We start from the raw sequence: 49,455 nt of genomic DNA on the forward strand, positions 1-49,455 counted from the left end.
CGGGGGCGGGCTGGTCAAGAGCAGCCAGGAGCGCACCCGCTTCAACTGGCGGCAGATTACGGAGCTGTTCAGCTACCGTCAGGTCTGGGCGATCTGTATCGGTAAGTTCGCCAGCACCTCGGCGCTGTACTTTTTCCTCACATGGTTTCCGACCTACCTGATCGAAGAGCGTCAACTGACCATGATCAAGGCCGGAATTTTCGCCGTGCTGCCGTTCGTGGGCGCGACCGTCGGCATCCTGCTGGCGGGGATCGTCTCCGACCTGTTGATTCGCCGTGGCTATTCGCTGTCCTTCGCACGCAAGTTGCCCCTGGTGGTCGGATCGATGCTGGGCATGTCCATTGTCCTGGTGAATTTCACCGATTCGAACGTGATCTGCATTGCCATCCTGACCATCGCCTTCTTCGCCCAAGGCATCGCCTCGTCCTCGTGGGCGGCGGTCTCGGAAGTGGCGCCCAAGGAACTGATCGGGCTGACTGGCGGCGTCACCAGCCTGGCCGCCAACATCGGCGGCATTGTCACCCCCATCGTGATCGGCGCGATCGTCCACAAGACCGGCTCGTTCGCCCTGGCCTTCTGGTTCATCGGCGGCGTGGCGCTGATCGGCACGTTGTCCTATTCGTTGTTGCTCGGCCGCCTGTATCGCATTGAACTCAAGGCGCGCTGAGTCAAGAAAACCGTTTTTCTCCAAGACGAGGCGGCATTCCTCCAACTTCACCCGGGATTGCCGCCGTACGCTGACACCACCAACAGGACTTTTTACCAGGATGAACATGCCCGAGTACGTCTTTACCCCGGACCTGCCAGTGACTTTGCCGGTGGTCGGCACCCCGCAGCGTTTTCCCGTCGGCCGGGTGTTTTGTGTCGGTCGCAACTACCCATGGCCAGACAGCCAAGGCCAGAACCGCCAGCCACCGGTGTTCTTCATGAAGCCGGCCAGCACGGTGGTGGATGCGGTCGGTGAAGTGCCGTATCCGTCGGTGACGGAAGAGTTCGTCCACGAAATCGAATTGGTCGTGGCCATCGGTGAGGGCGGCGCGAACATTCCCGAGAGCCAGGCGCTGGCTTATGTCTGGGGCTACGCCGCCGGGCTTGATCTGACCCGGCGCGATGTCCAGCGCATGGCCAAGCGCAACGGCTTGCCTTGGGAGGGCGCAAAGGTGTTCGACGCAGCGGCGCCAATGACCGCCATCGTGCCGGTCTCACGGGCGGGGCACCCAGACGGCGAGTTGTGGTTGAGCGTGAACGGCGAAGAGCGCCAGCGCGACAGCCTCGACAGCCAGATCTGGTCGGTCAGCGAAATGATCAGTCGCATTTCCCAGTCGGTGGCATTGCGGGCCGGCGACCTGATCATGACCGGCAGCCCGGCTGGCGTCGATCTGCTGCAACCGGGTGACGTCATCACCGCCGGCATCGATGGCATTGGCCAGCTGGAAATGAGCATCGGTCAAAGGCCTTGATCCCGCGCCCGTCAAATTGATTCGAGAAAGGAACAACAACATGCCCAACCCATTGAAAGTGGCTTTGGTCACCGGTGCCGGCAGCGGAATTGGCCGTGCGGTGGCCCTGGGGCTCATAGCCGACGGCTACACGTTGGTATTGGCCGGTCGCCGGCCAGAACCCTTGCAGGCCTTGGTCGAGCTGGCGGCCTGCGAAGAGCGCGAAGCCCTGGCGGTGCCCACCGATGTGCGTGACCCGGCCAGTGTCGATGCCCTGTTCGCCACCATTGCCGAGGCTTACGGCCGTCTGGACGTCGTGTTCAACAACGCCGGGGTCAACGCGCCCGCCGTGCCGCTGGATGAGTTGACGTTCGAGCAGTGGCGCAACGTCATCGACACCAACCTCAACGGCGTTTTCCTCTGCGCCCGTGGCGCCTTCGGCCTGATGCGCCGGCAACAGCCACAAGGTGGGCGGATCATCAACAACGGTTCGATCTCGGCCCATACCCCACGGCCTTTCAGCAGTGCCTACACCGCCAGCAAGCATGCGGTGCTGGGGTTGACCAAATCCCTGGCGTTGGACGGGCGCGAATACAACATTGCCTGCAGCCAGATCGACATCGGCAACGCCCTCACCGAAATGTCGGTGCGCATGACCAAAGGCGTGCGCCAGGCCAACGGCAACATCGCGGTAGAGCCGATGGTCGACGTCAAGCACGTGGCCGATGCCGTGCGCTATATCGCCGGCCTGCCGTTGTCGGCCAACGTCCTGAACATGACTGTCATGGCCACGGCCATGCCGTTTGCCGGCCGCGGTTGAGCCGGCGTTTTTATTCGTTTGATGAGGTCCACATGAAGCCAGAAGTCTTGCAGCTCAGCCCGATCCTGATCCCAGAAATCAACACCCGGCTCAGCGAGCTGTTCACGGTGCGGCGCTATTTCGAACAGGCCGACAAACCGGCGTATTTGCAGGCGCACGGCGCCAACATTCGCGGCGTGATCACCGGCGGGCACACCGGCATCAGCCAGGCGATCATGGCGCAGTTGCCGAAACTGGAAGTGGTGGCGGTCAACGGCGTGGGCACTGACGCCGTTGACCTGGCTTACGCCCGGGACCGCGGCATCCGCGTCACCGCCACCATCGGCGCGCTGACCGAGGACGTCGCCGACCTGGCCATGGGCCTGTTGATCGGCGTCTGCCGTGGCCTGTGCACCGGTGACCGTTACGTGCGCTCCGGCCAGTGGCCACAGAGCCCAACCCCCTTGGCACCGCTGCCGCTGGCGCGCCAGGTATCCGGCATGCGCATCGGCATCGTCGGCATGGGCCGGGTCGGTCGCGCCGTGGCGACCCGCGCGGCGGCGTTCGGCTGCCCGATCAGCTACACCGATCTGCAGCCGATGAGCGACGTGCCTCACACCTTCGTCGCCGACCTCAAGCAACTGGCGGCCGGCAGCGACGCCCTGATCCTGGCGGCGGCCGCCGATAAGGCCGAAGCCATCATCAACGCCGAGGTGTTGCAAGCCCTGGGCAAGGGCGGTTACCTGATCAACGTGGCCCGGGGCAAACTGGTCAACGAGGTCGACCTGGTCGCGGCGCTGGCGGCCGGTGATATCGCCGGCGCCGGGCTGGATGTGTTCGTCGATGAACCCAACGTACCCGAAGCGCTGTTCGGCCATGAGCACGTGGTGCTGCAACCCCATCGCGCCAGCGCGACATTGCAGACCCGCACGCGGATGGGAGAAATGGTCGTGGCAAGCCTGGTGGACAGTTTCGCCGGGCGCGTACCGCAGGGGTGTGTAACGGGCTGACGGTCTATTGCCCGACAGGTTGCTCGTAGCGTCGCTGGATACGTTCCAGCTCGCCAGACTGGCGCAACTGCTCCAGGGCGTGGGTCCACGCGGCGACTACCTCGTCTTCAGAGTCGGGGCTGAAGGCGATGTAGAGCGACGAGCGATAAAGTTCGACGGGAACCTGTCGCAGCGTGCCGGGGGCAATGTTCAACCGGTGGCTGTAGTAGGTCACGCCGGCGTCAGTGTCGCCGACGATGATATCGGTGCGGTCGGCGAGCAGCATGAGATAGAGCTGCTGGCTGGTGGTGGCGCTTCTGTCGAGGTTGGTGAAGCCCTGTGAGTGCAGCGTGTCAGGCACCAGCCCGGCATGTCGCGTGGTGATCTGCGGCGCATGCAGCAGTTGGTCAAGCGAATCAATCGGTGGTGCATTGGCCAATTGATAGGCATGAATGGATTCCTCCACGATCGGCCCCACCCACTTGTACAGCGGCTCGCGTTCTGGCGTGCGGAACAACGAATACATGATGGTCTTGTGCCGGGTCTTCAAGAGCTGGCTGGCTCGCATGCTGGGTTGCAGCTGAACCTCGAAGTCATCCCCCGTCAGTGCCATGATCGCCCGGACAATTTCCGTGGTCATGCCGGTGAGCTCATCGTGCTCCTGATAGTTATACGGTGCCCACTCTTCGGTCACGACCTGATATTGCTCGGCTCTGGCCCCAGTACCGAGTAATAGATAAAGCAACACTGCTGCAGGTGCCGAGTGTTTCACATGTCCACCGGGTGAGCCGTTGATAGCGGTTTTGATTGGAGAGTCAGGTAAGCATAGCCGCAAAAAAGCTGGCTAACGCCCATTGGCGTTCGCGGGTGGAACTGGACCGGACGTCAGGATGATTCGAACGGCCATGATCACGCCGATCAGGACGGCGGCAAGGCCCGAGGCTTCCAGTGGTGTCGGCAGTCGATGATGAAATCCCAAGCCAAGTAGCGTGGCGAACAGTGACTCCAGTGCTATCAATTGCCCGGACAATACCATAGGCAGACGACGTGACGCGGCGTTCCAGGCCCAGGCGCCGACGACGGATGACATGAGGGCGATGACAAAGGCCCAGAGGTACAAATCTCCAGCCAGAGAAAAACTGAAACCCAGGCTCGGTAATTTGAGAAGCCCGAGCGTCTGTATGGCCGGTAACAGGCACAAGGTGCCCAAGCCGGCGCCTGCCATCATCAGGCCGGTCCAGGCGCCTGACGCGTTGTGTGGAAGTTTTGACGACGCGCGCTGGTTCAATACGCTGAATATCAGCCACAAGGCAACGGCACCGATTGAAAAAAACAATCCCATCAGCCAGGAGTCATCGTTGGCAATGGGTTGATTGATCGCGCCGAGATTCGTCAGTAAAAGTCCAGTCGTCAGGACAGCCAGCGGGATCGCGAGCTTGCGCCACTGGATGGTTTTTGCGCTGGCATTGCCGAGCAACGCGAGCAGGGCCGGCACCATTCCAATCAATGCCGGGGTCAGTACCGGCCCACCAAAAATGATGCCTGCGGCGATGCACGCGCTATAACCCAGATACCCGATCACACCCAGGCCTGCCGCCAGCAACCACTGATCACGGCGCAAGAGACGAAGCTGGACTTGATAGCGAATCATGAACGCCAAGCCCAGGGCGCCTGCGATCAGAAACCGCACGACCATCAAGTCGTAGACGGTGTAGGCACCGGTGACGTACGGTGCAATGAAGTTCAGGGCCCAGCTCAACGTCGCGATCACCGCGAGGATCACGCCAACGACAACGCTTGAATAGGCCTGGACCCTCACGCGGGTTCCCCGATACACCACCAGTGGACATCGACCTCATCGTCGCGCTGGGTGGCGTCATGCCCATGCTCAATGAATGAGTCGGGCAGAACCAGGGCAAGCTTTTCGCTCAAACGTAGCGGAGCCAGGGTGTTGTGCTGCCCCAGAAAACCCAGGTAATAGTCACGGTCATAAAACACCGTGACTTCACTCTGGTGCACCCAGGGCCACACCAGCAGGCAGGCGACGCGGTAATAACCTTGGCCGCGATCCGCCGCACGGGATAAATGGGCCGCAGCTTCGAGCGACTGTTGCACACAGAAGGCCTGTACTTCGATGGGCGCTTGCGAGCCCTGCACCAGGCAAGTGTGTACCGGGATTTTCCAGTGGGTGAACCGCTGGTCCTCATAGCTGCGAGGATAGTAGTTACCGTTGAACCTCACGGCCCAGCGCTCCAAGGCACGGAGACGGCGGGGGATGCCCCGAAGTTTTTTGTTGCTGAGGGCCAGTCTGCGCAAGGGATGTCCTTATGGTGCTCTGCGGGAGTGAACGTTCGGGTAGCCGTTATAGCTTCTTTCACTGCCTCCTTACGGAACAAAATCATCGATTGGAACGGGTAGCTTAGTGCTAGGGTCGTCTGGCTTCAATGTCCTCACTGACAGCGTCAACGCATGAACAGCAGACTTTCATGCGCCACTTCATCCCCTGAAGAACATTCCCATGCCGCTGAAATTTCACAAGATGCACGCCAACGGCGATGACTTTGTCATCGTCGACTCGCGGAACTCGGCCAATCCAATCACCAGCGCCTTGGCTCGGCGGATGGGTGATCGGAACCGGGGGATCGGTTTCAATCAACTGGCAGTGCTGCTCGATTGCAACGATGCCGATGCGCGTGTGGTGTTCTGGAATGCCGATGGTTCTGCGCTGGACGTTTGTGGCAGCGCAACGCGAGGTGTTGCGGACCTGCTCATGCGCGAATCAAATGCCACTTCGATAACGCTGCGCACCCACCGTGGTTTGCTCGCTTGCGAGCGAACCACCGTCGGGACAATTTCCGTCGCCATGGGCCAGCCGCTTTTTGGCTGGTCGGACGTGCCCCTCGCTCGGGAGTTGGATACCCTTGTTTTACCCCTTGCCGGCGATCCAGCCGCTTGCAGCATGGGTAATCCGCATTGCACTTACTTTGTGGATGATCTGGCAGTCATTGATATAGCGAGAACGGGGCCAGCCATCGAAACCAACGCGCTGTTTCCCCTCAAAACCAATGTACATTTCGTCCAGGTCATCAACCGTCAGCACATTCGATTGCGCATATGGGAGCGTGGCGGCGCGATTGCGCTGGGTTCGGGTTCCTGCTCGTGTGGTGCTGTTGTTAACGGGATTCGCCGGGGCTTGCTGGACGGCTGCGTTGAGGTTGAATGCGATGGGGGAAGCGTGACGGTTAGATGGGACGGCGTGGGGAGTGTTTTTCTTGCGGGACCGGTGGAGAGCGTTTTTTCAGGAACGATGTCCTGTGAATAAGAAGCCAGGGATGCCCCGTTGGTTTTGTTCGCCAAAGAGGCCAGGGCATCTTCGATACTTGCTTCGAAAGACAGATGCTCAGACATCTCCAGCCAGGCGGGTGATTGCTACAGCCATACGACTCATACCGCCGGCTTCAGCAGTGATTTTGTGGGCTTCTGCAAGCCTGCGGACTCGGCTTGCAACGCTGGCGACAGCTGTTTTTGGCTCATCGGAACGTCCTCTTCTGACGTTTGAACGTTGGCATGGCCGCGCTTCTTCTGTCTCACGGCCGATAGGCCTGCATCGCCTGGCGTCGCCGTATCGAGCAGCCTCCGTGTTGGCCAACGTTGTCCGGGGCTGGCCCATGCATAATCTCAGCTAGTCTCAATCGGAATCATTTACAATGCCGCACCTTCGTAGAGGCTTGGCATTACGTGGACGCTTTTTCTCTTGTCTACCGGCACCTGATCGAATGGGTGGTCGCGCCCGTCACCGAGCAGTTCCTCGGCATTTTCAATCTGAATGGCCGCCTCGGAGTGCTGTTTCTCTGCGCTTCCTACGCCGTCGCCTATGGCCTGTTCCATTTCAGGAAACGTCGCGGCCTGACCGATGCCCGTTCGTTCTGGCAGTTTATCGGCGGCAGCCGGGTGCATCTGCATCGGTCGGCGTTGCTGGATTACCGCTACTACTTCGTGCGGGCGATTCTCAAGATTGCCTTGGTGTTGCCCGTGGTGCATTGGGTGGACCCGTACATCTTGCGGTCCGGCGATTACCAGGCGTTTTTCAGCAACCTCTGGGGCGCTCGCCCGCACCTGGGTGACGGCCTTTCGCTTGCTTTGCTCTATGGATTGGGCGTGTTTCTGGTCAAGGATTTCGTCCACTACTGGGCGCACCGGGCTTTCCACTCGCGTTGGCTGTGGGCGTTTCACAAGGTCCATCATTCGGCACCGGTGCTGGTGCCGGCCACGGCGAGCCGGGTGCATTTTGTCGAGAAGATTGTCGAGAAACTCGCTGTCACCGCGTGCCTGGGCCTTTTCGCGGGAGGGTTTTGGTATGCCTGCGGTGGTGAGGTCAGCCGCTATACGCTGTTCGGTGTGACCTACCTGGTGTTCATCTTCAATAGCCTGGCGGCCAACCTGCGCCACACCCATGTGTGGCTGTCGTTCGGGCCGGTGGTTGAGCATGTGCTGAACAGCCCGGCCCAGCACCAGATCCACCACAGCGACGCGCCCCGTCATTTCAACCGGAACTTCGGCATCAACCTGTCGCTGTGGGATTGGATGTTCGGCACGCTCTATGTCACCCGTTCTCAGCCCGAAATTTTGAGTTTCGGCACCGGGCAGAGGGACCTGCAGCGTTACTCGACGGTCTACGGTTTGATCGTCATGCCCTTTGTTGAAGTTGCCGGCAAACTGCTGGCCAAGCGCTCGCGAGGGAGCAAGGTTCAAGCGCCTTATTCATAGCGTCATGCTTGTTCATTTGGAGCGTTGCCTTTCCACCGTTCAGAGTGCACTCCCGTCTCTCGTCAGAACGCATAACCTGTGGCGAGGGAGCTTGCTCCCGCAGGCCGCGCAGCGGCCCAAAACAGACGTCCCGGTGGGGCAGGTCAAACGCGTTCAATGCTGATGGAGCTGCTGCGCAGCCCAGCGGGAGCAAGCTCCCTCGCCACGGTTACATGCAGGAGCGATGTTATCGGGTTTACAACGTCGACCCCGCCGGCGCCGCGTCCAGGCGTCGGGCAATGACATCCATCACATCACAACCATCGCGCAGCGGGATGCAGCACAGTTGTGCCAGGTCTTGAAGAGTTGCTGGGTCGACCGGCTGCCCGTCGCGCATGGCGAGGTTCTCCAGGAATTGGGTGGCGGCACGGATACGGTAGGCGGCTGCATCGAGCAGCACATGTAGCGGGGCGGTGGTGTCGACGTAGAGGGGTTGGTCGTCGGCGTTGCTGGTGAGACCCATGTATCGGTTCATAAGTAAGCTCCACTGGAAAAGTTTCGCTACCCATCGTCGCCAAACGAAAGGTGGCAACTGTACGCAGGTTGGCGAACCGGAGTGGAAGCCGGCAGACCCGAGGGCCTCCCGCGTACAGATGCCATAAAGGCAACTCTACAGATGCTACAGCGCCTGCAACAAGCAAGCGCTTTCGCACACCACTGCGGGTCGCCAAACCCGGTCGCCATTTGGACGACGGAAAAACTATGTCGCCACGGCCGGAATTACGCAATGGATTGATGTGGAGGGGGATTCCCAATGATGTGTAGGACGTTGCCTGAACTTGGCCGACCCGGTAAACACTCCCATCTTTTAGCGCTTTGGACACACCTGTGTCGCAGCGAAACGGTTCGCCCAGAGATTGTCCTGGCGAAATTGCCGGATGGTGGAATGATCACTTGGGCAGTTGAGCGCTTCGACGGCGGTTTGACGCAAGTCCGTGTCCCCCTCCACCAACCACACCCCCGGCGCTTGGCTGCGCAGGGCCATTTCACCGAAGCAGGTGGAGATGACGGGTAAGCCGAGGGCGCGGTATTCGTAGTATTTGATCGGGTCGACCGACGCCGTCAGGGGGGTGAGCTTGAACGGGATCAAACCCACCGAAAACGTCGCCATGGCGGCGATTGCATCGGCGTGGGCGCACTCGGGGATCAGCTCGACATTGGCCGGCAATGCGCAGGGCGCCGGTGTGAACACGGGGCCGATCAGGCGCACCGGATTTGCCGGGTTGGCGCGGGCCAGTGCGGCGACCAGTTCCCAATCGAACCAGTGGCCCATCGTGCCGACATAACCGAGTACCTGTTGCTTTGCGCCCAGGTCCAGGTGCTCTACCGGTGCCAGATGCTGCAGGTCGCAGGCATTGAGTGCCAGTTCGACGTGGTTCGCCACGCCCTGAAGTCTGTCGTGCAGGGGCGTGGAGGACGCCAGCACACGGGACACCCGCCGTATGAGCTGTGCTTGACGTCGCCCCATCGACCGCCGTGACAGGCCTTGATAGAAGGCTGGAAAATCATCCATGGCATCGTAGACGGCATAACGGTCGGGCAGGCGCTTGAGCAGTTGCAGCGCCAGTTCCGAGGGTTTTCCGACACAGATCATGCATGGGCCATCGGCGGCAAACTGCGCAACGGTCCTGAACGTGTTGCGCCACAGCAGCTTGAGTATCAGCGCCGAGCCCGGCATGGGCTCGATGGGCAGCGCCAGGGGGTTACAGAGCTGCAGCCACGGTGGAACGCTGAAGTGTTGCGGGGTGGCAACCGACGGCCTGCGCGTGAAGTCGTTCAGCGACGGCAAGCGTGTCGGATACGGGTCGATCCACAACACCGGTTCTGCGGTCAGGTCGTGGTACCAGTGGACAAAATGATGAGGGCGCTGGCTGAAACTGGCCCAGGGCACCGGGGACAGATAGATCATGCGCATGGTTGGAAATGCTGCCTCAGCACATCGACAATGCGTTCAGCCGCCTTGCCATCGCCATAGGGGGAAATCCCACGGGCCATGCTCCGATAGGCCTGGGGGTCATCGAGCAAGCGTTGGGCCTGTTCGAGGATGGTGTCCCGGTTGGCCCCCACCAGCTTGACCACACCCAGGTTGACCGCTTCCGGACGCTCGGTTTCCTCACGCAGTACCAGGACCGGTTTGCCGAGTGCCGGCGCTTCCTCCTGCACGCCGCCGGAGTCGCTGATAATCAGGTACGAGCGCTTCATGGCGGCGATAAACGGGGCGTAGTCCAGCGGCGCGCACAGGATGATGTTGGGTACCGGGCCGAGCAACAAATAGGCCACGTCCTTGACGTTGGGATTGGGGTGTACGGGGTACAGAATCTGGACGTCCGGGTTGCGTTCGGCCAGGCATTTGAGCGCCTGGCAGATGTTCTGGAACGGTTCGCCGAAGTTTTCCCGTCGATGAGCCGTCACCAGCACCAGGCGCTTGCTGGCGTCCAGTTCGATATCCGAGGGCAAGGTATGCGCCGCCGTCATCAGCAAAGCGTCGATCACGGTATTGCCCGTCAGGGTGACGGCGGCCGGGGCAATGCCCTCGCGCAGCAGGTTATCCACGGCACATTGAGTCGGTGCGAAATGCCAGCGGGCCAGTTTGCTGGCGATCACGCGGTTGGCTTCTTCAGGAAAGGGGTTGCCGATATCGCCGGTGCGCAGGCCTGCTTCGACATGGCCAAAGGGAACCTGCCGATAGAAGCACGCCAAGGCCGCGCTCATCACTGTTGTCGTGTCGCCTTGGGCCAGGACGACATCCGGTTGCTCGGTCTTCAGCACATCGTCGAGTGCCAGCAGCAGTCGCGCCGTCAACGTCGCCAGCGATTGGTCGGGTTGCATGATGTCCAGATCCAGGTCCGGCACAATGCCGAAAAATGCCAGCACCTGGTCGAGCATGCCTCGATGCTGGGCGGTGGCCAGCACCCGACAATCGATATTTTCCTGTGCCTGGAGCGCCTTGATCACCGGGGCCATCTTGATGGCTTCCGGACGGGTGCCGACGATGCAAAGTACCTTGCGGGTCATGCCTGCTGATGTCCTATCGTTGGTTTGCAAGGGCGCGTCCTATCCGGTCCGCGTTGGCCATGATGGTCAGGGTGTGGGATTTTTCGGTAAGGATGGGCAGACAGGCCCCGTCGACAACGTGCACGCCGGGCAGTCCGGCGACTTCCCCCAGGCTATCGGTCTGCCCGACCTCGGGCCTTGCGTGCATGGGCAGGGTTCCAGCGTAGTGGATGTCCGTCCCCGGTTTGGCAACGGTGAAACTCATCGGCATCAACAGCGCACCCAGCCTCCAATAGATCCGACGCAGCCTGGCCTCGGCGGTTTTCATCAGCCCGGGTGCCTCGGCTTGCAGGGCGCCGGTGATGCTCAGCGAACCGTCCGGGCGTAACCTCGCCATGTTGTTGGACAGATGACCGGGAAGGAAGATATTGGCGACCAGACAGGCCCTCAGCAGATTGTTCAGCAGCTCGATGCCGAGGCGTTTGCTCATGGGCAGGCGACTGACAAACTCGCTCATCGGCAAGCCCGTGGTGCTGAACGTCGAGCCGAAAGCGCGGGTGTCAGCCGCCAACTCCAGGGCGAACGACAGCTGTCCCAGGCCAAATGTCGGAACCCTTGGGGTCCCGAGCATCGCTGGCTGCCATAACAGGAAGGCGGCCGTGGGTGACGATAGCAGTCGCACCGCAGCGGTGTAGTTCAGCTGCTTGAGGACGAGCCGGGTGGAGGCCAGCGTTCCTGCCGCCAGCAGGAGGCGCTTGGCGCAGAAATGCTGGGAGGAATGCCGGTTGGTGATCAGCCAGGAACCGTCCGCTTGCTGCAGAAGGTTATCCACCAGAACGCCTTGGGCGTGCCGGAAGCCCGGATACTGCTTGAGTTTGACAAGTTCTTGCGACGCGCTGTACAGCGCCTGGTTCTGGCACCCCCACAGGCAGTTGCCAGACAGGTCACAGGCCTTGCGTGCTTCCAGGGGCTGGCTCAAGGCTGCCACTCTGGCGCGGCCGAGACGAAACCCCAGCTCGGGAAACGCCTGCTGGCAGCGTGTGTAGCGATCAAGCAGTCGCTGGTGCAGCGGGTCCATCGGCAAGGGCGGCTGGGACCATGCATCGAGGCCGAAATAGCTGGAAAGATCGTCATCTGCCTGACCACTGATACCGATTCGCCGGGACACCGTTTCGTAGGATTTCTCCAATTCGCCGTAGTCGAAGGGAAGTCCGGGCAGATCGCTGGCGCTAAGACGTGCAACGCCACAGCCCCAGGCATTTGACAGGCCACCTGTGGCCAGCGAGCCGACACCGGTGAAATTGTGGGTTTCGATGCGGTTGCCCGCGTTGAACCCGCGAAAGACATGGGCGTGAGTGGGCGTCTTCAACTTGGGGGAAACCGCGTCCGATTGGCTCAAGGCGTGGAAGTTTTCACCGATCAACCATTTCCACTGGGCTTCGTCATGGGGCCTGCTGGTGAGGTACGGGGCAAGCGGCGCCGCTGATGAGCCAGCATCGACCTGGGCATCGACCATGAGCACGGTCAGGCCGGCCTTGACCAGTGGATAGGCCGCTGAAGTCCCGGCCGGCCCACTGCCGACAATGATCACATCGAATTCAGGTTTCACGCGGGGCTTCACTTCCAAGAAACAGCCGGCCGGCAAGCGGCTGGCATAACGGGGTCACTGCGTGCCACGCCAGTGCTTTGAGCGAAGTCCATCCCAACGCCATCAGTGTGGAGGCGAAGCTGCGGTGCGGTTGCGTGCCGAAAAACCGCTTCGCTCCCAATGGACTGGCTTCGGCAATAATGAGTGCAGCCTGTAAGCGCCAGGACAGGTCCTGTCCATCGGGCGTATTGAGGATGCCAGGATGGTCGAGCAGGGTCACCAGAACCGGCCAGCGCCGCAACCGCTGCGAGCGAATGGCCGGCCAGGTTTTGCCGGCCTGTTCCAGGGCTTTTGCGTATCGACTGACCAGACTTCTCGGTGGCGGGCTGTCGAGCAGGTAGCTCAGCAGCACGTAGCCTTCTTGCAGGCGCTGCCGACGTTGCCCCCGACCGGAACGGTGCAGGCCGTCAGCCAGGGGGCGCAGCTCGATACCGAGTGTCTGCAGGGCGGGCGCACTGTCCATCGCGGGCAGATGGATCAGCGAGAAAATCCGCTCCAATCCCATCTTCGCGCTCAGCGATGGGCCGAGGCATCGGCGCAGCAGCTTGAGCAGCGCCACCGGCAAGGGCACCGGCAGACGTACTGCGTGGACTCTGTACGCTGCGATTGCCATGAGAAAGCGGCCAAAGGAAACAGGCACTATCGCGCCCAGGTTCAGGACGTTGCCGCTGATATTTTCTCGCTCGACCACGGCCAGTATCGACGCCGCGAGGTCGTCGACGTGAATCGGCTGCACGCAAGGCGCAGGCAGCAATATCGGAATGACCGGGAACCGCCGAACCAGCCCGGCCAACAGGCCAAAGAGCCCGCGCTCCGGACCGCCGTACACCTGGCCCGGACGAATCACCACACCGCCGGCCGCCAGCACGGCTTGCTCGATCCGCCATTTGGTCCGGCCGTAGGTCCCCGGGGCAGCGGCCTCGGCGGTCTGGCTGGAGATGAAGATGAACCTGGCCGAGGCTTGTCCGGCACAATGGATCAGCCCTTGGGCGGCTCGCACTTCGTCGTCCGCGCCCAGGCTTGCATTGGCTGATGTATTGGCCGCCAGGTGGATAAACACCTGCACGCCTGCCGGGCAGTCCGCAAGGGCGCCCGCCAGGTCGTAGGGCAGCCAGGCATGGGCTGGGGAGCAGGGTCTACGCGTGGCGCAGATGACCTCGTGGCCATGCGCTGCCGCCCGGGACGTCAGCTGCTGCCCGATGTAACCCGTGGCGCCGGTAATCAGCAGCCTCATCTTCCTACGCCTTTGACGCGCTCAGGTGCCTGGGTCTTGGATGTGAACACGAACAACTTGCTGATCCAGTACGTCATGAATACGCACGCTACGTCAGCGACAAATTTCACCACGGTCGGGTTATCGACGAAATACAGGCCTACGCTGAGCAAGACCGACGCGAGCGGGATGTTGATCGCCAGCAGCGAGAAGTAGCTGAGCGCCTGTACCTTGCCGCTGCCGTGGTTCGATTTGAACGTGAAGTGCCGATGCAAAAAGAACGCGAACAGCCCGGCAAGGCCTTTTGCGACGATGTTGGCCAGGACTGGCTCATCCTTGGAAAAAGCCATCAGCAGCAAAAAGGTGCCCATGTCCAGCGCATAGGCCAGCAGCTGGATGGCGGCGTACCGGATGAAGGTCAAGGTTTGCTCCTGATGACGATAAGGTGATGCAGGGCCAGCACACGTCTCAAGGGGTGGAGCAGTTTTTCAACGATTTTGATCAACGGAATCAGCGCGTCAGGTAGCAACTGGCGAAAGTTCAGCCCACCCGAAATCAGGTACCGGGGGTAGTTGGTGAAAATTTCCTGATGGACGATCTCCAGTTCAGGGTACTTGAGTTCGAATGTTGGCCTGTCCCGCACGAAGACGATGTAGCTGAGCGCCTGGTTGGCACCGTTCATGGGGCCGGTTGACGGGGTTTCCCACGACTCGAAGTGCTTGTCGAAGCCCTCGGATTTGAACAGGCGCTTATACAGGAACGTGGCAAAGGGGCCGTGAAAGGGTTCGATCAGGATCGCCCCGCCACCCGGGGCCAGGGTTCGTTCCAGCTCGCTGAAAAACCGATCGGGATGGGGGAAATGGTGAAAGCAGTTCTGGGCATAAAAGGCTTTGACCGAGTGGTCGGCCAGGCTCATTGATTGCGCATTCAACGCCATGTCCAAGTGCTTGCTGGCGACAATGTCGGTCGCCAGTACGCCTGGGTACGAATCGCGCATCGGCGCGATGCCGGCACCCAGCTCCACTTCCAGGCCATCGACCATGAAGTAGCGGTCTGCCAGGCAACGGAAGGCATGGTGAAATTCGATGAACACTTCCTTGAGCATTTGTTTGCGCGCAAGAATTTTTTGATGCAGTTCAAGGCGTTCAGCGCCATCGACATCCAAAGCCCTGAGCGATGGGTCCGACAGCAAATCCCGTAGCGTCTTCATGGAGTCTTCTTCCGCAATGACGTTGCGTTACGGCGTCTCGAATGCCTTGGCCTGCTAGGCACGGAGGCAATGTCGTAGCCGAGGAATGCCATGATCAGTTGTAAACCCAAGAGCATTGGCAATGCACTGAGCATCACCGTCCCTGCGGGCGTCTGGACGCCGCTTTGCGCAGATTCATACCAGTGATAGCCGCCAAAGACGGTGCCGAACACGACCATGAGGATACCGACGGGCAATTCGATCGAGGCCAGGGACATGTCACGCAGATAGTAGTTGTAGAACACGCGCTTGGTGAAGTTTCGCAGGTGCTTGAATAGAAATTCGCCAACGATCCTGGAGATCCTGAGATGACTGATTTCCTCGCCATATCGCGCTTGCATCGGGATATCGACCACCACGGCGCGGACGGTATTCAAGCGGAACAGGATGTCGGTCTCGAAAAAATAACGCTCGCTGACCTTGTCGAGGGGCAGCAGCCTGGCAACGTCGCGATGAATCGCGGTGTAGCCGTTGGTGGGGTCGAACAGATCCCAGTACCCCGTCGACAGTTTCGCCATCAGTGACAAGATGGCGTTGCCGAATAGCCGGACCCGTGGCATCGACTGGACTTCTTCCAGGTTGAAGAAACGATTGCCCTTGGTGTAGTCGGCTTCGCCCGCCAGGATCGGCTCGATGAAAAACGGGATCAACGCCGGGTCCATCTGACCGTCGCCGTCAATTTTGACGATGATGGTGGCGTTGTCCGCAATGGCTTCCCGGTAACCGGTCATCACGGCGCCGCCCACGCCTTTATTGACGTCATGGGGCAGGACCCTGACCCTGGGATCGGTGCAGGTGTCCAGCACATGCTGACCCGAGCCATCCGGACACGCATCGTCAATGACGTAGATGCGCCACACTTGCGGGCCGATGGCTTGGATGACATCGATGATGTGCGCCGTCACCCGGTAGCTGGGGATGACGACCGCGACTCGTGGTTCTTCCGTGAAAAGCTCTGTTTTTGAGTTCATCGATATCGCTGGCTATTGTTTGAATGAAAGTGACTTGAACTCCACGGGAGTGTCGTTATGGCCCGACGCATAAATGATCGCGAACGCGGCGTCCGCGGGGGCGACCCCATTCATTTCGTAGGTCTCCCATTGCGGCGTGCAGTCAAACGTTTCGATGCTGGCGGAAATGAAAGCACCATCGGCGTTCATCCAGTTGGTCTGGATTCTGCCGGGCGTGGTTTGCGTGGCGCAGCGTGCTGAAACCACACTGACGAATGCCTGTCCTGGCGCTGCCTCGACCCGCTGGGTGGCCGGCGTCGTGACCGTGACGGTCAGGACTTTTCGCAACGCGTCATAGGAGGATGGCCGGGTCAGATGCCAGCCCTCAAGGCCGGACAGGTCAGGATTGAGCAAACGCTCCTGGGGTGCTTGATTGACTTTTCGCAGCTCCAGGGCGCCCATTTTTACATACGCGTCGGACACGTTCTGCAGACGCTCGAGTTGCGCTTCTGGCGTGCTGTTGTGGTCGATGACCAGCCAGCCCACCTGGCGACGATGCAACAGCCTCGTCAGCGCAGGTGGCGAGGTTGCTGTATCGAATTCATTTTTCCAGGTCACGTTGTACCAGGACGCGTACAGGGCATCGCCTTTCAGGCCCGCCATCAAGGGCGAAGCAAAGACTGCCACGGGACGGTTGCCGACGTTCAGTACGTTGACGGCGTCGACTATTTTCCTGATGGGCAGTGTCTCCGATAGATAGGCATCCCGACCTGCTTGGCTGAACAGCGCAAGCGGTTTGATCTGGCCATAGTAGGTTGCCGCCTGGATGAATAGCACGTTAGCCAGGACCAGCGACGCACCGGCAATGATGCCGAGCGTCTTCGGGAAGACCTTGTTGTCGGAAAAGGGCAAGGCGAGGACCACTGAAAACAGTGCGAAGGAAGGGAATATGTAGCGCAAGTACGCGGTCGACTGGAACGGCAGGATGATCGCGCCAGCCCCCAGCAACAAAATACACCAGGCTTTTCGTTGGGCGCTCAGTGCCAGGACGACAGCCGCGGTGGGCACCAGCAGCCACTGGAAGCCGGCGGCACCGGCTTTTCCCTCGATGAACTGGGGGGCCTTGAAGACCATGCGATAGAGGGTGTCCCAGGTGACCCCTTTGCCGAAGATGGCCGGTGGTTCGAAGTTCACGCTCGGCCAGAGCGGCGATTGAAAAACGCCGTTGAAAAACGGGAAGACCGGATTGCCTGTCAGGTGCCAGGCGGACAGATACGGTGTGATCCCCGCCAATAGCAGGCCGATGCTGCCCAGCAGGAGCGTCCTGACGACTCCGGGGCGGACCCAGGCTTTGTACTGCATCAGCAGTAGCACCAGCAGGACTGGCAGAATGCTCAGTGTTATTGCTTTGGTCGCCAGGGCAAACCCCAGCAGAGTCCCGGCCAGGATCAACTGCGACTGACGCTCCGGGGCTTCGGAGGTGAAGCGTGAGACTTTCAGGATTGCCAGTGATCCGCCCAATACGAAGGCCGTCCACGCCGACTCGATGAACAGGCTGCTGCTTTCGGCAAAGGCCAGGGGCGTGGACAGGAAGAAAAGGCTCGCCCATCGGGCGCTTGTGGCCGTTCCGCCGGCCCAGATCGTCAGGTTTCGAACTTGCCACGCCACCAGCAACGTGAACGCGCAATTGCTCAGGCGCGATGCGGTTTCGCCGGCCAGCATGTAGCCAATGCCATAGATCCAGTCGGCCAGCATCGGCATGACAGCCCATGCGTACGTACCGGCGTCGAAGCTCCATTGGTGGCGCTGCGCCAGATGTGCAGGGATGAACAGGTGCATCGCCAGCGCGTCGTGTCCCACTTCCGGCATGAAGGCGACCGCTGCATACAGGCAGGCGAAGCCGGCAATCAGCACGTCAAGGACAGTCTGGAGGGGAGGCTGCGGCGCGCGTTCGGCGCGGACCCAGCGCAGAAATGCTTGAGCTGTCGCCCCGGCGTGTTGGTGCCCCAATACCAGCGGTAGCAACAGCAGCGTTGCATGCAACCAGGAGTAATTGATCGGGAAGTAGGCCGCCAGGCCCGTCAGCGTGCCGAACGTCCCGATGCCGATCAACAGTTGGACCGTCCAGTCGGTTGCGATACGTCGCCCCAGCATCCACCTGCCCAGCGTCATGGAAGACGCTGCCAGTACGGCGACGACAATCATCGGCCAGGCCTGCCCGCAAGCGATGGACAGGCCCCCGACCAAGCCCGCGCCGAGCACTATCGGCGACTTGCGAGTGAAGACGGTAAGGGTGGCAAGTACGAGCGCTGACAAAAGGATTGTCCGCGTGGCGCTGTTCATCGACGGCCATTCGAGTGTCGAAAAGCCGTACAGGCTGATCACCGTACTGGCCAATAAAACGAGCACCACCGCCGCGTACTTCAAACTGTCTCTGTGCAAGGTATCGTCTCTGCTGTTCAACATGTCAGTGGCTTGCGAAGGACAAAGGGCCGCCTACACGTCTCGGTACGCATGTGGGACCCAAGGGCCCCATTTGCTTTCGTAGATGGCTTTGTTTTTTTCGAACAGCGCGCGTTTTTTCTCGGCCCCCAGCTTGTTGAACGACGCGGACAAGTGATGGTGGACGAACACGTCTTCGGCGCAGAAGGCACGCATGCCTCGCTGCTGCACGCGGCGACAGTAGTCGTCATCTTCGAAGAAGCCCAGGCCATAGTCTTCGCAAAGGCCACCGATCTGCTCGTAGGTTGAGCGCGGGAACATGACGCAGAAAAAGGCCAGGGTGTTGATCTCGAAGCCCTCGCCCATGCGCAGGCGGGTCAGCTCTGACGACTCGGTGTGCATGTCTTCTATCCGGTTGTAGCGGGTGCTGACCTTGGCTTCATTGCCGATGTTGTTGGTGATCGGGCCGATGATCCCGATGTCCTTGTTGTCCCTCAGGTGACGGAGCAGGCCCCTGACCCAACCGGCGGTGACCACGGTGTCATTGTTCAGGACCACCAGGTAGTCGCCGCTGGCCGCCGCGAGCCCCACGTTGTTGCCCGCCGCAAAGCCCTTGTTGTCGGGATTGAGGATGACGATCCGGTCCGGGTGCCCCTCTGCCCAAGCGGTAAGGAACCCAGGGGTTTGGTCGCTGGAGTGGTTGTCGACGACAATGATCTCAAGGTTCGGGTAGTGACTATGGGTCAACAAGCTGTCGAGGCAGGCCCGGGTGAGTGCCAGGTTGTTATAGGTCAGCACCACGACGCTGACCTTGGGCTGAGGCAAGGTGTCGATGGCCTGTCGCAAGCTCGCGGCGCGATGCCGCCAGGTCTGCTCCCGGGCGAACGATTGACGGGCCCGTAGCGTCGACTCGGGCTCGGGCAGTGCCTTGAGGATGTCGCGTATGGCCGAGAGGAAGTCCGCCGGGTTTTCAACCGCCCGTACCAGTTCGCCAAATTTGCTCAACTCCGGCAGTTTCACCGATACCACCGGTTTGCCGGCGCTCAAGTACTCGTAGACTTTTACCGGGTTGGTGGCGAGGGTCAACGGAATGACTTTGAACGGCAGCAGGCAAACATCCATGGCATGCAGATAATAGGGCAGCGAGGCGTAGGGTACTTCGCCTTCCATGAGCACATTCGGGCAGGCCTTGAGGCGCTTTTTTGCCTGAGCCGTGTCATTGCCAATCAGCAGTATCAGGTGCTGCGGGAATGATCGGGCAACCTGCCTGATCAGGTCCAGGTCGAACCATTCGGCAATGGCGCCGTAGTAGCCGATGATTTTTCGATTTCCCGGATCCTTGTAAATACTGTCGGGACGCCGGCTGAAGAAGTTGTACTCACCCGCATTTCTGATCACCGTCACGTTGCGGTTTTCCCGCTTGGCATGCTGCTCGATCCAGTCAGATGTTGCGACCAGCAGGTCTGCCCGGCGCATCAGCGCTATTTCCAGGTCGAGCAGCTCCTGCGCAACGTTGCCGAAGCCCTCATGGTGGTCCATGCAGTCATAGATCAGCGTGGAGTTGGGGATACGCCGTGCCAGGGGAAACCAATAGGCGTGCTGAACGATGCAGTCCACTGCGCCGACGTTCGCCCACTGCAGGACCATGGCGATGCTCTGGCATAACTGGCGAAGCGCCTCGACTGAAGGCGGGGCATGGTAAATCGCTGGCGCACCGAGCACCTTGAGACGGATCTGGAACAGACTTCCGGGCCCGTCCAGTTGCTCGACTTCGAAGCCCGGTGTCTCATCGTTGATAAAGTTGTTCGAGATATAAAACGTTGTCTGGCCGGCCCTGGCCAACTCTTTGGCGAGGTTCTGCGGGCGCTGTATGCGGAAATGCCAGTCGATGACGCCGAACATCAGGATCGTCGGATGCGTGGCGTGAGGCGCTGAAGGATGGCTCGCCTGGGGAGGCGCGGGCGAGGAAGATGCCAGGCTCGATGAGGTCGAGGGATCGCCTGACACCGGTTTGCGCGGTTTGAACCAACGGCGGATTCGACTTGCCAGTCTGCTTTTTTGTTGCGCATCGAGGGGCAGCAGGGCGAATAAGCGACGGGACAATTGATACAGGCCTTTGCGGATCGAATAGCGCAGCGGGGCGCGCTCGATGGCATGGCTCCAGTCCGAAAGTTTGAGCAGTTCCGCCTGCTGGCGGGTCAGGCGGTTTTGCAGGTCCGCAACTTGATCGAAGAGGGCGACCGCTTCACTCTCTTTGGCCTGTAACAACGCCGAGGCGGCTTTCAGGTCTTGTTCATTTTCCTGCAATTGCCCGCGCAGTGATCCCATCGCGCGTTCCTGGGAAGAAGCCCGCGCGGTGACTTTCTTCAGGTCCCGACGCAATTGGTCGATGAGCAGATCGCGGTTCTCGATTTCCTTGACGAGCTGCACGGCTTCGGCGGATCTGGACTCTGTTGAGCGCCTCAGTTGCTCGATGCAATCAACGAGTCGGTTGAGCTGTTCCATGCGGTTTTTCGATCCTTTGGTTAATGCGGTCAACTCAGGCCCGGGGTGCGACATTTTCATATCACATCGGCAAAGCCTTTACGTGTTCTCTGAAACCAGGCAAATCCCGACCAGGCGATCAGCATAGACACGGCGGAGTAAGTCGCCAGGTTGCTCCAGTGCGGCATCCTGCCCCAGAACAGCATGTCGCGCGCCAGTTCCACGGGCAGCGTCAGGGGGTTGGCTTGCAAGGCCACCTGATAACCTGGTGGGAGCGTCGACAGCGGATAGAAAATCGGTGAGAGAAATAGCAGGGCCGTGGTGATGATTCCGGTGAGCTGGCCAATGTCGCGCAGGTAGACGCTCAGGGAGGCGAGAAACCAGGAAATACCCAGCGTCAGCAATACCAGCGGAAAGAGCACCAGCGGCAATAGAAAGAGGGTCGCGGGCGGGACGCCAAACAGGATGACGTAGAAAACCAGCCACGCGAGCAGGCTGACGGTCGTGTGGAACAGCGCCGCACCTAGCGACACCAGGGGAAGGATTTCCAGGGGGAAGACTATTTTCTTGACGTAGTTGGTGTTCGCCAGCACCAGCCCCGGTGCACGATTTACGCATTCGGAAAACAGATTGAACACCAACAGGCCAGCGAACAACACCAGGGCAAACTCGCTCTTGGAATCCCCGCCACCGGCCCAGCGGGCCTTGAACACCACACTGAAGACGAACGTATAGACCACCAACATGAGCGCTGGGGTAAAGAACGACCAGACGATACCGAGTACCGAGCCTTGATAGCGACCAATGACCTCCCGGCGAATCAACACCCGGATCAGGTTTCGATGGACGAACACGCTCTTGATCAGGGTAAAAGGCGAAATACTGAACGGCTGCATCAGTTGCTTGATCCTTGAGGCGATGTCGACCAGGAACTCCATGATGGCATCCTCAGGGAGTGGCGTGGCAAATGTAAAGCGATTCAGATCGGTGGCTCAGAGGTGGTTGTCACGCTGTTTCGAAGCAACTGATTGACCGCCCAATACCGGAGAAGGTTTTTTTTCACCCGGTCTGTGCTTAACTGCCCCGCAAGGTCCTATTACAGCTCATGTTCATGCACACCGGTACAAACGGTAGTGATTCACGGATGGGTCTTGCCGATGTCGAATGAAGTGGCGATCAACGCCGAACACCTGAGTAAGTGCTACCAGATCTATGACGCGCCCAGGGACCGCCTGCTGCAGATGGTGATGCGTGGCAGGAGACGCTTCTATCGCGAGTTCTGGGCGCTCAACGATGTCTCCCTGTCCGTCTCAAGGGGAGAGACCGTCGGCATCATCGGTCGCAATGGCAGCGGCAAGTCGACGTTGTTGCAACTGATTTGCGGAACGTTGACGCCCACCCATGGCCGCGTCCAGAGCAACGGCCGGATCGCTGCACTGCTCGAGTTGGGAGCCGGCTTCAATCCGGAATTCACGGGGCGCGATAACGTCTACATGAACGCCGCCGTGCTGGGCTTGAGTCGCGCCGAAACGGACGCCCGCCTGGATGAAATCATTGCCTTTGCCAACATCGGTGACTTCATCGACCAGCCGACCAAGATCTACTCCAGCGGGATGCTGGTGCGCTTGGCCTTTGCGGTTTCTGTCGGTGTGGATCCCGATATCCTGATCGTCGATGAGGCCCTTGCCGTCGGCGACGCCTCCTTCCAGTTCAAATGCCTGAGTCGACTCGAAGAGCTGACCGCCAAAGGCACGACGTTGCTGTTCGTCTCCCATGACATGAGCATGATCAAGCGGTTTTGCCACCGGGTTATCTACCTGCGCCAAGGCCAGGTGGTTGCCAGCGGCGCGCCTGATGAAATGGCCGAGTTATACCTGCTCGACATGCGCGACGAGCAGCGCCGCTGGGCCAGTGGCGGGGTCATACCGGTAACGCGCAAACCCTTCATGGGCGCCCCGGACGGCATTGCGTTCGGGACCGAGGAAGGGCGTATCACTTCGGCCTGCTTCACCGACACCCAGCAGCTTTGCTCCAGCTACCTGTATGGAAACGACGTCGAGATTCGGGTGGAGGCGCTGCTGCACGAGTCGATCCACCAACCCAATATCAGTTTCACCATTCAGGAGGCGCGGCTGCTGGTGATTGGCGGGGCGAACTTCGCCTTGCCGCTGGGTCCCACCGAAAATGGCTGGCGGCGGGCGGCGATCAACGTGCGCTTCCCGGCCAATCTCGCCGCAGGTCGCTACCATGTCACTCTGAAACTGTTGCATGGGGTCACTGAAGACACCTCGCAGCTGATTGAGAAGCAGGTGGCGCCCCTGGCGTTCGATGTGTTGCCCAGCTCGAAGAACTTCCTGGGCATGGTGGATCTGGGCCTGCACAGCGTTAGTCCTCGGCCTGCTGAGTGCTCGTCCGGGCCCGGGCGGACAGCCGATGGCGAACTCATGGAGCACAAGACGTTGGCCGAGCCCACCCGTGAAGCCGATTGGCAGGTCGCGATATTCGGCACCTTTGACGTGGAGAACTACGGTGACCTGTTGTTCCCGATCATCGCCGAAGCCGAGCTGACCCGGCGCCTGGGCAACGTCAACCTGCACCGGTTTTCCTACCACGGCAAATCCCAGCCCGAGTGGCCGTATGCGGTGACATCGCTGACCGAGCTGCCAGGTCTTGCGGATGACTTGGACGGGGTGCTGATCGGCGGTGGGTTCCTGATCCGTTTTGATAAAGTCGTGGCCCCTGGTTATGGTCCGACCACGCCTGATATCCATCACCCTACCGGGTACTGGCTCACGCCTGCGCTGGTCGCGCTGCAACATGGGATCCCGGTGATGTGGAATGCCCCCGGGATGCATTGCAACCCGATTCCCGACTGGGCCAGGCCGCTGCTGAGCATGGCCCTGGAGCAGAGCCAGTACGTGGGTGTACGCGATGCGTTGTCACGGGATGCCCTCGCGGCGTTGACCCGGCAGGCCGAGATCGAGGTGCTGCCTGACACCGCGTTCGGCTTGCCGCGACTGATCGATGAGCAGCGACCTTCGGCCGAGTTCACGCGGCTGCGTGAGCAGGCAGGGCTGGAGGGGCCGTATATCGTGATTCACGCCATTCACGTGGTCGAATCCTTCGTTCGGTTGTTCCAAGAGCATCCACAGGCATTCCAGGGTTATCGCTTCCTGGTCGTACCCATCGGCCCGGTCCTGGGGGATGACCCGTCAATCATCGCCGGGCGCCTGCCGGGCGCTATCACCTTGCCGTTCTGGCCGCAGCCCTTGCTGATGGCCGAGATACTCAGCCAGGCGCAAGCAGTGATCGGACACAGTTACCACCTGGCGATCACCGCCTTGGCGTTCGGTGTCCCGGTGTTCTGCTCGGCAGACCTGACGACGGGAAAATACACCGCGCTGGCCGCATTCGACTCACTCCATGCATTGCCCGACGTGGCGACCGTCGACCCGCAGTGGTTCCTTTCGCGCGTAGGGAAAACGACGCCATCGGCCGCGGCTCGCGCAGCGGCCGATACGCTGGTGGAGCATTGGGACCGGGTGGCGGCAATCATTCGCCGGGGCCCCACGTCGTCCAGACCGGTACTGGGCGCGTTTTTGCAAAAACTGCCCAACCTGCTTGAGAACGCAGCCGAGAGCAGCGATGCAGGGCAGGTTCAATGCCCGGCAGAACCTGCCATACCCGAGATACTCCCCACGGTGCATAGCCCGTCGATGCAAGAGGTTGCTCAGCAGGCGCTTATTTCCCAGCTCAGCCAGCAGTTGGCGCTGAGTAATGCTAGGGTTCTGCAATTGCAGGGTTCCAGCTCATTCCGGATGACCGCACCACTGCGCTCCATTGCCCGTGGTTTCAGAAAACTGACAGCGACCAAGAATAAACAATGCTAGAACTTTCTCGTCTCGAATCGACCGCGCTGAAATCTCACCCGTTCTCCTGGGCTGAAATCGGCAACCTGTACTCGACCCGGGATGCGGCAGCGTTGGCTGGGTCCTTTCCGCATGATCACTTCAAGACAGTGAGCGGTTATGGTGGGGAAAAAAACTATGACTACGAAGCGCGTGCGCTCGTGGAGATGGGCACCGGGACCATCGCCTTTGCTGAAGAACTGAGCGATGCGTGGTTGAGCCTGGCGCGGGACCTGGGGTCGGCGCACTATCGAGAAGCCATGTCACGATTGACGGGGATCGACTTGCGCGACGTGCCCATGGAAGTCAACGTCTTTCATTACGGTCCTGGTGCCAGCCTCGGTGCTCATCCGGATCTTCCGGACAAGCTGGTGACCCATATCCTCTACTTCAACGAGTCGTGGAACCGCGACGATGGCGGGTGCCTGCAGATTCTCAGCAGCAATGACCCTGCCGCGGTCATTGCCGAGATCGAGCCGCTGGTGGGCAACTCGGCGGTCCTGGTGCGCTCGGCGAATTCCTGGCATGCCGTCTCGCAAGTCGTGGGCCATTGCAACGCCTCGCGCCGCAGCCTGACGGCGACGTTCTATCGTCCTGGCTCTGTCAGCTCCATGTGGCCGCCGGGTGATACTGCGGCATTGCATGGGTACCCACGTGCATAAGCCCGACAGTCCACTCCCTGACCGCAAGGATGTGCTGGCCCAACGAGACGCCGCCGTTCGTGAACGCGATATCGCCCTGGCAAAAGTCGATTTCCTGCAAAAGACCAGCTCCTGGCGCTTTACCCAACCGCTGCGCGCGCTTGCCCAGTTGATACGGTATGGTTTTGCCGCCAGGCGAGACCCGCCCAAACTGATGGACGCCATCGTGCCCCCGGCGGGGCAGGTGCCGCTTCCGCTACCCGAGGTCGAGCCGGATTTCGTGGCCTCGGGGCGCCTGGATATGCTCTGTTTCGCCAACATCGCCTGGGCGGCACGGTTCCAGCGGCCCCAGCAGTTGATGAGCCAGTTTGCGCAACAGGGTTACCGGGTGTTCTATGTTGTGCCGTCCAGCGTGCCTGACCAAGGGCAGCTCTATCGGCTGACCACCGTGGCACCCAATATCCATGAAGTTGCCCTGCAACGCGATGTTCAAGAGCAGTACTACGAAACAACGGTCACGCCGCAGAGCATCCAGCTTTACCGGCGAGCCCTGGCTGCGTTGGCAGCCGACTGGCAGATAAAGACGGCGCTCTCGGTGATTCATCTGCCGTACTGGAGCCCGCTGGCATTCGAGTTGCGATCCGAGCATGGGTGGCGGATCCACTACGACTGCATGGATGATTGGGACGGGTTTCCGAACATCGGTGAGCCATTACTGAATGAGGAGAGAACCCTGGTGGCCCAGGCGGACCTGGTGACGGTCTCTTCCGCTGTGCTTTACGAAAAATGGTGCACCAGCAATGCACGATGCGTACTGGTCAGAAATGCCGTGGATTTCGCTTTCTTTCACCAGCATTGCTTCGCCAACGACGTGCTCGGTGGGCTGGTCGGACCGGTCATTGGCTACTATGGCGCGCTGGCGCAATGGCTGGATTTTCCGCTGTTGGCGGCGCTGGCGGACAGGCGCCCCGACTGGAATTTCATTTTGTTGGGTGATGTGTTCGTCGACGACATGGCCGGTCTTGAGCACAAACCCAACGTGCACATCCTGGGAATCAAACCTTACTCGCAGATGCCGCTGTATCTGCATCATTTCGACGCCTGCCTGATTCCTTTCCGGCTTTACAACGTGACGCACGCGGTGGACCCGGTAAAGTTCTACGAGTACATCAGCGCGGGTAAACCGGTGATTTCCACTCCTCTCAACGAGATGAGCGTCTACAAGGATCTGTTGTACTTCGCGACGGGGGTTGATGAATTTATCGAGCAGATTGAGCGCGCGTTGGCCGAGCACGATCTGGCCCTCTACAAACGACGCCTTGAGGTTGCCCGCGCCAATGATTGGCGGGATCGATTCAACACCACGCAGCGTGCGCTGGTGGCGCTGCACGAAAAAGTCTCCATCGTGGTCGTCACCTACCACAACGTCAATCTGACGGTCCAATGCATCAACAGTATCTTGCGCAACACCACGTGGCCCCATTACGAGCTGATCGTGGTCGACAATGGTTCTGACGACGGCACGTGTGACTACCTGGAACGCCTGCGCCAGCAAGTGCCCTGGGTGAAAATCGTCCTCAACGGCGCGAACCGCGGTTTTGCCGCCGCCAACAACCAGGGCTTGAGAGCAGCGGACGGCGACGTGCTCCTGCTGCTCAACAATGACACGGTGGTCCCCAAAGGATGGCTGGACCCATTGGTCCGCCACTTGAGGGACCCGAGTGTCGGCCTGGTCGGGCCCGTCACCAATGCCGTAGGTAACGAAGCGAAAATCCAGGTGACCTACACCGACCTGGAACGGATGCAAGGTTTTGCCGATGACTACACTGCCGCACATGCCGGGCAGTGTTTCGACGTTGCGATGCTTGCGATGTTTTGCGTCGGCCTGCGCCGCAACATCCTCGAGGAAGTAGGGTTTCTGGACGAGGCCTTTGGCATCGGCATGTTTGAGGACGACGACTACAGCCGTCGCGTGCAGGAGAAAGGTTACCGGACAGTCTGCGCCGAAGATGCGTTCGTTCATCATTACGGGCAGGCTTCGTTTCGAAAGCTGATCGCCAGCGGCGAATACCAGGCGCTCTGGGATAAAAACCAGGCCTACTTCGAAAGCAAATGGGGACGTTGGCAGGCCCACGTGCATCGTTGAATGAAATCAATGCCCGGGCATGTCTTCGCCCGTCAAATGAAAAGGCCTGGGAGAAAACCCAAGTCGATCACGGGCGGGTGAATGGTCGAATACCAGGTCCTGATTCATGCGTTGCACCAGCGCGCTGGAAAGGTGTTGGTGGCGTGGCAGGCAACGCATCAGCGAAACGGCCATGCCCAACGCCCTGGCGGGGAGCGGCAGGGTCCGTTCCGGCCGTCCCAGGGCCTGGAATATCCGGCTTACTATCGTGTGATAAGGCAGCGTTTCTCCGCCTGAAAGGTTGTAAGCGCCACTCGGCAGGCCGTGAGCGCTCATCGCCGCCAGGCACGCCTGGACGACGTCATCACTGTGCACCGGCTGGCGCAACCCGACACTGCCGCCAACGAGCGGGAAGAACCCGAAGCGTTGAATGAAGCGAGCCACCTCTGCAACGTTCTTGTCACGGCCAAACCCGTAGATCAGCGTGGGTCGCAAAATGATCCACTCGATCTTTCGTTTGGTCGCCCATTGCTCAAGATGGACTTCGGCATTGATCAAACGCTGCGCCACGTCCCTTTCCCGCGCGTCGGGCGACTGCTCTTTGGCAAAGCGGCTCGTCGAGGACAACACCACAACGCGCTTGACCTGCGTGTTGGCGAGGTGTTCCAGATAGTCCGGTAAAACCCAGAGCGGCGCAAAGGAGAGGAATGTGTCCAGCGTTATCCCGTGCCAGTCATGGGCACTGCGCCAGCCAACATTGTTGAGCGGCGCTTTGGACAAGTCCCGGGTAAACGCGGTGGTTTCATGGCCCGCCTGGGCCAGGAGCGACAGCGTACGCTCACCCAAAAAACCGGACGCGCCCAATATACCCACCCGCACTTCAGGTTTTCCCCCGTCGGTTCAAGGCATTCAGAAGTTGGGCAGCCGCATGATGACTGACCATCAGGCTGAATCGAAACCACACGCCAATGATTACGCTTATCCACAGCAACCCCGAGTACTTGTGGCGGAAAAACTTGCCATAGAAACGCAGGATTCCCCGGTGCTTGTGCCACTCGACGAAATAGGGTCGATGCCGGCTGCAGCCGCCGAATATGTGCATGACCGCGGCGTCTGGTACGAACAGCACGTTCCAGCCGGCCTGGCGGAAGCGCATGCACCAGTCCAGGTCTTCGCAGTGCAGAAAGTATTTTTCATCCCACAACCCGACGCTCTCGATCGCCTCGCGCTTGACCAGCATGCAAGCGCCGGAAATGGCTTCGACGACGATGGGCGTAGCGGGTAGAGGCTCTTTATGAAGCAAGAAGTCGGAAAACACGGAAGGGAAAAAATGGGCGAGACGTGAAAGCCCAAACGCCCGCATGAAAGCGCGCCGGGGAGTCGGAAATACGCGGCGCCCACCCGGTTGCTCACTGCCATCCGGGTTACACAGGAATCCGCCGACCATGCCGATCTCCGGTGAGCTGTGCAGCGCCAGTAACAAGCGCTCTATCGCGTCAACCGCCAGCTCCGTGTCTGGATTCAAAAAAAATACGCTGGGGGCCGTGGCCAGGAGGGCACCCTGGTTGCAGGCAACGGCGAAGCCCAAATTGGTCGCGTTCCTCATGATCTGAAGGGCGCCGCCGGTTGCGTGGGTTTTTTCCAGCCTGACCAGGCTGTCGTCGTGGGAAGCGTTATCCACCACTATCACCCTGGACGCGCCGGCGGCAATAACCGAACTGACACACGCGATCAATAGATTCCCGGCGTTGTAATTGACGATCACTACATCACACTCGACCTGTCGAGGCGTCTCGAGCCGCTCATCCGTGGCGGACAGTTGCACTGCTTCCAACTTCATCACTCCGTTTGCCAAGCCGAGGCACCGATTGGAACGCTACTTCCAGGTAGCGGCGCAAGGGCAGGGGCCAATCCAGGTAGGATCTCCTGGATCTGCGAAAGGTGTCATCTTATCTATACCTGCTTTTACTCTGCTGTGAAATAAGGATTGCGCAGAACCAATACTTCTTCCTATAGGGTCCTTTCGCAGCGCTACACGTCCACAACCCATCGCACATTCAACCCCGGCGCGGGATAATACGCCCGAGCCGGGGGCTCATGCGCACCCGAGGTCTGGAGCGATATCGGGCCTATCGTGCAGGCAGCCTTCGAGGGGCAGGCCACCTATATCGAGAACTTTGCGCTGGTGATCAACGATAATCTGGCGGAATCGGCACCGGACGAAGCGGCGACGTTCCAGGCGATTGGCATCGCCGCGACCATTTGTGTCCCGCTGATCAAGCATGGACGTTTCCAGTTCTTGCCCAAGCCTTATTCGGCCGTACAGGTTTCACGGATCTTACGTCGGACCCTGCTCGCTGCGCAGTGAGTGTTTCCTTTCTGAAACAACCAGTTCCATTCGTCGGCCAAGTGCTTTTGCGGACTGTCAGTCTTTTGATGACCGACTAGTCTCATCCGCGTAAGGTCGATATTTTCAGGCATTTGGTTGTTGCCGGTATGGGCCGCGATGAAAAGGGGAATGGCAATGGGAGCAGCGTACAGCGAGGAAAACGCCGCCGCGTATCCGGTCAACGAAGGGTTGCAGTGTGGTCAGTCGGCCTATCGCTCAGACTTTGGCGATGAACCGATCAAATCCATCAGGACGAAGGTGTCCAAGGTGCAGCGAGGCGAAAAGGCCAAGTTCCTGCCCAGGGTCCCGGTCAAGAAATAACAGCGAGCGCAGCCCCCTCATCGAATGGGGCTCGTTCCTACGCTCTGCGTGGGTACGCCTCAATGGCCCTCTGGGTTCGGCTCCTTGGGCCGCGCAGCGCACCTGGCTGCGGGAACGATCATCAAGTGCTGACAAACGATCTGCGTAAATATTTTTCATCTTTTTTCAATCGGCAGTTTCTTTCACGTTTCTTTCACAAGCCCCTACGTAGTCTGAACTCATCCGTTAGAAAGCAGTACCTGCCCGTTTCCCCAGCGGGCTTTTTTTTGCCTGTCATAAAATAAAGTGCCATTACGCTGTCCAACCGTCATGACCGACGCAGTTTGGCGTAGACTCGCGCCAGCGCGCGCCGGCCATTTTCCCCGATGCGGCATTCTTTGAGGTTTTATCATGCGTTTGACTTTGTCCACGTTGGTGCTTGGGCTTGTGGTTGCCCAAGGCGCGATGGCTGCCGGCGACGGTACTGCTGCAGTTGGCGGTGGTCTGGGCGGTGTATTGGGTAACGTGGTCGGCCAACAGATGGGCGGCAGTACCGGTGCCGCGATCGGTGCGGGTGTCGGTGGTGCTGCAGGCAGTGCGGTAGGGGCTCGCAAGGGCAGCCGCACGGAAGCGGCCATTGGTGGCGGCCTCGGATCGGCCGGTGGCTCGATCGTCGGTAACCGCTTGGGCGGCTCCTCCGGTTCCACCATCGGTGCTGGCCTTGGCGGTGCAGCGGGTGGCGCGTTGGGCAGCAACCTGTCCAATGACAACGATGGTCATTCGGGTGGCAAGAAGCACAAGCACAAGAGAAAGCACCGCTAAGCGGATGCTGATCGGCTAGGGATCAACCACCCGAGACCTGTGGGAGCAAAGCTTGCTCGCGATGCCATCGCGAGCAAGCCTTGCTCCCACAGGCGTATCTGGACATTCATCCGGAACGTTTACCGTTCCTCCACCTCGAATTGATACATCCATCAACAATTGCGAGGTGTGCCATGACCCCTGAAACCGAAGGTAAGGAAGAAAAAGGCCCGTCAGGTGTTCCGTTCGTCAATGACCCGGGCAATGAAGACCCCGGCTCCCTGATGGATGATGCCCAGGTTCCCCTGATCGACGATGAAGACGCCGAGCTTGAGGACGAATCCTACGATTGAGGCCGGGTATATCCGCCTCAGGAGGTTGCCATGACTGCCGATTCGCCTGTCCCCGATGATGAAACGCCGGAGTACCCGCTGCCATCACCCACCAATCCTCTGAGTCGCGACCAGATTCCGCCCGATGATGACGCGGGCGTGGAGTCGGTCCCCAGCGAAGACGATGAGGTCGAGGCTTTGCCGGACGATCCGGACATTGCCGGTGACGATGCGTCCGGAACGCCGAGCTGATCGGCTGCGCCGCCTGTCGGTCCAGTGGCACCATCGGCCGCCGATGCGTGCCACACATCAGGTAAGTACCTTGAAAAGGAGACTCACCATGATGAAGTCCAACATCACAGCGCTGACGCTCGCCGGGATTCTTTCGGTCAGTTCACTGGCTGCTTTCGCACAGTCCTCAAGCGACGATGCGCCTGTGGACAAGGGCGGAATGCCGCCGTCCACTCAGATGGATGCCGGTTCCACATCCGATGCCAACGGTAATGCTTTGCCACCGGGCTCTGTGGGCGCAGGGAATGGCGGCGACGCCAGTGGCAGTAGCACCAGTCCTGGTACCGGGACTGGTTCAGCGAGTGGCGGCAGCACCATGGGCGGCGACTCAGCCACTCCCGGTGCCGGCGCGAGTACCAGCGGTGGCACTGGAACCAGCAGCAGTGGTGGCAGTTCAGGCGGTGGTTCGGGCGGTTCCAGTCAATAACCGCTGACCTGTTAATTGCCGTGGCGCCCCTGGGAGCTCGCTCCTACGGGCGCTACGGCGATTGCCCATTGCCTGCCCCAAGCCCCCCTCGTTATGCTGCTGAATCCTTTAAGGCGAATACCTTGCCCCTGGCCGCACCTGAGCCATCCCTGGAATGTTGTGTTGATAACGGATCAGATGCGATGAATGCACCGCACAAAGAGTTTGGCCCGATCAAGGCTGTGATTTTCGACATGGATGGACTGTTGCTGGATACCGAAGGCATCTACACCGAGGTCACGTCCATCATCGCCGAGCGTTACGGGCGCACGTTCGACTGGAGCGTCAAGCAGAACATCATCGGCCGCGGCGCCGGGGATCTGGCCCGTTATGTGGTCCAGGCCCTGGAATTGCCGATCACGCCGGAGGAGTTCCTGGAGATTCGCGAACCGCTGATGCGCGAGCGGTTCCCCCACGCACTAGCGATGCCAGGCGCCGAAGCCCTGGTGCGACACCTCAAGGCCAGTGGCGTGCCCATCGCCGTCGGGACCAGTTCGTCGAGCCAGTCGTTCGCGCTGAAAACCACCTTGCACCGCGACTGGTTCGCGCTGTTCGATTTCATCGTCACGGCGGACGACCCTGAAGTCACTGCGGCGAAACCGGCACCGGACATCTTCCTGACCGCCGCACGCCGCCTGGGCGTCGCGCCGCGCGACTGCCTGGTGTTCGAGGATTCGCCGTTCGGCGTCACGGCAGCGAAAGCGGCGGGCATGACCGCCATTGCCATCCCGGATCCGGCCATGGCGGATGAAAAGTACGCCCATGCCGACGGGATCATCCGGTCGTTGAAAATGTTCCAGCCCGGCCTTTGCGGCTTGCCAGAACTTGAACGCGCTTGACCCATAAACGCCACACAGCAGAACGCCGGTCAGGGTTGATCCCATGACCGGCGATTTTTTTATGCCGGATCAGGCGCCGAAACCACCGTCGATGGTCAGGCTGGCACCCGTGATGTAGCCGGCTTCCGGGCCGGCCAGGTAAGCGACGAAGCTGGCGATTTCTTCTACCGTGCCGTAGCGCCCGACTGCCATCAGGTCCGTCAGGCTAGCGGCGAAATCGCTATTGGCCGGGTTCATGTCGGTGTCCACCGGGCCCGGCTGCACGTTGTTGACCGTGATGCCACGGGGTCCGAGGTCGCGCGCCAGGCCTTTGGTCAGGCCCACCAGGGCGGCCTTGCTCATGGCGTAGGGGGCTCCGCCTGCGAAGGGCATGCGGTCGGCGTTGGTGCTGCCGATGTTGATGACCCGGCCACCTTCGGTCATGTGCCGCGCCGCCGCCTGGGTGGCGATGAACACGCTGCGCACGTTGATCGCCAGGGTCTGGTCGAAATCTTCGAGTTTGAACTCATCCAGCGGTGCCATGGCCAGGACGCCGGCATTGTTGACGAGGATGTCCAGGCGGCCAAAGGCCTCGATGGTAGTCTCGACGGCCTTGCGGATTGCCTCGGCGTCGGCGCTGTCGGCCTTGATTGCCAGGGCCTTGCCACCGGCTGCGATGATGCTGTTTTGCAGCTCTTCGGATTTGGCAGCAGAGCTGACGTAGGTGAAGGCCACCGCTGCGCCCTCTGCGGCCAGGCGTCTGGCGATGGCGGCGCCGATGCCGCGGGAACCGCCCTGGATCAGGGCCACTTTACCGCTCAATGCTTGAGTATTCATGATGTGCTCCAAACGTGCCGAGGCGGGGTGCCGCGGTTGATGAAAGCGAGTATCCGGAGTTGCTGATCGGCTGTGTAGACGTCTACTGTTACAGTCTGTGTAAACCAAAAGTTTAGAATGGCTTTTATGGAAACCTTCAGCAGTATCGAATGCTTTGTGCGCAGCGCCGAAGTCGGCAGCTTTGCCGAGGCCGCGCGACGCTTGAGCGTGACCCCGGCAGCGGTGGGTAAAAGCGTAGCCAAGCTCGAAGCGCGGCTGGGGGTGCGACTGTTCCAACGTAGCACCCGCCGCCTGACGCTGACCGAGGCCGGCCAGTTGTTTCTGCGCGAAGTCAGTACCAGCTTCAATACCATCCAGAACGCTGTCGCCAATCTGGCCAGTGCCGAGGGGCAACCGGCAGGAACGCTGAAAGTGAGCATGGGCACGGCGTTTGGTCGGCTGTATGTGGTGCCGTTACTGGGGGCGTTCTTGCAGCGTTACCCGGCGATCAATCCGGACTGGCATTTCGACAATCGCCAGGTGGACCTGATCGGACAGGGTTTCGATGCGGCCATCGGTGGCGGTTTCGAGCTCCCCCAAGGCGTGGTGGCGCGCAAGCTGACGGTGGCTCATCGGGTACTGGTAGCCTCAAAGGACTATTTGCAAAGCCATGCCGCGGTGACCGAACCGGATGATCTGGCGCAACATCAGGGCATTCTGATCCGCTCGCCACAAACCGGGCGCATCCGTTCGTGGCAACTGACCAGCCGCACCCGGCAACACAGCCCCCTTGTGCTGAAAGCCCGCATGACCTTGAGCGACTCGGAAGCCGCCTGCGTCACCGCTGCCCAAGGCTTGGGCATCGCCCTGGTGAGCATGCCGTTTGCCGTCCCTTATCTTGAGTCCGGCGTGTTGCAGCGGGTACTCCCCGACTGGTACGTGGATGACGGCAACATTTCCATCTATTACGCCGAACACAAACTGCTGCCCGGCAAGACCCGGGCGTTTGTGGATTTCATCATCGAAGAGTTTGCGAGGCAGGGGCTGGGGCAGCGGTTCAGTGCGGTTTGAGCTGGCTTCAGACCGGGTTGCGCCCTTCGCGAGCAACCCGGTCCCGCGACGAACTCAGCGCCCAAACCGCCCCGGCCAGCCAATAATGGTCTTGGGCCGAGGCGTCGCATAAGTGCGCACTTTCGATGTCGACAACCCCAGCCGCACCAGGGCTTCGGCAATGGTTACCGCCGCCGTCACCCCATCGACCACCGGCACCCCGGTACGCTGGCGGATCTGTTCATCAAGCCCGGCCATGCCCCCGCAGCCCAGGCAGATAACCTCGGCCTTGTCCTGGCTGACCGCCAGTTCGGCCTGCTGCACGATGGCTTCCACCGCCCGCTGCGGGTCCTGTTCCAGTTCCAGCACGGCCAAGCCGCTGGCCCGCACCGAGGCGCAGCGGTCGAACAGGCCGGAGAGCTTGAGGCGGTCCTCGATCAGCGGCACGGTGCGGTCCAGGGTAGTGACCACCGAATAGGCATGGCCGAGGAACATCGCGGTGCTGGCGCCGGCATCGGTGATATCCACCACCGGTACGTTGAGCAGTTCCTGCAAGCCTTCGCGGCCATGCTCGCCGTAGCCGGCCTGGATCACCGCGTCGAACGGCTGATCGTAGGCCATCACCCGGTCCATCACGGCGATTGCAGCCAGGTAGCTTTCAAAATTGCCTTCGATGGAGTCGGCGCCGAAGTAGGGGGTGAGCCCGACGATCTCGGTGCCCGGCGCCGCCACGGCTTGGGCCTGTTGGGCGATGGCCTGGGTGATGGACTCGGTGGTATTGACGTTGACCACAAGAATTCGCATGGTATTCCGTTTTTTCCAGGGCATTGCTGAAGTAAGCGCACACAAAAATGGCACTGGTGACATTTCTGTGTGCAGGAACGAAGGGCGTCGGCTTGCGCCGTATCAGTCCTTGGACTTGCTGATGATATTGCCAGCGTGCAGCCCGCATTCCTTCTGCGTCGCTTCTTCCCACCACCAGCGACCTTCGCGCTCGTGCTGGTTCGGCAGTACCGGACGCGTGCAAGGTTCGCAACCAATGCTGATGAAGCCGCGTTCGTGCAGGCTGTTGTAAGGCAGTTCCAGCATGCGGATGTAACCCCAGACTTCCTCGCTGGTCATTTGTGACAGCGGGTTGAATTTGTACAGGGTGCGCTCAGGGGTGGAAAACGCGGTGTCGATTTCCAGCACAGCCACCTGGCTGCGAGTGCCAGGGCTCTGGTCACGGCGCTGGCCGGTGGCCCAGGCACGCACGTCGGTGAGTTTGCGGCGCAGCGGCTCGATCTTGCGGATGCCACAGCACTCGCCATGGCCGTCCTTGTAGAAGCTGAACAGGCCTTTTTCCTTTACGAAGGGTTCAAGTTTCGTATGGTCTGGCGAGATCAATTCGATATCGATCTTGTAATGCTCGCGCACCTGGTCGATGAAGCGATAGGTTTCCGGGTGCAGGCGGCCGGTGTCGAGGCTGAACACCTTGACGTTCTTGTTCAGTTTCCAGGCCATGTCCACCAGCACCACGTCTTCGGCGCCACTGAAGGATATCCACAGCTCGTCGCCGAATTCGGCGAAGGCCAGCTTGAGGATGTCCTGTGGGGACTTGTTGGCATAGGTCGTGGCGAGTTCAACGACGTCAAACGATGGGCTCATCAGGGCGGTTTCCTACAGGTCAGTGGCGCTGAGCGCTCTATAGGGGGCCGATGGTAACAAAAGCGGCCGGGGCTGGCGCGCTCCTGTGCGTTGCACCGGCATCGGTGAATGGCTAGAGTCGGCAGGCCTTTTGTTCCCTCAACCGATAAACACTAGAAAATGGGAGTGTCTTGTGGAAATTGCCTGTCTCGACCTGGAAGGTGTGCTGGTCCCGGAGATCTGGATCGCCTTCGCCGAAAAAACCGGGATTGAATCCCTCAGGGCAACCACTCGGGACATTCCCGACTACGACGTGCTGATGAAACAACGGCTGCACATCCTCGACGAGCATGGCCTCAAGCTGTCCGACATTCAGGAAGTGATTGCCACCCTCAAGCCGCTGGACGGCGCGAGCGAGTTCGTCGACTGGCTGCGCGAGCGTTTCCAGGTGGTGATCCTGTCCGACACGTTCTACGAATTTTCCCAGCCCCTGATGCGCCAGCTGGGTTTCCCGACCTTGCTTTGTCATCGGCTGATAACCGACGACAGCGGGCGAGTGACCGGCTACCAGTTGCGTCAGAAAGATCCGAAGCGCCAGTCGGTCCTGGCTTTCAAGAGCCTGTACTACCGCGTGATCGCAGCAGGGGATTCCTACAACGACACCACGATGCTCGGCGAAGCCGACGCAGGGATTTTGTTCCATGCGCCGGACAATGTGATCCGCGAGTTCCCGCAGTTCCCGGCGGTGCATACTTTCGCCGAGTTGAAGCAGGAATTCCTCAAGGCCTCGAACCGCAACCTGAGCCTGTAACCCCAAACCCCTGTGGGAGCGAGCCTGCTCGCGATAGCGGTCTGTTGATCGTTCCCACGCTCCGCGTGGGAATGCATCCGGTGACGCTCTGCGTCACAAGCGGACGCCGAGCGTCCAGGGCGGCATTCCCACGCAGAGCGTGGGAACGATCAGTGGTGGCTAGAGATTTTGCAGGGTTTCGAGCAGCACCCTGACCTTGGTAATCGACTCCTGATACTCCGCCTGCCAATCCGAATCCGCGACAATCCCGCCGCCGCCCCAGCAACATACCTGCCCATCCTTGACCAGCAGGCTGCGGATGGCGATGGAACTGTCCATTTCCCCACGCACGTCCAAGTACAGCAACGAGCCGCAGTACAGGCCGCGGCGGGTCGGTTCGAGTTCGTCGATGATCTGCATGGCGCGGATCTTCGGGGCCCCGGTGATCGAGCCACCGGGGAAACTGCCGGCGATCAGGTCCAGGGCGTCCTTGTCGGCGGCCAGATCTCCGGTCACGCTGCTGACCAGATGGTGCACGTTCGGGTAGCTTTCCAGGCTGAACAACTCCGGCACCTGCACTGAGCCGATGCGGCAGGTACGGCCCAAGTCGTTGCGCAACAGGTCGACGATCATCAGGTTTTCCGCGCGATCCTTGGGGCTCGCCAACAGCTCGGCGGCGTGTGCGGCGTCTTCGCCGGGCGTCGTGCCTCGGGGGCGGGTGCCTTTGATCGGTCGGGTTTCGACATGCCCCTCGCTGACCTTGACGAAGCGTTCGGGCGACAGGCTCAGCACAGCGCCGCCGTCCGGCAAGCTCTGGAAACCGGAAAACGGAGTCGGGCACGCCGCCCGCAGCGCCTGGTAGGCCGCCCAGGCATCGCCCCGGCAAGGCGCTCGGAAGCGCTGGGCAAAGTTGACTTGATAGCAGTCCCCGGCCTGGATATAGCGGTGGATCTGTTCGAGCGCTTGTCGATAGACGTCGGCGCTGAGGTCCGGTGTCATGGGCCCCGCCAGACTGAAATCGCTCACCGGCACCGGGGCCGGTTGGCGGAACAATGCGATCAGGCGTTGACGTTCACCTTCGCCGCAATGGGGGTGGAACACCAATTGGCTGGTGCCGGCCTGATGATCGCTGATCAGTGCCCAGTCGTACACGCCGAAACGCGCATCGGGCAGTTGCAGGTCGTCTTTGGCGTGGGACGGCAGGGTTTCGAGGTGTCGGCCGAAGTCGTAGCTCAGGTAGCCGATCAGCCCGCCGGCGAAGGGCAATTGCACCGCGGACGGCAGGACAGCGTGCCCCAGTTGCGTCAGTTGAGCACGCAAGCGATGTAGGAAGTCCCCCCCGCTCTCGTCCGGCATTACCGCCAGTTGCTCCAGCGGCCAGGCGCTGAGCAGGTCATAACGCCCGCGTTCGGCACTGGGTCGGCCGCTGTCGAGCAACACGCTGCCCGGGGCATGGCGGATGGCCGCGAAATACTCGGCGGGGTTGGCGCGGTAAGGTAATGGGTGTACGGAACAGGTTGGCATGGGCGGGGTGAGTCGGCCATTCAGGCGGGACGGCGATTGTAATCCCTCTGTAGGATTTGCACCTAGAGGGATGTCGGAGATGAGTACGTGTCTGGCGAGGGGATTGTGGGAGCAAGGCTTGCNNGCAAGCCTTGCTCCCACAGTCGGGTATGACTGATTGGGGTCAGCCTTCTACCGGCGGAACATGCCCAAACAACTCCTGGGCAAACGCCACGCGCTCTTCCACGGTTTCAACAACACCCCGGGCCTTGAGTGCTTCCAGGCGCGCTTCCACGGCGTGGGTGCGCAGGGTCAGGCCGCAGTCGTTGGCGATCTGGATGTTCAGCCCCGGCCGGGCGTTAAGCTCCAGGATCAACGGGCCTTTCTCCTGGTCCAGCACCATGTCGACGCCAATGTAGCCCAGCCCACACAGTTCATGGCAACCGGCGGCCAGTTTCATGAAGCCGTCCCAGTAGGGCAGTTGCACGCCGTCCACCGCGTTGGTGGTGTCGGGGTGCTTGGTGATGATGTTGTTCAGCCAGGTGCCGCGCAGGGTCAGGCCGGTGGCGAGGTCGACGCCGACGCCAATCGCACCCTGGTGCAGGTTGGCCTTGCCGCCGGACTGGCGAGTCGGCAATCGCAGCATGGCCATCACCGGATAACCCATCAACACGATGATGCGGATGTCCGGCACACCTTCGTAGCTGATGCTCTTGAAAATCTGGTCCGGCACCACACGGTATTCGATCAGCGCCCGATCGCGGTGCCCGCCCAGGGAATACAGACCCGTGAGGATGCTGGAGATGTGGTGCTCGATTTCCTCATGGCTGATGATCTTGCCGGATACCGTGCGGTAGCGGCCTTCGAAGCGGTCGGCAATCACGATGATGCCGTCGCCACCGGCGCCCTGGGCCGGTTTGATCACGAAATCGGTGCGTCCGCCGATGATCGAGTCGAGCTTGTCGATCTCTTTCTCGGTGGAGATCACTCCGTACAGTTCTGGCACATGGATGCCGGCCTCGATGGCCCGCTCTTTGGTGATGATCTTGTCATCGACAATAGGGTACAGGCTGCGCTTGTTGTACTTGAGCACATAGTCGGCGTTGCGCCGGTTGATGCCCATGATCCCCCGGGCTTCCAGGGCCTTCCAGGTCTTCCAGAAGCCGAACATTACGAGTCAGCCTTGAGGAAGGCCTTGAACCGGACCAGCTCGGTCAGGCGGTAGCCGCGATAACGACCCATGGCCAGCATGAAGCCCACCAGGATCAGCAGGACGGCCGGGAAGGTGAACACGAAGTACACCAGCTCCGGCACGCTCATGATCAGATGTGCCAGGGAGGCCGCGAACAGCGTGCCGATGGCGACCTTCATGGCGTGGCCGCCGCCGCGCTCTTCCCAGGTAATGGACAGGCGTTCGATGGTCATGGTCAGGATCACCATCGGGAACAGCGCCACCGACAGCCCGCGCTCCAGGCCCAGCTTATGGCTGAACAGGCTGATGGCGGCAATCAGCACCACCACGAACGTCAACACCACCGACAGCCTTGGCAACATCTGCAGCTTGAGGTGTTCCAGGTAGGAACGCAGCGACAGGCCGAGCGCCGTGATCACCGTGAACAGCACGATCCCGAACCCCAGCTGGGTCTCGCGGAAAGCCAGGGCGATCAGCACCGGGGTGAACGTGCCCAAGGTCTGCAGGCCGATCAGGTTGCGCAGCACCAGGATCACCAGCACGCCGATCGGGATCATCACCATGATCATGAAGGTCTGCTGGGTTTGCAGCGGCAGGCCGTAGAGCGAGTATTCGAGGAAGTTGGCGTCGGTGTTTTCGTCCGTCAGCTTGGCCAGGCGAATGGCGTTCATTTCGCTGTTGTTCATGCTGAAGGTGACGGTGGCTTTCTTGCCGCCATCGACCGTGATCAGGTTTTCATCGCCGGTCCACCACAACAGGCGGTCGGTGGGCAGCCCCTGCTCGCCGGTATCCGGGCTGAAGTACAGCCAGTCGTTGCCATTGAAGCTACGCAGCCACAGTTCCGGCGTCTGCGGCTGGTCGGCCACCAGGCGGATGGTGTGGACCTTTTCCACCGGCACGTGGGCGATGGACAGCACCAGTTCGACGATTCGTGCCTTGTTGCTCGCTGACGGGTCGCCTGCCAGCAGCAGCTTGACGTTGTCGTCGTTAAGGTTGTTGACCCGCTTGATGGCTTCGCTGATGAACGTCTCGACGTCGGCCGAGTGCTGGCGGATCGGTGCGAGCAGGGCTTCGGCGGCGAGTTTTTCCGGGCCCTCGACGGCGATGCTGTCGCGGAAGGTCGGGCCCTTGACCTTGGTTTTCTCGGCGCTGTAGCGCTTGGTCAGCACCAGGCGGTAATACAGCGTCTGGTTGCCCTTGGCGCGACGGGCCGACCACGTCACCTTGCGGTTACCGTCGACCCGGTTCACCGCCACACCGTAGTTGTTGGAAATGAAGCTCTCGTTGAGGCTCACGTAGTCGCGGCTCAGCGGCGGCACGAACATCTGGATCTTGACCGGATCCTTGGCATTGGGCACGAACTCGACCTTGGCGTCGATGTTCCACAAGTCGTCGGTGGCGTCTTCGGTCACCGGGATGCCGAGCACGAAAATCTGATAGGCCGTCACCGACAGGCCCAGCACCACCAGGATGGCGATCAGCATTTTCAAATGGAGGGTCAGGGAGCGCATTGGAATTACTCTGCGGTTTGAGCGGCATTGGCGCAGGCGGGTTTGCCGGCAGCGTATTTAAGACTGGGGTCGACCAGTGCGTCGAAGCGCTTGAGCGCCTCGGAACCGATCAGCAGCGGGTATTGGAAAGCGCTGCGGTCGGTCAGGTTCACTTCGATGCTGCGCAGGGCCGAGCCCATGCAGATGTCCAGTTCGATGACCGGCCGAGCCGTGTATTTCTTGCCTTCTTCCGGGTCGTAGTCACCGGCGCGGCGCTTGATTTTGCTGACTCGGGCCAGCGGACGTTCGATGGGGTGCGAGTGGGCCGCGTCGATGGCCAGGTAGAAACGCACCCAGGACTCGCCGTTGCGCTTGAAGCGCTTGATGTCGCGGGCACTGAGGGAGGCGGTCTTGGCGCCGGTATCGAGCTTGGCGGCCACTTCCAGGTCGATGCCCTGCAGGGCGGCGTATTCATTGAGCCCATACACGGTTTTTTCGCCCGCCACGGCAAGCCCCGGCAGGCACATGAAATAGAGAGCAGCAGATAAGGGCTTGAGTGTCATAGATCCTGGTGCACAGCGTTCCGTTTATCGGTTCAGGCCCTGGCATTACTGCACAAGCTCCTTCAGTCGCCATCCCTCTGAAGAAGAGAGCAGCAAACAGCGGCGCATTCTAGCACGGTGGTTTTCTGACGCCACCGCTGGCCGGAGGCTACGACTGATCCATTCGGACGGTTATGCTGAGGGCGCCTATTAGATGATTGTCGACAATATTGATTTTTACTTTGACGTTTACCACGCCATTGGTTAGTTTTTGCCATATTGATTTTCAAGGTGTCGACAATATGCTCGATCAGCTCGAAACCCCGCTGATGGCCCAGGACGACTCGGAGACCCTGTCCGAGAACGTCTTCCGGCGTATCCAGGCCGCCATCGTCAAGGGCGATATCGCCCCCGGCAGCAAAATCTCCGAGCCCGAGCTGGCACGTACCTACGGCATCAGCCGCGGGCCGCTGCGCGAGGCGATCCATCGACTGGAAGGCCAGCGCCTGCTGGTGCGCGTGCCCCATGTTGGCGCCCGGGTGGTCTCCCTGAGCCATGCCGAACTGCTGGAACTCTACGAAATCCGCGAATCCCTGGAGGGCATGGCCTGCCGGCTGGCAGCCGAGCGCATGACCCTGGAAGAAATCGACGAGCTGCGCCGGGTCCTCGAGACCCACGAGCGTGACGCGGCCTTCCAGGCCGGTGTCGGCTATTACCAGCAGGAGGGCGATTTCGACTTTCATTACCGGATCATCCAGGGCAGCGGCAACCGCACCCTGACGCAAATGCTTTGTGGCGAGCTGTATCAACTGGTGCGCATGTACCGCATCCAGTTTTCCACCACGCCCAACCGTCCGCGCCAGGCGTTCGCCGAGCACCACCGGATTCTCGATGCCATTGCCGACCGTGACGGCGAACTGGCTGAGCTACTGATGCGCCGGCACATCGGCGCCTCCAAACGCAACATCGCGCGTCATTTCCAGGACAGCGCCGCCACTCAACGAGGTGAGTCATGAGTTCCAGCAAGAGCACGCCAGGCCAGCGATTCCGCGACGCGGTCGCCAATGAGCATCCGCTGCAAGTGGTGGGCACGATCAACGCCAACCACGCGCTGTTGGCCAAGCGCGCCGGCTTCAAGGCGATCTACCTGTCGGGCGGCGGTGTGGCGGCCGGTTCCCTCGGCGTGCCGGACCTGGGCATCACCGGCCTGGATGACGTATTGACCGATGTGCGCCGCATCACCGACGTGTGCGACCTGCCGCTGCTGGTGGACGTGGACACCGGTTTTGGTTCCTCGGCCTTCAACGTGGCCCGCACCGTCAAGTCGATGATCAAGTTTGGCGCGGCGGCTGTGCATATCGAAGATCAGGTGGGCGCCAAGCGCTGCGGCCATCGGCCGAACAAGGAAATTGTCTCGCAGCAGGAAATGGTCGACCGTATCAAGGCGGCGGTCGACGCCCGTACCGATGACAGTTTCGTGATCATGGCCCGTACCGATGCGTTGGCCGTGGAAGGGTTGGAGTCTGCCCTGGACCGCGCCGCCGCGTGCATCGAGGCCGGTGCCGACATGATCTTCCCTGAAGCGATTACTGAACTTGAGATGTACAAGCTGTTCGCCAGCCGTGCGAAGGCGCCGATCCTGGCCAACATCACCGAGTTCGGCGCGACCCCGCTGTACACCACCGAACAACTGGCTGGCGCCGACGTGTCCCTGGTGCTGTACCCGCTGTCGGCTTTCCGCGCCATGAACAAGGCCGCCGAGAACGTCTACACCGCCATCCGCCGCGACGGCACGCAACAGAATGTCATCGACACCATGCAGACCCGCATGGAGCTTTACGATCGCATCGATTACCACACCTTCGAGCAGAAGCTCGATGCGTTGTTCGTCGCAAAGAAGTAAGTCGCGAACCTCCCTAAAAAATTCAAGATTGGAGACAGCAAATGGCCGAAGCAAAAGTACTCAGTGGCGCCGGGCTCCGTGGCCAGGTGGCCGGGCAAACCGCGTTGTCCACCGTTGGCCAGTCCGGCGCGGGCCTGACCTATCGCGGCTACGACGTCCGCGACCTGGCGGCTGACGCACAGTTCGAAGAAGTGGCGTACCTGCTGTTGTACGGCGAGTTGCCGAGCCAAGCACAACTGAACGCCTACATCGCCAAGCTGGGCAAGCTGCGTGAGCTGCCGCAAGCCTTGAAAGAAGTGCTGGAGCGCATTCCCGCCGACGCCCATCCGATGGATGTGATGCGCACCGGCTGCTCGTTCCTGGGCAATCTGGAACCGGAGCAGGATTTCTCTGAGCAGCACGACAAGACCGACCGCCTGCTGGCGGCGTTCCCGGCGATCATGTGCTACTGGTACCGCTTCAGCCACCAGGGCCAGCGCATCGAATGCGTCACCGACGAGCCGTCCATCGGCGGCCACTTCCTGCACCTGCTGCACGGCCAGAAGCCGAGCGAGTTGCACGTCAAGGTGATGAACGTGTCGCTGATCCTCTACGCCGAGCACGAATTCAACGCCTCGACGTTCACCGCCCGGGTGTGTGCCTCGACCTTGTCGGACCTGTTCTCCTGCATCACCGCTGCCATCGGTTCGCTGCGCGGCCCGTTGCACGGCGGCGCCAACGAAGCGGCCATGGAAATGATCGAACGCTTCGACTCGCCGGAGGCGGCGATCAAGGGCACCCTGGGCATGCTCGAGCGCAAGGACAAGATCATGGGCTTCGGCCACGCGATCTATAAGGACAACGACCCGCGCAACGAGGTGATCAAGGGCTGGTCGAGGAAACTCGCCGCTGAAGTGGGCGACACGGTGCTGTTCCCGGTCTCCGAAGCCATCGACAAGACCATGTGGGAGCAGAAGAAGCTGTTCCCCAATGCCGACTTCTACCATGCTTCGGCGTATCACTTCATGGGCATCCCGACCAAGCTGTTCACGCCGATCTTCGTCTGCTCGCGCCTGACCGGCTGGGCCGCCCACGTGTTCGAACAACGCGCCAATAACCGCATCATCCGCCCAAGCGCCGAATACACCGGCGTCGAACAGCGCAAGTTCGTGCCCATCGAACAACGCTGAGGTGGAGGGGCTTGACTGCAGGTAATGGAGTAACCCGCAACCCCTGTGGGAGCGAGCCTGCTCGCGATAGCGGACTGACATTCAACACTTATGTCGACTGACACACCGCTATCGCGAGCAGGCTCGCTCCCACAGGGGGACCTGGTGACCTTCAATAGCTGCGCAGCCCCTTCTGAAACCACCGTGACCCGAGTCCTGACGATGAACACAGAATTTCGCAAAACGCTGCCCGGCACTTCGCTGGATTATTTCGACGTTCGCGCGGCTGTCGAGGCCATCCGCCCCGGCGCCTACGATGGCCTGCCGTACACCTCCCGCGTGCTGGCGGAAAACCTGGTGCGGCGTTGCGACCCGGCGACGCTCGGTGGGTCCCTGCTGCAACTGATCGAACGCAAGCGCGACCTGGACTTCCCGTGGTTCCCGGCGCGTGTTGTGTGCCATGACATCCTCGGCCAGACCGCCCTGGTGGACCTGGCCGGCCTGCGCGATGCCATCGCCCAGCAGGGCGGCGACCCGGCGCAGGTTAATCCGGTGGTGCCGACCCAACTGATCGTCGACCACTCCCTGGCCGTGGAAAGCGGCGGTTTCGATCCCCAGGCGTTCGCCAAGAACCGCGCCATCGAAGATCGACGCAACGAGGACCGTTTCCACTTCATCAACTGGACCAAGAAGGCCTTCAAAAACGTCGACGTGATTCCGCCGGGCAACGGGATCATGCACCAGATCAACCTGGAGAAAATGTCTCCGGTGATCCAGCAGCGTGACGGCGTGGCGTTTCCCGACACCTGTGTAGGCACCGACAGCCATACGCCTCACGTCGATGCCCTGGGGGTGATCGCCATCGGCGTCGGTGGCCTGGAAGCCGAAAGCGTCATGCTCGGTCGCGCGTCGTGGATGCGCCTGCCGGAAATCGTCGGCGTCGAGCTGACCGGCAAGCTGCAACCGGGCATCACCGCCACCGACATGGTGCTGGCGCTGACCGAGTTCCTGCGCAAGCAGAAAGTCGTCGGCGCCTGGCTGGAGTTTTTCGGCGAAGGTGCCCAGGCCCTGACCTTGGGCGACCGCGCGACCATTTCCAACATGGCCCCGGAATACGGGGCCACGGCGGCGATGTTCTACATCGACCAGCAGACCATCGATTACCTGAAACTCACCGGCCGCGAAGACGAGCAGGTGCAACTGGTCGAGACGTACGCCAAGCAGGCAGGCCTGTGGGCCGACAGCCTCAAAGGTGCGCAATACGAGCGCGGCCTGAGCTTCGACCTGTCCTCGGTGGTGCGTAACATGGCGGGGCCGAGCAACCCCCACGCCCGTGTGGCGACCTCGGACCTGGCGGCCCATGGCATTGCCGGACAATGGGCCGATGTACCGGGACAAATGCCCGACGGTGCGGTGATCATCGCCGCGATCACCAGTTGCACCAACACCAGCAACCCGCGCAACGTAATCGCCGCTGGCCTCCTGGCGCGCAACGCCAACCGCCTCGGCCTGGTCCGCAAGCCTTGGGTCAAGTCGTCCCTGGCACCGGGTTCGAAAACCGTGGCGCTGTACCTGGACGAAGCCGGCCTGACCAAGGAACTGGAGCAGTTGGGCTTCGGCGTGGTGGCTTTCGCCTGCACCACCTGCAACGGTATGTCCGGCGCGCTCGACCCGGTGATCCAGCAGGAAATCATCGACCGCGACCTGTATGCCACCGCCGTGTTGTCGGGTAACCGCAACTTCGACGGACGCATCCACCCGTACGCCAGGCAGGCGTTCCTCGCTTCGCCGCCGCTGGTGGTGGCCTACGCCATTGCCGGGACCATCCGCTTCGACATCGAGAAGGATGTATTGGGTGTGGTAGACGGTCGGGAAATCCGTCTCAAGGACATCTGGCCGAGTGATGAAGAGGTCGACGCGGTGGTCAAGGCTTCGGTGAAGCCGGAGCAGTTCCGCCAGGTGTACATCCCGATGTTCGCCATCCAGGAAGACACCGGGCCGACAGTCACGCCACTGTATGACTGGCGTCCGCAAAGCACCTACATCCGTCGTCCGCCGTATTGGGAAGGTGCGTTGGCCGGTGCACGGCCGCTCAAGGGCATGCGTCCGCTGGCGGTACTGCCGGACAACATCACCACCGACCACCTGTCGCCGTCCAACGCGATCATGCTCGACAGCGCCGCCGGTGAATACCTGGCGAAAATGGGCCTGCCGGAGGAAGACTTCAACTCCTACGCGACCCATCGGGGCGACCATTTGACCGCCCAGCGCGCGACCTTTGCCAACCCGAAACTGTTCAACGAAATGGTCCGGGAAAACGGCAAGGTCAAGCAGGGTTCCCTGGCCCGGGTCGAGCCCGAAGGCCAGGTCATGCGCATGTGGGAAGCCATCGAAACCTACCTGCAGCGCAAGCAGCCGCTGATCATCATCGCCGGCGCCGACTACGGCCAGGGTTCGTCCCGGGACTGGGCGGCCAAGGGCGTGCGCCTGGCCGGTGTCGAGGCGATTGCCGCCGAAGGGTTCGAGCGTATCCACCGCACCAACCTGGTGGGCATGGGCGTGTTGCCGCTGGAGTTCAAGCCCGGCACCGACCGCAAGACCCTCGGCCTCGACGGCAGCGAAATCTATGACGTGATCGGCGAACGCACGCCGCGGGCGACACTGACCCTGGTCATCACCCGCAAGAACGGCGAGCGCATCGAGGTGCCGGTGACCTGCCGCCTCGACACCGCCGAAGAAGTATCGATCTACGAAGCCGGTGGCGTGTTGCAACGCTTCGCCCAGGACTTCCTCGAGTCGGCGGTCGCCGTTTAAATCGACTGTGGGCGGGGGATTTCAAGTCCCCTGTCCAGCGGTCTTTACGATCAGGAGTAGGCGCACCATGGTTCACGCACCACAGATCAGAATCCCCGCCACCTACCTGCGGGGCGGTACCAGCAAAGGCGTGTTCTTCAGCCTGCAGGACCTGCCGGAAGCGGCGCGCGTCCCCGGCGCGGCGCGCGATGCCTTGCTGCTGCGGGTGATCGGCAGCCCCGATCCCTACGAGAAGCAGATCGACGGCATGGGCGGTGCGACGTCCAGCACCAGCAAGACCGTGATCCTGTCCAAGAGCACCCGGGCCGACCATGACGTTGACTACCTGTTCGGTCAGGTGTCCATCGACAAGCCGTTCGTGGACTGGAGCGGCAACTGCGGCAACCTGTCGGCGGCGGTGGGTTCATTCGCTATCAGCAGTGGCTTGGTCGACGCCGCGCGAATCCCCCGGAACGGCGTGGCGGTGGTGCGGATCTGGCAGGCCAACATCGGCAAGACCATCATTGCCCACGTGCCGATCACCGACGGCGCGGTGCAGGAAACCGGTGATTTCGAACTCGACGGCGTGACCTTTCCGGCGGCTGAAGTGCAGCTCGAATTCATGGACCCGGCAGCGGAAGAAGAGGGCGGTGGCGGCGCGATGTTCCCCACCGGCAACCTGGTGGACGACCTCGACGTGCCGGGTGTCGGCACGTTGAAAGCGACGCTGATCAATGCCGGGATCCCGACGATTTTCATCAACGCCCGGGACGTGGGTTACACCGGCACCGAATTGCAGGGCGCCATCAACGGCGATCCCAAGGCGCTGGCGATGTTCGAGACCATTCGCGCCCACGGCGCCTTGCGCATGGGCTTGATCAAACACCTGGACGAAGCCGCCCAGCGTCAGCACACGCCGAAAGTGGCGTTTGTTGCAGCGCCGGCAGACTACGTTTCATCGAGCGGTAAAGCCGTGGCGGCGAGCGACGTCGACTTACTGGTTCGGGCGCTGTCCATGGGCAAACTGCACCACGCAATGATGGGCACGGCGGCGGTCGCCATCGGCACGGCCGCGGCCATTTCCGGCACCTTGGTGAACCTCGCGGCCGGCGGTACTGAACGCAACGCCGTGCGTTTCGGCCACCCGTCCGGCACCTTGCGCGTTGGCGCCGAAGCCAGTCAGGTCAACGGTGAATGGACCGTCAAAAAAGCTATCATGAGCCGCAGCGCGCGGGTGTTGATGGAAGGGTTCGTGCGGGTGCCCGCGGATGTCCTGAACTGATACCAGGCATGTGGGCGCTGTGGTGAACCCAAGCTCCAGACGCGCCCCAGGCCCCCCTTGTGGGAGCGGGCTTGCTCGCGAAGAGGCCAGCACATTCAGCATTTATGTTGCCTGACACACCGCCTTCGCGAGCAAGCCCGCTCCCACAAGGGCTGCGTCTGTCTCTTTTACACATATGACGCCGCCGACGAAGGCGTAGGTGTGGCTCTCGGTGGCGCCCGGGCCACTACAGACAA

General features: G+C 61.0%; 45 protein-coding genes and 2 pseudogenes (1 of these 47 cut by a window edge). 24 read left to right on the top strand and 23 right to left on the bottom strand.

Annotation, left to right across the window (positions count from 1 at the left end; translation table 11 throughout):
* The 4 genes from J7E36_RS07410 to J7E36_RS07425 all read left to right on the top strand — a co-directional run.
* A protein-coding gene (locus J7E36_RS07410; protein ID WP_215001392.1) for an MFS transporter crosses the window boundary here: on the top strand, positions 1-667 show its 3' end. The gene continues 683 nt to the left of window position 1, outside the view; only the last 667 of its 1,350 coding nucleotides appear in the window; its start codon lies off the left edge, out of view; its stop codon occupies positions 665-667.
* Positions 668-767: 100 nt separating this feature from the next.
* Positions 768-1,460 carry a fumarylacetoacetate hydrolase family protein gene (locus J7E36_RS07415; protein WP_215001394.1) on the top strand — a complete coding sequence of 231 codons (693 nt, stop codon included), beginning with the start codon at positions 768-770 and terminating at the stop codon, positions 1,458-1,460.
* A gap of 40 nt (positions 1,461-1,500) precedes the next feature.
* Entirely contained in the window at positions 1,501-2,259 is a 759-nt protein-coding gene (locus J7E36_RS07420; RefSeq protein ID WP_215001396.1) for an SDR family oxidoreductase, read from the top strand.
* Between the two features lie 32 nt (positions 2,260-2,291).
* The gene (locus J7E36_RS07425; protein WP_215001398.1) at positions 2,292-3,248 is read left to right on the top strand and encodes a 2-hydroxyacid dehydrogenase; all 957 of its coding nucleotides are present in this window, start codon (positions 2,292-2,294) and stop codon (positions 3,246-3,248) included.
* A 4-nt stretch (positions 3,249-3,252) separates the two neighbouring features.
* Here the strand turns inward: J7E36_RS07425 and J7E36_RS07430 are convergent, their stop codons facing one another.
* From J7E36_RS07430 to J7E36_RS07440, 3 genes are all read right to left on the bottom strand, one after another.
* Positions 3,253-3,999 (bottom strand): substrate-binding periplasmic protein, encoded by a 747-nt coding sequence (locus tag J7E36_RS07430; RefSeq protein ID WP_215001399.1) that lies wholly within the window; start codon positions 3,997-3,999, stop codon positions 3,253-3,255.
* A 72-nt stretch (positions 4,000-4,071) separates the two neighbouring features.
* On the bottom strand, positions 4,072-5,046 hold the full coding sequence (locus J7E36_RS07435) for a DMT family transporter (RefSeq protein WP_215001400.1): 975 nt from the start codon (positions 5,044-5,046) through the stop codon (positions 4,072-4,074).
* Positions 5,043-5,468, bottom strand: a complete 426-nt coding sequence (locus tag J7E36_RS07440) for a DUF3916 domain-containing protein (protein WP_231286333.1) — start codon at positions 5,466-5,468, stop codon at positions 5,043-5,045. Before J7E36_RS07440 ends, J7E36_RS07435 begins: the two co-directional genes overlap by 4 nt.
* Positions 5,469-5,745: 277 nt before the next feature.
* Here J7E36_RS07440 and dapF point away from each other — a divergent pair, with 277 nt between their 5' ends.
* The gene (dapF, locus tag J7E36_RS07445) at positions 5,746-6,549 is read left to right on the top strand and encodes a diaminopimelate epimerase (RefSeq protein WP_215001402.1); all 804 of its coding nucleotides are present in this window, start codon (positions 5,746-5,748) and stop codon (positions 6,547-6,549) included.
* 416 nt (positions 6,550-6,965) lie between these two features.
* Entirely contained in the window at positions 6,966-7,994 is a 1,029-nt protein-coding gene (locus tag J7E36_RS07450; protein WP_215001403.1) for a sterol desaturase family protein, read from the top strand.
* A 235-nt stretch (positions 7,995-8,229) separates the two neighbouring features.
* Here the strand turns inward: J7E36_RS07450 and J7E36_RS07455 are convergent, their stop codons facing one another.
* The 11 genes from J7E36_RS07455 to J7E36_RS07505 form a co-directional block, all read right to left on the bottom strand.
* Positions 8,230-8,508, bottom strand: a complete 279-nt coding sequence (locus J7E36_RS07455) for a short-chain dehydrogenase (RefSeq protein WP_215001404.1) — start codon at positions 8,506-8,508, stop codon at positions 8,230-8,232.
* Between the two features lie 333 nt (positions 8,509-8,841).
* On the bottom strand, positions 8,842-9,948 hold the full coding sequence (locus tag J7E36_RS07460; RefSeq protein ID WP_215001406.1) for a glycosyl transferase: 1,107 nt from the start codon (positions 9,946-9,948) through the stop codon (positions 8,842-8,844).
* Complete coding sequence (gene wecB, locus J7E36_RS07465) at positions 9,939-11,048, bottom strand: non-hydrolyzing UDP-N-acetylglucosamine 2-epimerase (protein ID WP_215001408.1); 1,110 nt, start codon at positions 11,046-11,048, stop codon at positions 9,939-9,941. The genes J7E36_RS07460 and wecB overlap by 10 nt, the downstream gene beginning before the upstream one ends.
* Before the next feature lie 13 nt (positions 11,049-11,061).
* Positions 11,062-12,636: a GMC oxidoreductase gene (locus tag J7E36_RS07470; RefSeq protein ID WP_231286334.1), complete on the bottom strand. Its 1,575-nt coding sequence runs from the start codon at positions 12,634-12,636 to the stop codon at positions 11,062-11,064.
* Positions 12,626-13,909: an NAD-dependent epimerase/dehydratase family protein gene (locus tag J7E36_RS07475; protein ID WP_215001410.1), complete on the bottom strand. Its 1,284-nt coding sequence runs from the start codon at positions 13,907-13,909 to the stop codon at positions 12,626-12,628. The genes J7E36_RS07470 and J7E36_RS07475 overlap by 11 nt, the downstream gene beginning before the upstream one ends.
* Positions 13,906-14,310, bottom strand: a complete 405-nt coding sequence (locus tag J7E36_RS07480; protein ID WP_215001412.1) for a GtrA family protein — start codon at positions 14,308-14,310, stop codon at positions 13,906-13,908. Before J7E36_RS07480 ends, J7E36_RS07475 begins: the two co-directional genes overlap by 4 nt.
* On the bottom strand, positions 14,307-15,098 hold the full coding sequence (locus tag J7E36_RS07485; protein WP_231286335.1) for a class I SAM-dependent methyltransferase: 792 nt from the start codon (positions 15,096-15,098) through the stop codon (positions 14,307-14,309). Before J7E36_RS07485 ends, J7E36_RS07480 begins: the two co-directional genes overlap by 4 nt.
* On the bottom strand, positions 15,095-16,108 hold the full coding sequence (locus tag J7E36_RS07490) for a glycosyltransferase family 2 protein (RefSeq protein WP_215001415.1): 1,014 nt from the start codon (positions 16,106-16,108) through the stop codon (positions 15,095-15,097). Before J7E36_RS07490 ends, J7E36_RS07485 begins: the two co-directional genes overlap by 4 nt.
* Positions 16,109-16,120: 12 nt before the next feature.
* Entirely contained in the window at positions 16,121-18,553 is a 2,433-nt protein-coding gene (locus tag J7E36_RS07495; protein ID WP_215001417.1) for a phospholipid carrier-dependent glycosyltransferase, read from the bottom strand.
* A 30-nt stretch (positions 18,554-18,583) separates the two neighbouring features.
* Positions 18,584-21,034: a glycosyltransferase gene (locus J7E36_RS07500; protein WP_215001419.1), complete on the bottom strand. Its 2,451-nt coding sequence runs from the start codon at positions 21,032-21,034 to the stop codon at positions 18,584-18,586.
* 56 nt (positions 21,035-21,090) lie between these two features.
* The gene (locus J7E36_RS07505; RefSeq protein WP_215001475.1) at positions 21,091-21,909 is read right to left on the bottom strand and encodes an ABC transporter permease; all 819 of its coding nucleotides are present in this window, start codon (positions 21,907-21,909) and stop codon (positions 21,091-21,093) included.
* A gap of 261 nt (positions 21,910-22,170) precedes the next feature.
* On the opposite strand from J7E36_RS07505, the pseudogene J7E36_RS25220 reads away from it, so the two are divergent.
* The 4 genes and pseudogenes from J7E36_RS25220 to J7E36_RS07520 all read left to right on the top strand — a co-directional run.
* A pseudogene (locus tag J7E36_RS25220) lies at positions 22,171-23,397 on the top strand (ABC transporter ATP-binding protein); the annotation flags it as partial.
* A gap of 150 nt (positions 23,398-23,547) precedes the next feature.
* Positions 23,548-24,903: pseudogene (locus J7E36_RS25225) on the top strand (polysaccharide pyruvyl transferase family protein); the annotation flags it as partial.
* The gene (locus tag J7E36_RS07515) at positions 24,897-25,583 is read left to right on the top strand and encodes a 2OG-Fe(II) oxygenase family protein (protein ID WP_215001423.1); all 687 of its coding nucleotides are present in this window, start codon (positions 24,897-24,899) and stop codon (positions 25,581-25,583) included. The pseudogene J7E36_RS25225 and the gene J7E36_RS07515, both read left to right, overlap by 7 nt.
* Complete coding sequence (locus J7E36_RS07520; RefSeq protein WP_231286336.1) at positions 25,564-27,708, top strand: glycosyltransferase; 2,145 nt, start codon at positions 25,564-25,566, stop codon at positions 27,706-27,708. The genes J7E36_RS07515 and J7E36_RS07520 overlap by 20 nt, the downstream gene beginning before the upstream one ends.
* A gap of 6 nt (positions 27,709-27,714) precedes the next feature.
* Here J7E36_RS07520 and J7E36_RS07525 read toward each other — a convergent pair whose 3' ends face one another.
* Both J7E36_RS07525 and J7E36_RS07530 read right to left on the bottom strand, forming a co-directional pair.
* Complete coding sequence (locus tag J7E36_RS07525; RefSeq protein ID WP_251030534.1) at positions 27,715-28,551, bottom strand: NAD-dependent epimerase/dehydratase family protein; 837 nt, start codon at positions 28,549-28,551, stop codon at positions 27,715-27,717.
* A gap of 16 nt (positions 28,552-28,567) precedes the next feature.
* Positions 28,568-29,512, bottom strand: coding sequence for a glycosyltransferase family 2 protein (locus tag J7E36_RS07530; RefSeq protein WP_231286340.1), 945 nt, complete (start codon positions 29,510-29,512; stop codon positions 28,568-28,570).
* A 309-nt stretch (positions 29,513-29,821) separates the two neighbouring features.
* Between J7E36_RS07530 and J7E36_RS07535 the strand changes: the two genes are divergently transcribed.
* From J7E36_RS07535 to J7E36_RS07565, 7 genes are all read left to right on the top strand, one after another.
* Positions 29,822-30,055, top strand: coding sequence for a hypothetical protein (locus J7E36_RS07535; protein WP_215001479.1), 234 nt, complete (start codon positions 29,822-29,824; stop codon positions 30,053-30,055).
* A gap of 156 nt (positions 30,056-30,211) precedes the next feature.
* Positions 30,212-30,397 carry a hypothetical protein gene (locus J7E36_RS07540; protein ID WP_215001429.1) on the top strand — a complete coding sequence of 62 codons (186 nt, stop codon included), beginning with the start codon at positions 30,212-30,214 and terminating at the stop codon, positions 30,395-30,397.
* Between the two features lie 390 nt (positions 30,398-30,787).
* Positions 30,788-31,198 (top strand): glycine zipper domain-containing protein, encoded by a 411-nt coding sequence (locus tag J7E36_RS07545; RefSeq protein ID WP_215001431.1) that lies wholly within the window; start codon positions 30,788-30,790, stop codon positions 31,196-31,198.
* Between the two features lie 173 nt (positions 31,199-31,371).
* Complete coding sequence (locus J7E36_RS07550) at positions 31,372-31,530, top strand: hypothetical protein (RefSeq protein ID WP_215001433.1); 159 nt, start codon at positions 31,372-31,374, stop codon at positions 31,528-31,530.
* A 30-nt stretch (positions 31,531-31,560) separates the two neighbouring features.
* Positions 31,561-31,761 (top strand): hypothetical protein, encoded by a 201-nt coding sequence (locus J7E36_RS07555; RefSeq protein ID WP_215001435.1) that lies wholly within the window; start codon positions 31,561-31,563, stop codon positions 31,759-31,761.
* 88 nt (positions 31,762-31,849) lie between these two features.
* The gene (locus J7E36_RS07560; protein ID WP_215001437.1) at positions 31,850-32,227 is read left to right on the top strand and encodes a hypothetical protein; all 378 of its coding nucleotides are present in this window, start codon (positions 31,850-31,852) and stop codon (positions 32,225-32,227) included.
* A 182-nt stretch (positions 32,228-32,409) separates the two neighbouring features.
* The gene (locus J7E36_RS07565; RefSeq protein ID WP_215001439.1) at positions 32,410-33,105 is read left to right on the top strand and encodes an HAD-IA family hydrolase; all 696 of its coding nucleotides are present in this window, start codon (positions 32,410-32,412) and stop codon (positions 33,103-33,105) included.
* Between the two features lie 69 nt (positions 33,106-33,174).
* Here J7E36_RS07565 and J7E36_RS07570 read toward each other — a convergent pair whose 3' ends face one another.
* Positions 33,175-33,921: a 3-oxoacyl-ACP reductase family protein gene (locus tag J7E36_RS07570; RefSeq protein ID WP_215001441.1), complete on the bottom strand. Its 747-nt coding sequence runs from the start codon at positions 33,919-33,921 to the stop codon at positions 33,175-33,177.
* A 126-nt stretch (positions 33,922-34,047) separates the two neighbouring features.
* Between J7E36_RS07570 and J7E36_RS07575 the strand changes: the two genes are divergently transcribed.
* Entirely contained in the window at positions 34,048-34,971 is a 924-nt protein-coding gene (locus tag J7E36_RS07575) for a LysR family transcriptional regulator (RefSeq protein WP_215001444.1), read from the top strand.
* A 54-nt stretch (positions 34,972-35,025) separates the two neighbouring features.
* Here J7E36_RS07575 and J7E36_RS07580 read toward each other — a convergent pair whose 3' ends face one another.
* Both J7E36_RS07580 and J7E36_RS07585 read right to left on the bottom strand, forming a co-directional pair.
* Positions 35,026-35,754, bottom strand: a complete 729-nt coding sequence (locus tag J7E36_RS07580) for an aspartate/glutamate racemase family protein (RefSeq protein WP_215001446.1) — start codon at positions 35,752-35,754, stop codon at positions 35,026-35,028.
* A 102-nt stretch (positions 35,755-35,856) separates the two neighbouring features.
* A complete protein-coding gene (locus tag J7E36_RS07585; protein WP_215001448.1) occupies positions 35,857-36,597 on the bottom strand; it encodes a phosphoadenylyl-sulfate reductase in 741 nt (246 codons plus the stop codon).
* 172 nt (positions 36,598-36,769) lie between these two features.
* On the opposite strand from J7E36_RS07585, the gene thrH reads away from it, so the two are divergent.
* On the top strand, positions 36,770-37,387 hold the full coding sequence (gene thrH, locus J7E36_RS07590; protein ID WP_215001450.1) for a bifunctional phosphoserine phosphatase/homoserine phosphotransferase ThrH: 618 nt from the start codon (positions 36,770-36,772) through the stop codon (positions 37,385-37,387).
* 159 nt (positions 37,388-37,546) lie between these two features.
* Here the strand turns inward: thrH and pabB are convergent, their stop codons facing one another.
* The 4 genes from pabB to J7E36_RS07610 form a co-directional block, all read right to left on the bottom strand.
* Complete coding sequence (pabB, locus tag J7E36_RS07595) at positions 37,547-38,890, bottom strand: aminodeoxychorismate synthase component I (RefSeq protein WP_215001452.1); 1,344 nt, start codon at positions 38,888-38,890, stop codon at positions 37,547-37,549.
* Between the two features lie 163 nt (positions 38,891-39,053).
* On the bottom strand, positions 39,054-40,040 hold the full coding sequence (locus tag J7E36_RS07600) for an alpha-L-glutamate ligase-like protein (protein WP_215001454.1): 987 nt from the start codon (positions 40,038-40,040) through the stop codon (positions 39,054-39,056).
* Positions 40,040-41,572, bottom strand: a complete 1,533-nt coding sequence (locus tag J7E36_RS07605) for an inactive transglutaminase family protein (protein WP_215001457.1) — start codon at positions 41,570-41,572, stop codon at positions 40,040-40,042. Before J7E36_RS07605 ends, J7E36_RS07600 begins: the two co-directional genes overlap by 1 nt.
* Positions 41,573-41,577: 5 nt before the next feature.
* Entirely contained in the window at positions 41,578-42,114 is a 537-nt protein-coding gene (locus J7E36_RS07610; protein ID WP_215001459.1) for an ATP-dependent zinc protease family protein, read from the bottom strand.
* Positions 42,115-42,395: 281 nt separating this feature from the next.
* On the opposite strand from J7E36_RS07610, the gene J7E36_RS07615 reads away from it, so the two are divergent.
* The 5 genes from J7E36_RS07615 (at position 42,396) to prpF (ending at position 49,219) form a co-directional block, all read left to right on the top strand.
* Positions 42,396-43,109: a GntR family transcriptional regulator gene (locus tag J7E36_RS07615; protein WP_215001461.1), complete on the top strand. Its 714-nt coding sequence runs from the start codon at positions 42,396-42,398 to the stop codon at positions 43,107-43,109.
* Positions 43,106-43,996: a methylisocitrate lyase gene (gene prpB / locus J7E36_RS07620; protein WP_215001463.1), complete on the top strand. Its 891-nt coding sequence runs from the start codon at positions 43,106-43,108 to the stop codon at positions 43,994-43,996. Before J7E36_RS07615 ends, prpB begins: the two co-directional genes overlap by 4 nt.
* A gap of 41 nt (positions 43,997-44,037) precedes the next feature.
* Positions 44,038-45,165 carry a bifunctional 2-methylcitrate synthase/citrate synthase gene (prpC, locus tag J7E36_RS07625; protein WP_215001465.1) on the top strand — a complete coding sequence of 376 codons (1,128 nt, stop codon included), beginning with the start codon at positions 44,038-44,040 and terminating at the stop codon, positions 45,163-45,165.
* 201 nt (positions 45,166-45,366) lie between these two features.
* On the top strand, positions 45,367-47,958 hold the full coding sequence (gene acnD, locus J7E36_RS07630; protein ID WP_215001467.1) for a Fe/S-dependent 2-methylisocitrate dehydratase AcnD: 2,592 nt from the start codon (positions 45,367-45,369) through the stop codon (positions 47,956-47,958).
* A gap of 67 nt (positions 47,959-48,025) precedes the next feature.
* Complete coding sequence (prpF, locus tag J7E36_RS07635) at positions 48,026-49,219, top strand: 2-methylaconitate cis-trans isomerase PrpF (protein ID WP_215001469.1); 1,194 nt, start codon at positions 48,026-48,028, stop codon at positions 49,217-49,219.
* Positions 49,220-49,455 lie beyond the last annotated feature (236 nt).

This window comes from Pseudomonas fluorescens (genome assembly GCF_018614775.1).
Classification (GTDB): Bacteria; Pseudomonadota; Gammaproteobacteria; order Pseudomonadales; family Pseudomonadaceae; genus Aquipseudomonas; species Aquipseudomonas fluorescens_BY.

Excerpts from the sequence above, each read along its gene's own strand:
- J7E36_RS07560 (WP_215001437.1), top strand. The coding sequence starts at position 31,850 with ATGATGAAGTCCAACATCACAGCGCTGACGCTCGCCGGGATTCTTTCG.
- J7E36_RS07600 (WP_215001454.1), bottom strand. The coding sequence starts at position 40,040 with ATGTTCGGCTTCTGGAAGACCTGGAAGGCCCTGGAAGCCCGGGGGATC.
- wecB (WP_215001408.1), bottom strand. The coding sequence starts at position 11,048 with ATGACCCGCAAGGTACTTTGCATCGTCGGCACCCGTCCGGAAGCCATC.
- J7E36_RS07425 (WP_215001398.1), top strand. The coding sequence starts at position 2,292 with ATGAAGCCAGAAGTCTTGCAGCTCAGCCCGATCCTGATCCCAGAAATC.
- J7E36_RS07515 (WP_215001423.1), top strand. The coding sequence starts at position 24,897 with ATGCTAGAACTTTCTCGTCTCGAATCGACCGCGCTGAAATCTCACCCG.
- J7E36_RS07460 (WP_215001406.1), bottom strand. The coding sequence starts at position 9,948 with ATGCGCATGATCTATCTGTCCCCGGTGCCCTGGGCCAGTTTCAGCCAG.
- J7E36_RS07520 (WP_231286336.1), top strand. The coding sequence starts at position 25,564 with ATGGGTACCCACGTGCATAAGCCCGACAGTCCACTCCCTGACCGCAAG.
- J7E36_RS07565 (WP_215001439.1), top strand. The coding sequence starts at position 32,410 with ATGAATGCACCGCACAAAGAGTTTGGCCCGATCAAGGCTGTGATTTTC.
- J7E36_RS07555 (WP_215001435.1), top strand. The coding sequence starts at position 31,561 with ATGACTGCCGATTCGCCTGTCCCCGATGATGAAACGCCGGAGTACCCG.
- J7E36_RS07475 (WP_215001410.1), bottom strand. The coding sequence starts at position 13,909 with ATGAGGCTGCTGATTACCGGCGCCACGGGTTACATCGGGCAGCAGCTG.
- prpC (WP_215001465.1), top strand. The coding sequence starts at position 44,038 with ATGGCCGAAGCAAAAGTACTCAGTGGCGCCGGGCTCCGTGGCCAGGTG.
- J7E36_RS07545 (WP_215001431.1), top strand. The coding sequence starts at position 30,788 with ATGCGTTTGACTTTGTCCACGTTGGTGCTTGGGCTTGTGGTTGCCCAA.
- prpB (WP_215001463.1), top strand. The coding sequence starts at position 43,106 with ATGAGTTCCAGCAAGAGCACGCCAGGCCAGCGATTCCGCGACGCGGTC.
- J7E36_RS07420 (WP_215001396.1), top strand. The coding sequence starts at position 1,501 with ATGCCCAACCCATTGAAAGTGGCTTTGGTCACCGGTGCCGGCAGCGGA.
- J7E36_RS07485 (WP_231286335.1), bottom strand. The coding sequence starts at position 15,098 with ATGAAGACGCTACGGGATTTGCTGTCGGACCCATCGCTCAGGGCTTTG.
- J7E36_RS07575 (WP_215001444.1), top strand. The coding sequence starts at position 34,048 with ATGGAAACCTTCAGCAGTATCGAATGCTTTGTGCGCAGCGCCGAAGTC.
- J7E36_RS07610 (WP_215001459.1), bottom strand. The coding sequence starts at position 42,114 with ATGACACTCAAGCCCTTATCTGCTGCTCTCTATTTCATGTGCCTGCCG.
- J7E36_RS07415 (WP_215001394.1), top strand. The coding sequence starts at position 768 with ATGAACATGCCCGAGTACGTCTTTACCCCGGACCTGCCAGTGACTTTG.
- J7E36_RS07500 (WP_215001419.1), bottom strand. The coding sequence starts at position 21,034 with ATGGAACAGCTCAACCGACTCGTTGATTGCATCGAGCAACTGAGGCGC.
- J7E36_RS07550 (WP_215001433.1), top strand. The coding sequence starts at position 31,372 with ATGACCCCTGAAACCGAAGGTAAGGAAGAAAAAGGCCCGTCAGGTGTT.
- acnD (WP_215001467.1), top strand. The coding sequence starts at position 45,367 with ATGAACACAGAATTTCGCAAAACGCTGCCCGGCACTTCGCTGGATTAT.
- pabB (WP_215001452.1), bottom strand. The coding sequence starts at position 38,890 with ATGCCAACCTGTTCCGTACACCCATTACCTTACCGCGCCAACCCCGCC.
- J7E36_RS07570 (WP_215001441.1), bottom strand. The coding sequence starts at position 33,921 with ATGAATACTCAAGCATTGAGCGGTAAAGTGGCCCTGATCCAGGGCGGT.
- J7E36_RS07495 (WP_215001417.1), bottom strand. The coding sequence starts at position 18,553 with ATGTTGAACAGCAGAGACGATACCTTGCACAGAGACAGTTTGAAGTAC.
- J7E36_RS07585 (WP_215001448.1), bottom strand. The coding sequence starts at position 36,597 with ATGAGCCCATCGTTTGACGTCGTTGAACTCGCCACGACCTATGCCAAC.
- J7E36_RS07490 (WP_215001415.1), bottom strand. The coding sequence starts at position 16,108 with ATGAACTCAAAAACAGAGCTTTTCACGGAAGAACCACGAGTCGCGGTC.
- J7E36_RS07605 (WP_215001457.1), bottom strand. The coding sequence starts at position 41,572 with ATGCGCTCCCTGACCCTCCATTTGAAAATGCTGATCGCCATCCTGGTG.
- dapF (WP_215001402.1), top strand. The coding sequence starts at position 5,746 with ATGCCGCTGAAATTTCACAAGATGCACGCCAACGGCGATGACTTTGTC.
- prpF (WP_215001469.1), top strand. The coding sequence starts at position 48,026 with ATGGTTCACGCACCACAGATCAGAATCCCCGCCACCTACCTGCGGGGC.
- J7E36_RS07540 (WP_215001429.1), top strand. The coding sequence starts at position 30,212 with ATGGGAGCAGCGTACAGCGAGGAAAACGCCGCCGCGTATCCGGTCAAC.
- J7E36_RS07580 (WP_215001446.1), bottom strand. The coding sequence starts at position 35,754 with ATGCGAATTCTTGTGGTCAACGTCAATACCACCGAGTCCATCACCCAG.
- J7E36_RS07615 (WP_215001461.1), top strand. The coding sequence starts at position 42,396 with ATGCTCGATCAGCTCGAAACCCCGCTGATGGCCCAGGACGACTCGGAG.
- J7E36_RS07455 (WP_215001404.1), bottom strand. The coding sequence starts at position 8,508 with ATGAACCGATACATGGGTCTCACCAGCAACGCCGACGACCAACCCCTC.
- J7E36_RS07505 (WP_215001475.1), bottom strand. The coding sequence starts at position 21,909 with ATGCAGCCGTTCAGTATTTCGCCTTTTACCCTGATCAAGAGCGTGTTC.